The organism is Clostridium bowmanii (assembly GCF_018861315.1).
Classification (GTDB): domain Bacteria; phylum Bacillota; class Clostridia; order Clostridiales; family Clostridiaceae; genus Clostridium_AD; species Clostridium_AD bowmanii.
Genome location: NZ_JAHLDL010000008.1, coordinates 1 through 57,671, shown reverse-complemented (window position 1 = coordinate 57,671; position 57,671 = coordinate 1). Strand labels below are relative to the sequence as shown.

Sequence of the window (57,671 nt, the reverse complement as noted above, 5' to 3'; positions counted from 1 at the left end):
AAAACAGAGTCAAAATATACTTTAATGGCTAAATCAAAGGGGTTATCATTGAGAAATGTTGAATATTAAGAATAAATAAGTGTAGAATATCTCCTGCATGCCTTGCAATCACGAACTAAAAACTAGAAATTCCATTAAGAAATTCTAATCTTTTGATCACATAAAATTCTCTATCCTCTGGGTAGTTCTCTGGGGAACATAACAATTATTAATTGTTATGCGTTCACACTCGGCGTCCTGCCTCGGGTTCACTAGCCTGACATCCTGTCAGGCTTACGAGAATTTTATATTCTCAAAAGAAAAATTTCTAAATGCAATTTCAATAGTTTCTTCGCTTCGTGTCGCAAGTCACTCCGGAGAAATTTAAAACTCAGTATTTTGCTATTATTTTAAGCAGTCCAATAGATATTACGTTATGGGGTGTATATGAGGAATTTATCTACAATTAAAAATAAAATTAGTAGTTCTTAGCGAAGTGAATGCATTAATCGTATTACAATACGCGTAATATATCCTTTTTTTCTTTTCTATTTAACTATTACTAGCTCATATTCGTCAGTACCGATGCCAATAGCTTTTGCATGGTCTAGTCCGACTTTCCAATTTGTATCAGGATGTATATGAGAAAATTTATCTTGTCCTTCATGATAATGTCTATCAGAAAGCTCCGTCGAATTTAATGCAGTTGCATTGTTAACCATATCAACGCAGGCCTTATCTAATGCTACTGGATCAAAGGAAGCAGCCATACCTATATCTGGAACAATTGCCACATCGTTTTCTGGTGAACAATCACAATTAGGGGAAACATTCATAATAAAGCTAATATGAAAATTTGGTTTGTCTTTAATAACAGCATAAGTATATTCTGCAATTTTTTCATTAGCACTATCAGCAGATTCATTCCATTTTATTGTTGCTGAGTCAAAACGACATACTGCAACGCATTGGCCACAGCCTATACACTTATCATAATCTATGGTTGCTTTTTTGTTTTCATCAAAAGTTATTGCCTCGTGTAGACAATTCTTAATACACATTCCACAACTTACACAGTTCTTTGATTTCATAAAAGGCTTAGAGGCAGAATGCATTTCAAGTTTTCCACCAACAGAACCGGAGCCCATACCTAAGTTCTTTAATGCTCCACCAAAGCCTGTCATTTCATGGCCTTTAAAATGTGTCATAGAAATAATTATATCTGAATCTGCAATGGCTGAACCAATTTTAGCAGTCTTGCAATGTTTTTGGTTGATGGGAATTTCCCTATAATCTCCACCCTTTAAACCATCTGCTATTATTAAGTTACATCCAACAGAAATGGGATTAAAACCATTTTCCATAGCAGCTTCAATATGGTCTATTGCATTATGTCTTCTTCCAGAGTATAAGGTGTTTGAATCTGTAAGGAAAGGTTTACCACCAAGTTCTTTAATAAGTTTGACAATACTCGCAGCATAGTTTGGTCTTATGTAGGAAAGATTTCCTGGCTCTCCAAAATGAATTTTTACAGCTACAAATTTATCTTTGAAGTCAATATTTTTAATTCCAGCCTCTACCACAAGTTTTTGAAGCTTATCTAATAGATTACACCCTGGCTTTGTTCTTAAGTTTGTAAAATATACTTTTGATTTGTTCATTAACTTACCTCCTGAAATTTATGAATTTTTAGTAAATAGACTATATCCATTTAGGATAGTTGGCAGTAAACATATTTCTATTATTATATCATATTTTGATAAAGTCTTCCAATTATAGCACTCTCAAATTTAGGTATATTCTGAGTGAAGAGAAATAGAAAAAACCATATTAAATGAAAAATATTGATCAGAATATAAACACCAGTAATAATATTAAGAATAATGTTAGATTGTTTTAATTGAAGTTCACTTGCATTTTTCATTCTAATGTATATATATAACAATAAAACGGCTGGAAGCACAATTTTTAATATAAAACTAGTGGATGGGCTTTGTATTGCTTTTACCATTAAGAAGTTTGCCTCCGCAAATAAGCCTGTAGAAAGAAGTAAAACAGTGAATAATATATCTGTTACATTCAGCAGATATAATATTAAAAGCTTATATTTTATATTTTCATATGTATAGGTTTTTATAAAAAGCATCAATGTAAACACCTCCATTGAAAGGTTAGTATATATAGTGAAAGTATGAATATAATATTCTATGCTATGAAAGTTTATTTTTATGTGCCTAGTGTTCGCATATAAAAAATAAATATACGCAATCTAAAGGTGAGTAGTGAGAAAGAGGGGAACAATATTTTAAAAGGTGATGATTTGATGCAAGAGTATTCTATAACTAGCGAGATAATAGGTATTTCAGAAAGTAATGGGAGGGGTCAAGCATAACTATGAAATATATCAATGCTAAGTTTAAATGCAGGGAGTGAAATAAATTATTTAAGGTAGGATTTCAGGAAATTAGAGATTGGATAAGGAAAAATTCTAAGGCAATAAAACAATAAAAATGCCCATATTTTAATATGAGCATTTCTATTGTTTTATTAAATAGAGAATATAAAGGTTTATTAGAAATTTATCAAATTATTTGATATTGTACAATTCAGCTAATTTATCAAAAGCTGGTAGGGAATTTTGTATTTTATCATAAGCGATGCAATAAGATAACCTTGCATGTCCTGGGCATCCAAATGCTGACCCCGGTACTAATAATAGGTTAAATTGTTTTGCATTCTGGCAGAATTTTATATCATCCGCTATTGGTGTTTTAATGAATAAATAAAATGCCCCTTCTGGTTTTACACATTTAAAACCTATGTTTATAAGATGATTGTATAAAATATCTCTGTTACGCTTATATATACTGACATCAACTTCAGCCTCTAGGCAATTTGAAATAACCTTCTGGAAAAGTGATGGTGCATTTACAAAGCCCAAAATCCTGTTGGCCACATTTAATGATTTCATTATTTCGTCAAAGGAATCCATATCTGTATTTGCAACTACATACCCGATTCTCTCACCAGGCAGTGATAGCGATTTACTATATGAATATCCAATAAAGGAATTTTTATAGTATTTTATAATATATGGAACAAAAGCATTGTCATAAACTATCTCTCTATATGGTTCGTCAGATATTAGATATAAGCTTGTACCTAATTCTTCCTCTTTTTCACAAAGCAATTTTGATAAGTCTTGTATAACTTTTTCAGAATAAATAACACCGGTTGGATTGTTTGGAGAATTTATAATAATTGCTTTTGTTTTGCTATTTATTTTATCTTTTAATGCTTGCATATCAGGTTCAAAGGTATCAGTATTAGTAGGAACCACTACTAGATTTCCATCAAAATTATTTACATAGTTTCTATACTCTCCAAAAAATGGTGAGAAGACAATAACTTCATCCTCAGGGTTAAGTAATGTTTTAAGCAAAATATTTAATCCACCAGCTGCTCCACAAGTCATAACTATGTTAGCAAGTGAAATATTTACATTATGTTTTTTATTTAGAAATTCAGCAATTTTGGATCTAACATCTTCATATCCAGAATTATTCATATACCCATGTACAAGTTTAGGAGCAGTTTCATTTAAAATTTTATTGATTTCCATTTTAATAATCTCAGGTGGTGCAACACTAGGATTACCGATGCTGTAATCAAAAACGTTTTCTTCACCATAAATACTAGATAATCGTTTACCTTCCTCAAACATAGCTCTTATTATAGAACTATTAGCTACCAAATCTTGCATTTTGTTAGATATCATTTTAAAAGTCCCCTTTTCTATTTTGTCATATGGTTAAATTTTAATCTAATTCTATCTTTAATAATACCATAGTTTTAAACGATTACATACAAGTTGTTATAGCACGTATCATATATGAGGTTTAAGCCAGTTACAGTTATCTATCTGAATTAAGTAAGTAATGAGTTTAGGGCTTGCTATAACTTGGCTAAAGCATGGCTCAATATTTGTTTGAAATAAGTTCCGGTTTGTCGTATGATAAAGTTCATAAAACTATACCTTTATATTATTTTTTATATGGAGTACGATTTCCTCGATTATATCTTTAATTTGAAGATTTCTTGTGCCTGGAATATAAATGCCATGTTTTTGTAGTGGAAGTATATATTTAGTACAATCCATATTAAATATTGAGTTGGCAATTATGGGGGTGATTTCTCCGTTTATACCACCGCTACATATCATACCAATTGGTCCAATTATACTATCAACTTTATTTGTCCTGCAAAATGAGCAAATTTTATTTTCACCACTTATGCCAATATTTGCACCTGCGTTTATCATATTTGAAGTAGCATACGTATTTGTACCAAGTGCAATAATATAAACATTAAGGTCAATTTCTTTTCGAATTTTCTTTATCACTGCTTGACCAAGCCCAGCTCCTTGTGCATCTATTATAGCTATTTTCATTGTAATCCTCCTGAAAAATATAGTATATAGTTAGTTATATATAAACAATAGTATACTATAATATTCATGTATATTCTATTTTGGCTTAAACAAAATTACAACTTTAGTAGAAATAAAATAATCATGAAATTGTAATTTCAAGTAACTTAAAAGGATATAGATATGTATAAATACAAAGTTATTATTTACAAATGAAAAATTATATGTTATTGTAATTTTATATGCTACGAGAGCATATGCTTATTTAAAAAATTATAAATACATAAATTTTATTGATGACCACGAAGGTTGATCTCTGCAAAGCAGTTATTAATTTTTGTGGTTTCGTTTTTTTTAGAAATTATACAGGAGGAGTTAAAATGCACATTCCAGACAATTATTTAAGTCCAACAACATGCGCCGTTATGGGGGCAGTTATGGTACCCATATGGAGAATAGCTGTAAAAAAAGTTAATAACGAGTTAACAAAAAAGAGGATACCCTTAATGGGCATAGGAGCAGCTTTTTCATTTATGATCATGATGTTTAATATACCACTGCCAGGAGGAACTACTGGACATGCAGTAGGAGCGACCTTGGTAGCACTTTTTTTAGGGCCATGGGCAGCTTGCATATCGGTAACCATTGCACTGCTAGTGCAGGCAGTTATTTTTGGTGATGGAGGTATATTATCCTTTGGCGCAAATTGCTTTAATATGGCATTTATAGCACCGTTCGTTGGATATTATACATATAGTTTAATAAAGGAAAGAATCAAAACTAATAAAGGCACATATGTTGCAATTTTTATTTCATCGTACTTAGCACTCAATGTTGCTGCGCTATTTGCCTCCATCGAATTTGGAATTCAGCCTATTTTGTTTAAGGATGCACTGGGGATGCCACTATATTCTCCATATGCATTAAATATATCAATTCCCGCAATGGTTATCCCCCATTTGTTGGTTGTAGGTTTTTTAGAAGGAGTTATTACTGCTGGCGTCTATGCATTTGTTAAACAGGTTTCACCAGGAATTATTTATGAAGATTTAAAAGTGAAGATGAATCCTATTTATGGATTGCTTATAGGGATGGTTTGTCTTTCTCCACTTGGTCTATTAGCAACAGGTACAGCATGGGGAGAGTGGGGACCAGAGGAAATTAATTCCGTAGTAACTAAAGGTAAATTTCTAGGCTTTATCCCAAAGGGAATGCAAAAGGGTTTTAGTTTTAAGACACTAATGCCGGATTATTCAGTTAGTGGAATTTCAGAGATTATGGGCTATATACTATCAGCTATAGGAGGAGTTGCTATTATCATTATAATATTTAAGCTGATTAGCGGTATTAAAAAAAGACAACTAAAGCATTGATTTTTTGTATGAATAACATTATACTTGTACCATAAGCACATGTTTGAAATAATTTAAAATTAAATAATAAAATATAGGTTTAATTAAATTTAATTAATGAAAAGGGAATCAGGTTAAAATCCTGAACTATCTCGTAGCTGTAATAGATGAATTTTAGTACATTATGTCACTCGTAAATGGGGAAGGCGTACTTAAATAATGATTCTTAAGTCAGAAGACCTGCCTATATTAATGCACCGCAAACTCTACGATTGATAGGGAGGTCTTTACAATGGAAATCTGTTTACTGATATTATATGGTTAAACATATTTTTAAATCTTTGCCTTTTAACGCGTAAGTTAAAAGGCTTTTTTTTGGTTTATACACAGGCTTTCTAATTCTGAATTTTCTGAAAATGCTGCCGTGGGGTAAAAATTCAAAGGAGATGTGAAATGGTAAAAATTATTATTATATGTGCCATTTTTCTGATAGCTGTGTTTTTCTTCAAATGGGAACAAGAGAATAGGAATACCAATATGGATGGAACACATCACAATAAAATCGGACATAAACACGGTGAAGGATTTTCAATTGATTTTTATGCTTATAATTCTAAAATCAGATACTGGAATGCTACTTTTAAAGTGTCTTTTTCAGTTCTGATACTGATTCTTTGTAATCTATTGAACAATCCCTACGTATCTATTGCAATCATTATTGCAATGGCTTATGTGACCGTTGTTAAAGGAGAGCTTCCCGTACATGAATACTTATCAATACTGACGATTCCAATCATCTTTATACTACTTGGGACTTTTACAATTGCTATTGATTTTTCCAAGCAGGCCATGGGTCAGTACAACATATATCTTGGTTTCTGCTATGTTTTTACTTCTCAGGCAAAGCTTAAAGAAGTTGTATTTTTGATTATGAAGGTTTTTGCAGCTATCAGTGCTCTACAGATGATTACACTGTCGACCCCCTCCTCCGAGATTATTTATGTGCTTCGAAAGGCACATGTACCAAAAATTATTATAGAGCTGATGAATCTCATTTACCGTTACATATTCATTTTAATGGAGGTCTATACTAAAATGAAAAACTCCGCAGAATCCCGTCAGGGTTATTGTGATTTTAAAACTTCCTTCTATACATTTGGAAGCATTGCAAGCAATATGCTAGTTATTTCTCTAAAAAAAGCAAACACTTATTATGATGCTATGGAGTCCAGATGTTACGATGGAGAACTTATATTTTTGGAAGAAGATAAAAAGGTAAAGATAATACAAATTGTTACAGTGATGGTCTTTATCATTTTTCTGATTCTACTCTGGGTCTTTACAAAATAGAAAGAAAGGAGTCATTATGGTAAATCCAATATTAAAAGTCGAAGATTTATACTATGCCTACGGAAATGGAAAGTCTGCATTGGATGGTGTAAGTGTGGATATCTACGAAGGTGAGAAAATCGCTGTCATTGGTTCCAATGGATCTGGAAAATCTACGTTTTTCTTGAATATGAATGGTGTATTTACACCAGATCAGGGAGAAATCATTTACCAAGGTACTGTGGTCAATAAAAAAAGTTTGAAGGAGCTTCGAAAAAATATTGGAATAGTATTTCAAGATGCGGATAATCAAATAATTGCATCTACAGTTAGGGCAGAAGTTGGTTTTGGGCCTATGAATTTGAAGCTTCCAAAAGAAGAAGTACTGGAAAGAGTTGAGGAAGCACTGGCATACATGAATATCTCAGATTTTAAGGACCGTCCACCACACTATTTGAGTGGCGGTGAAAAGAAGCGTGTAACCATTGCAGGCATTATTGCTATGAAATCCAAAATCATTGTTTTTGATGAACCAATGGCAGCGCTGGATCCACTAAACGCATCCATGCTAGAAGAAGTTTTGGAAAAGCTTGGTTCAGAGGGTAAAACATTGCTGATTTCTACCCATGATGTAGATTTCGCATACAGATGGGCTGAGCGAGTTCTTGTATTTTGCCAAGGGAAAATTATTGCAGATGGAACACCTTTAGAGATTTTCCAAAACACGCAACTTTTAAAGCAGGCAAATCTAAAACAGCCAATTATGCTAGAAGTTTATGAATTGCTTGTAGAAAAGCATTTGATAGAAGATACTAAAACTTATCCCAAAAGTACACAAGAATTAAAGAATATATTTAATAAATAGGTAGTTTTTATAAAAATTTTAACTTGGATTAGATTAATTTAAACTAAAAACAATAAAGGAGGAAAAAATGAATAAAAACGAAAAGAAAATTATATCTATTGCTATAGCATTTGCAATAATTTTCGGCATAACTCCAGTGGCAAACGCAATGCATATTATGGAAGGATATCTTCCTCTAAAATTCTGTATTATCTGGGGGGTTATCTGCGTTCCATTCTTAGTGGCAGGTTATTTATCACTTAGGAGAACGTTATCTGCCAACCGTAGATCCATCACTATTCTTGCTATGGCAGGTGCATTTATTTTCATACTTTCATCTTTAAAAATTCCGTCAGTAACCGGAAGTTGCTCACATATGACCGGTACCGGACTTGGCGCAATCTTATTTGGACCAATGGCAGCCAGCATCCTGGGAATCATTGTATTGCTTTTCCAGTCAATTTTGCTTGCTCATGGCGGACTGACAACTCTAGGTGCTAATACCTTTTCTATGGCTATTGCAGGACCGCTTATTACTTATGCGATATACAAATTATGCAAAAAGCTAAAAGTAAATAAATATGTAGGTATTTTTCTAGCAGCATCAATAGGTGACTTATTTACCTATTGCGTAACAAGCATGGAGCTCGCACTTGCATATCCGTCATCAAACGGTGGTATAGCAGCATCTGCAGTAAAGTTTCTTGCAGTATTTGCACCAACACAGCTTCCATTGGCAATTATCGAAGGTATTCTAACTGTTGTCATCATTATGGGGCTTGAAACATATGCAAAATCCGAATTGACAGTTCTTGGATTCCTTACTGGAGGCGAAAATTAATGGCAAAGACGAAAAAAAAAGTTATTATTTTATTAGTTATTGCTGCATTGATTGCCATTATACCATTATTCACGTTAAAGGGTGCTGAATTCGGTGGCTCTGATGATGCAGGAAGCAAAGTAGTTTCCGAGATAACGGGTACTGAGTATAAGCCTTGGATTAACCCTGTTATGGAAACATGGATTGGAGGAGAATTACCAGGTGAAATTGAGAGTTTGCTCTTTTGTCTACAGACAGGTATTGGAGTTGGTGTTCTTTTCTTTTTTCTAGGAAGATTCGTAGAGAGAACTAAAAAAGAAAATCAGGATAATAAAACTAAAAAAACGACCTAAATCTTATACTGTGAGATTGGATTATATTAATATACTTCGGGGGGATTTTTATTAACATTGAAATAAATAGAAAAAATGGAGTACCATTTTACATTCAAATTAAACAACAGATTATAGGTGAAATAAAAAGAGGAACTCTCAGAGTTGGAACAAAATTACCTACAGAGAGAGAATTATCTGAGATGCTAAAAGTAAGCAGAAATACTGTGAGTACTGCATATAATGACTTGGAACATGGAGGAGATTTAAAAGCTTATCAAGGAAAGGGAACTTTTGTGGTTAAAGAAGCTATATCTTGGAAAAGTCAAAGTTTTAAAAACAACATAATAAAATTCGTTGACTTAGGAATAGACGAAGTTTTAAAAATTGGAATGGAGCCAGAGGAATTTTTAGACATAGTAAACCAAAGGGTGCATGAAAAAAGTATGCATTAAATATAAAGGATTTCATACCTTAACTATTAATTACATAATAATTTAGTAAAATTAACATCGTTTTTCTATATATTTAATGAAGAAAGTATAGACTATGGAGATAACAATGAGAATGAACATCAAAATTCATATTTTATTGAAGAAAAATAAAGTAATTAGAAGTCAACAAGTTATTTAGTCTTTTTACAATTTTAAGTACCTATTATCACCAATGTAGATAAAAGTAATGATGTAGAGAAATCTATAATTGGAGGGTAAATATTATGACAAGCGAAAATATTATAGGCGGAGTAATTACAGAGATAGGCTATGTATTAATGTTTTTATTTGTTTTATATTGCATTAATATGATTTTAGCAAGGTGAGGAATTGGACTAGTTTTGGCTATTAACAAAAAAATGCTCTCTTAGGGTGTTATCCTAGGAAAGCATTTTTTTAGATTTCCTCTTTATTATTCAATAATTACCTTATACTCCCTAAGCCAAGTATCCACTTGGATTAAATAAGCAATAAGTTGAGGACCTGCCATAAGTTGACCAAACCAAGGCTTACCATAGGCGAGTCCGCCTGAATCAACTATTTCCTGAACTTTTTCCTTGTTTATAATTTGTAATATTGGTGAAGATTTATCCTGTAGTATGCTGTTCATCCACTTTTGGACCGCAATTGTATAATTTGGGTTGTGGGTCTTTGGATAAGGACTCTTTTTCCTCCAAAGCACATCGTCTGGCAGTAAACCTGTAAGAGATTCTCTTAATAATCCTTTTTCCCGGCCTTTATAATATTTCATATCCATAGGGATATTGTAGGCATATTCTACAAGTCTGTAGTCTGCAAAAGGAACTCGTACTTCTAAACTATTAGACATACTCATTCTATCTTTTCTCGTAAGTAAGGTTATCATAAACCATTTTATATTAAGATAGAATAATTCTCTCATTCTATTCTCTCTTTGACTTTCCCCAGATAGACTAGGAACCTGCCGAAGACTTTCATCATATTTTTCTTGAACATATGCCTCCAGTGGAAGACTTTGAAGATCATGGGATAGTATACTTTTTCTATCACTTACTGATTTTGACCAAGGAAAGGTAGTAGCATTTATATCTTCCTCGCGTGTAAACCAGGGGTATCCACCAAAAAGCTCATCAGCGCATTCGCCTGATAGGGCCACAGTGGCATTTTTTCTTACCTGATTGCAAAAGAGGAATAATGAGGAATCTACGTCAGCCATACCTGGAAGATCATTTGCAAGAACTGCAGATCTAAGTGCAGAGGTAAGCTCAGGTGTATCAATTAGTATATTATGATGATCTGACCCAATATAGTCTACCATTTTATTAATCCAGTCCGCATCTGAATTTGGTTGAAATTCAGTAGGCTTAAAAAATTTTTTGTTATCAATATAATCTATAAAATAAGTATTTAAGGTACTCAAATTATTTCTTTTGAAGTAAGAAGAAGCTACAGCAGAAATTATACTTGAGTCAAGGCCGCCGGATAAAAAAGTACACACGGGGACATCGGCAACTAACTGTCTTTCAATTGAATCTACTAGAAGAGAACGAAGATGCTGGGAAGTTGTAGATAAATTTTCATCATGTGTTTTAGCAGTAAGTTTCCAATATTCTTTTGTCTGAAGTCCATTTTTACTATAACTTAAGCTAAAAGCAGGAGGTAATTCACTAATGTTTTTAAAGATACCACTACCAAGAGGTCTGGCAGGTCCAAAGCCAAAAAGTTCAGTTAGGCCTTGTTTATCAAGAATTGGTTCTACCATTGGATGAGCTAAAAGTGTCTTTATTTCTGAACCGAAAATCAAGGAATTATCTTTGATCGTATAAAATAGAGGTTTAACTCCTAAGGGATCCCTTGCTAAAAATAATTTTTGCTCTTTTTCATTCCAAACTCCAAAGGCATAAATGCCATTTATATGCTTAACACATTCCGCGCCCCAAAAGATATAAGCTACTAATAGCACTTCAGTATCAGAGTACGAGGAAAAAGTAAAGCCATTTTCTTTTAATGTTTTTCTTACATCTTCAGTATTATATAGCTCGCCATTATAAACTATAGTATAGGTATTATCCCCTATTTTTTTTGTCATAGGCTGTGCTCCACCTTTTGGATCCACAACCACTAAACGTCTATGACCTAAAATGGCATGCTTTGAAAAGTAAAAGCCACTATCATCAGGACCTCTTTTTTTTAAGGTATCAGTCATTTTAAAGAGAATCCCATCTTCTTGTTCAATATTACCGTATAGATTGACCCAGCCTGTAATGCCACACATATTAACATCTCCTAAAATCATATAACATAATCATAGTTATATTATGCAATTTAATTTAGAATGTGCATTAATTGCAAAAAAAAATTCATTAATTAAAAAGCATGTTCACCATGTGCCCTATCATTATTTATATGCATATAATGTAATGTAATATAGCTACTCGTTTAATTGGAGGTTTTTCATGAGTAATAAGTATAAAATTTGCGTATATGCAATTTGTAAAAATGAGGAGAAATTTGTTGACCGCTTTATGGATAGTGTTAGTGAAGCTGATATTGTTATAGTTGCAGATACTGGCTCTACCGATAATACAATTAATAAGTTAAAAGAAAGAGGAGCTCTTGTTTATTCCATATATGCTGATCCATTTCGATTTGATTATTCAAGAAATGAATGTTTAAAATTTGTTCCTGATGATATAGATATTTGTGTATCCTCTGATCTTGATGATGTTATTGAGCCTGGTTGGGCAGAACACCTAAAAAATGTATGGACCAAAGAAGCTACACGAGGATTATATTTATATAATTGGAGTATTAATGATGATGGTTTACCTGCTGTACAATATACTTGGGACAGAATTCATGCAAGACATGGATTTAGATGGATATATCCAACGCATGAGATTTTAGAATATATAGGTGTGGGAGAGGAAAAACAAGTTTATATTAAGGGCATGGTGTATAATCATTATCCTGATAAAACAAAAAATAGAAGTTTAAATCTTCCATTATTAAAATTGGCTGTTAGTGAAAATCCTGATAATAGTAGAAACATGTATTACCTTGGAAGGGAGTATATGTTTGATAGTAATTGGGACGATTGCATTTTAACCTTAAAGAATTATCTAAATCTACCTACATCAACTTGGGAAGAGGAAAGATGTTCTTCTATGAGGTATATTGGAAGAGCATATTGTGAAAAAGGAGAAATGTTGAATGCTAAAAAATGGCTTCATAAAGCAATAAGTGAATCCATTTCATTAAGAGAGCCCTATTTAGACTTATCCTTATTAGCTTATCGAGAAAAGGATTGGCTTGGTGTTTACTATTATGCAAAAGAAGCATTAAAAATAAAGGAGAAAAAATATATATTTGCTAACGATGCAAATGCTTGGGACTATACTCCGTATGATTTGGCAGCATTAGGATGCTACAACTTAAGTATGGTATCTAAAGCAATTGATTTTTCGCAGGAGGCTATTAATCTTTCGCCTAATAATCAAAGGCTATTAAATAATCATAAAATTTATTTGGATAGTTTATAAATATAATTATCTTGCTTAATATAATATAAAAATTATAGACTATAAAATTGATCTGTATTTTTTAAATACAACTAAAACTTTTATTAATTATCCATAACACAAAATTAGATATAAGCATATTATGTATAGATGGTATAACCATCTTAAATGAAAAGTACAAGCATTTTAAATAGATAAAATTTTCTTAATAAGGAAGGAGTTTATTATGATTAATTATAAAGGAAATTCTTCTGGCAAATATCAGCCTGATCAGATAGATGAATCTTATGACTATTTCATTCCTAAAAAAAACAATAGCAATGACAAACATGATTGCTGTGATCCCTGTAATCCATGTGATCATTGTAATCCATGTGATCCCTGTAATCCATGTGATTGCTGTGATCCCTGTAATCCATGTGATCCATGTGATCCTTGTCATCCCAGTTGTGTGAAATGTATAGTTGGACCAACCGGACCAACTGGACCAAAAGGACCAACGGGACCAACAGGACCAACAGGACCAACGGGACAAAATGGACGGAATGGCCAAACAGGACCAACCGGACCAACTGGACCGACTGGGCCGACTGGAAGAACTGGGCCGGCTGGTGAAACCGGACAAACTGGAGAAACTGGACCAACTGGTAGAACGGGACCAACAGGGCCAACAGGACAGGCTGGACAAAATGGACAAAATGGTCAAACAGGGCCAACAGGACCAACTGGACCACCTGGACAAAATGGTCAGACTGGTCAAACAGGCCCAACAGGACCAGCAGGACAAAATGGACAGAATGGCCAAACAGGGCCAACAGGACCAACAGGACCAACAGGGTCAACAGGACAGACTGGACAGACTGGACAAAATGGACAGAATGGTCAAACAGGACCAAGAGGGCCAATAGGACCAACAGGACCAACTGGACAGACAGGGCAGACTGGACAGACAGGACAGACTGGTCAAATAGGACCAACAGGACAAAATGGACAGAATGGTCAAACAGGGCCAGCAGGACCAATAGGACCAAGTTTTAATTCGTATGCAAATGGTGTTATAACAACAAATAAATTATCAATTCCGGTTGGAGGCACTATTATTTATGATGCTGTAAATATTGTAGGCATTGATCTAAATTATAGTTCATCAACAGGTGTCTTTACAGTTAATACAACAGGCGTTTATGTAATAGACTGGAAGTTAGCGGTTACTCCAAATCCTGGAACAGTTTCTATAGAGATTGATTTGGTGTCATCACTTCGTGGTGTTATCGCAGGTATATCTATTACAGCAACAAATCCAATAATAAGCGGTTCGAATAGGATTTATGCCGCAACAGCAGAAGAAACTTTCAGATTTGTTAACAATTCAAGTGGTCCTATTAGTATAGTATTGGTAGGTTTATCCGGACCTATTGGAACCGTATCTATTTTCAGAATTGTTTAATAGGATTAAGTTGACTTTTAACAGTAGCATAATATAAAATAATTTTATTGAATTAGAAGGGGCTACCTCTTGAAATGATTTTTAAATCATTTTGAGATAGCCCCTTTAAAGCTTATTTGTTATCTAAATAATCTTCTTCATACCCATTTATCTTTTTAATGATTTTTGTAAGTACAGCATCCACTTTGGAAAAATCCATATTTGGAACAAAGAAAGTTTCAAGTTTATCATGTAGACTTTTGGCTTCTTTTATTGTAGCTAAACCCTTGTTTAAAAGTATGAAAAATTCAGCTGAATCATACTCTGTTTCAGTTTTGTTCTTTTCAAGGGCACTTAAATTTAAACAATCCTTCATATCAATTACAGTACCTGCTAAGTCTAAATTATTTATTTCGTTAGAGGTAAGAATGGCTACATTTAATTGCGGAATTAATATGTGCTCAATTTTTTCAGGAATAAGTGGCGTATGAAAAATCTCTACATAGTATCCCCATCTTAAGGCTTCATCAGATAGAAACTCTAAGACGTTTGACTTGCCAGTACCAGGACCCCCTTTTAGTATATAAATCTTTTTATAATCCGAGCACAGGTTTTCTATATAGGTGACAATTCCGTTAGGTGTAAAAGCGGTAGCAAATAAATGCCTATCATAGCCTACATTAGATGGTGGGATAGTAAATAGTGATTCTCTTAGATTTTCTTTTAGTAGGTTTAAGTTATTATTGTTCAAGGCTTCACTATTATAGGTCGACCAATCATCATAAACTAATTTAGCTGCCCCAAAAAATTTATAGGCTCTTTTGAAAGTTTTACCAACTTTTTTATTTATTTCGATTATATCACGTCTGTATTTTTTAAAACCTTCTTCCTCCCAACATTCGCCCATGTTTAGCACTTCGTCAACTGCCCCGGGGTTTACGGGGTCCACTACATGAGGGGAGGTATCGTAAACACAAATTTACATTTATTTGTTGTGGGAGTAACCACATATGAAGCAATTAATATATAATTATGTTAAATATTTGAAGAATGTATTAATATGTTGTACAATATAACAAACAATGAGGGGGGGGGAACATTTAATGGATATATCTTTGATTAAAGCTGGGCTTAAAGATGCAAAAATTATTTACGGGATGCAAATCAAATCATTCATGGTCCTATTGGAAAGATATCAGGACTTTGAAACCAGTCCTGGAAGTGAGCCAATAGAAAAAATAATTGGTCGAATCAATCAGCTATTTACAGACTACTATATTATTAAAAATGATGGTGTTGCTGTGGGTGGAGTTAGGGTAGTAAAAAAAGATAATAAACACTATCGTGTCAGCCCTATTTTCATAATACCAGAACAACAAGGAAATGGTATTGCACAAAAGGTCTTTCAAATGATTGAGCATTTATATAGTGATGCAAAGGTGTGGGAATTGGATACTATATTACAAGAACAAGGGAATTGCTATTTATATGAGAAGTTAGGTTATAAAAAAACAGGAAAGACGGAAATTATAAATAACAAAATGACATTAGTATTCTATGAAAAGCAGCTCACTAGATGTGTATAATTCTTAATTATATTTTACAAGGTGAATTAAATAGTAATGAAAGCCATAAAGCAGAATTGAAAATGAGGTATGCAGTAGAAATATATTTTGATAAAGATACAGAAGAAAAAATCATGAAATTACCATATGGAATTGCAAAGAGAGGTACTTCATAACATTTTGAGCTTTTGCGACCATATAGGATACGAACATTATTTGCCAGATAGTTGCGTTCCACATTGTGCAGTGATGCTTGGGGATACAGATGATAACAATGCTTTATGTGAATCTGCTAAATATGTAATAGAAAATTACGACGTGCTACATGGCTTCTTTTGTGAAATGAGTTTTGTTGAAATAATTATGCCTGTAAAGGAACATACTGCTCATAAATTGCAACAGTGTAGTGGGAACTCTATTTACAAGATGCCTCAAGACTTTTCTATTAAGCCAACCAATTAGAGTTTTTATAAATCTATATAATAATTAGTAAAAAGGGAAGTAATATAAGATTTTATATTACTTCCCTTTTTTATCTTGGAAATATCCTAATTAAAAGAGCCAATAAATTTTTACTCTCTGTTCTTTAGTTTTAATATCCTTCTCTACAATTTCAATGTAATCAATCAGCTCATTAACCATAAGCGAATTAAGCTCAGTGAAATTCTTGTATTTTTTTACTAATTCTTTATATTTACTAATGTCATTTAAAGAAACTTCTATAGCTTCAATTGTATTTTTGCTGATATCTCTTCTATTTATTAGGTCATTCTTTTCATTGAAAAAAGATAAATTAAATTCATTGAATTGCTGCACTGTTATAATTCCTTTTACTTTATCAATGTATAAGGTTTTTAATACTAAATCTCTATCAATAATATCCTTCTCGGTATTATTTAATTGTTTCTGCAAGGACTTTAACTTTCCTTTATCAGAAGAACTTTCAAATAATTTTGAGGATAAACTTTCTTCATTTAAATTAATAAGATGGCTTTTTAGTCTTTCAGTAACTATTTGCTCTAGATTCTCTAGCCTTATTGAATGACTGGTACAAAGCTTTTTCTTTGGGTTTATATAGTGCAGCTTACACCTTAAGTATTTATATCCAGAAACACCAGAGTTTCTTACCATTGTATTGCCACAGTCCATACATCTCACCTTTCCTGCGAATATATGTGCCTGACCTTCTCCAGAACTTCTAGTGTTACTTTTCAAACGTTCCTGCACGATATCAAATGTTTTTTTATCAATAATTGGTAGATGAGTATTTTCAACTATAATCCAGTCCTCATATTTTAAAGCTATCTTTTTGTCGGATTTATAATTTAACTTTTCATGTACATGTTGAACCATATTTCCTATATACATTTGGTTCTTTAGCATTCTTTTAGTTGTAGTTTTATTCCATAGACCCAAATCATCTTTAGAGGATGTATTTATATAGTTATAGCCTTGAAGTTTCTTATATTTGGTTGGGTTAGGTGTACCTAATCCATTAAGCATTTGAGAAATTTTCTGTGTACCATAACCATCGATATACCAAGTAAATATCTTTCGAACAGTTTCAGCAGCTACATCATCAATTATTAGTTTGTTTTTATCTTTAGGGTCCTTTTCATATCCATATGTTGCAAAGGAGCCAATAAATTTTCCTTGCTGCTGCTTAAGTTTGAAAATATATTTAATGGATTCACTAATGTCTTCACAATACCACTCATTTACTAAGCCATTTATTTGTCTTGATTTCTTGTTATGCTTATCTGAAGTATCCACTCCATCTACAACAGTAACAAAGCGGATACCCCACTCAATAAATTTATTATGAAGATATTTTTCTACAAGTTCCATATCCCTTGTAAATCTGGATTGATGTTTACATAGAATTATATCAAATTTTTTATTTTCTGCATCTTGAATCATTTGCTTAAACTCTGGACGGTCTTTATCTAGACCAGAATAGTTGTCATCACTATAAATTTTGAATATATCCCATCCTATATCTATAGCGTATTTCATAAGGAGATTTTTCTGATTTTGAATGCTCTCGCTATCGCTAAGAGTGGTTATTTTATTTTTATCTTCGTCACTTAATCTACAATAAATGGCTACTTGGTTCATGAGGGGTTCTCCTTTGTATGACTGGATACATCCTGTAAAGACGTGTTTTCCATTAGTTCATAGGTTTTTATTAATTTCAGGAAGATATCTTGAAGTGTTAGTAATCTTAGATTATCGTCTTCTGTTTTGAAGTATTCTTCTATGATAAAATGAGTTTTATTATTAGACATAAGACCTCTATAAATATATTGCTTTAATAAACAATATGTGGACAAACAATAATTAATTCCATCTAAAAAGTCTTATAAGATATTAAATTAAAAAATATTAATGATGGTGTTATAATGTAAGATTAAGATTAAGATTAAATTTATATTAGAAAAGAAAATATAGATGTAAAAATTGAAATGTGTAATTGCACTATATGTGAAAGTATTTTTATTTTACCCGATTATATAATAACTTATTTTATTTTGATTATTATATAAATGATAAAACATATGAATTGTAATATTTTTGTTTAGTTTGACGGTATACCGTAACAGTCTGCTAACCTACATATAATTATACTGCTTTTCAGGGTTAATAATATTAAAAATCAAAACATAATCAAATCTTAGTTAAATTACAGTAAGCAGGGGTATGATATATCCCTACTTACTACAATTACTGATAAAAACAAGTAATATAAAGCGGATATATATGGTAAAGGATAAATTACAAGTACATTTTCTACAAGTATACACTAAAAAATAATAAAGCAGACACATATCTGCTTTATTATTCTAATTTATTTAATCCTATTACTAGGTATTTCTATTTTGTATATATTGGAAAACTTCTTCCGTAGAATTTGTCTTTGTGAAGGTAACCCAAGTACTAATATAACTTCGTTATTAACTATCCTATATAATAGCTTATAAGAATAAACTATCATATACCGTATCGTATCATCATTGAACTCTGGTTCTACTTGGAATCTCTTATTCATTTCATCTAATGTATCTGCTTTATCAATAATATTATTTTTAACATTATCTGCATACAATTTAAAATCTGTGGAGATATATTTATAAATTTTTCTTAAATCCGCTTTTGCTTCATTCGACCATATTACCATGTCTTAGATTCCTCTCTAAGTTGGTCACTAGTTATATATCTTCCATTTTTAAAATCTTCTTCAGCTCTTTCAACTTTCTCTCGAATATATTTGCTATACAACATATCTTCTTTGGTTTGAATTATTTTTTTATTGTCTTTTTTTGCAATAGTCTCCATGTTAACACCTCCAAGTTTTATATTATATCTATTTTAAAACGTGCAATCAATTTTTTTACTATGAATATTATTATATATTTATTTAATTCTTTAAACAATCTTTCTAAGAAATAATTAAAATTTTAATTCATTCTCATATGCCCCAGAACATTGAAATTTTTTACGTCAAATTTTTCTTCTAAATATCTGTATTAAAATACGTATATTAATATTATACAGATTATATTGCAATTAATCAAATATTCTATAATTAGATGGTATTTATATTTTAATAATTATACCACATAAAATGTTCTTATTCATTAGGATATTCTTTACAATTTGTGTTTAATGATACCACTACATGAGGGGAGGTTCCATCAAGTATTGCAACGTTAAGTCCCTTAATAACTAATCCGTCTAGTGAATTATTATCAGAAGAGCAGTGATGGTATTCTATGTCGTATCCCTTTTCATTGAAGTATTTACCGACTTTCTTCATTAAGGAAGATTTACCGGTTCCAGGACCTCCTTTTAGACATATGATTCTTCTTGCTTCGTCTTGACCTAGAATATACCTGTAAAATGAATAGAAACCTCTTGAAGTATTGCCACCAGGAAAAAAGTTTTTAATAGTACCTTGCACAAATATCACACTCCATATTATCGTATTAATATATAATATTCAGAGGTTGAAGATCTGCTTATAATTCATTGCATTAATATTTTATGGTTTTAATCTTTATAATTATTTAAAAAATACGCAGAAAAATATTTATAATTAATACTTGTGATTATAATCATACTGTGATAAACTAGGAACTAATTTAAAAAGTAAACTACCTAGGGTAGAGGTGCTGTATCTAAGAGTACTTGTTCGGAGCTGACAGGCGAAGAAGAACAAGAAAAGGAGCTATAGCCGAAGAAAATATATTCTGTGAAAATATTTTCTGGTTTTACATATAATATATGTGAAATTGTCACTGTTTTTTCAGTGGAGAGCTACAAGGTACACGAAGTTTGTATGAAAATATGTATTTTATACAGCAAAGGTGTTCCTTTGCTGTATTTATTTTTTTTGAAGCTATGTATTAATATTTCTAGAGCTAATTGCAGAAATGTTAGTAGTTTATTTAAGGAAAAAAGTTTTAAGTTTTAAAGAAGGGGGATTGAGTTATGACGGTAGTTGTTCAAAAATATGGAGGTTCCTCTGTAGGTAGTACAGAGAGAATTAAAAACATTGCAAAAAATATAGTAAAAAGAAAAAACAAAGATACAGATTTAGTTATTGTAGTATCTGCTATGGGCAAAACTACAGATGATCTAATAGCTCTATCCAAAGGTATAACGCAGGAACCAGATAAGAGGGAACTCGATGCTATATTGTCAACGGGTGAAATGATTTCTAGTGCACTACTTGCTATGGCGATTAAGGACTTAGGGTATGATGCTATAAGTTATACTGCACATCAAATTGGTATACAAACTAGTGGACAATATGGTAAAGCATTAATTAAGGATATAAATGATAAGAAACTTAAAAAGAGTTTTAAAGAAGGCAAAATTGTAATAGTTGCTGGCTTCCAAGGAATAAATGGAGAAGGCGATATTACAACATTAGGTAGAGGTGGGTCTGATACAACGGCCGTAGCAATGGCTGTGAAACTGCAAGGAAGTTGCGAAATATACACTGATGTGGATGGAATATATAGTGTGGACCCTAGAGTATATAGTGAGGCTAAGAAATTAGATGAAATAGAATATGAAGAAATGTTAGAACTAGCAAGTTTGGGGGCTCAAATAATGCATTCAAGATCTATAGAGCTTGCTCAAAAATATGGTATACCTATATATGTAGGTCTTAGTAATAGTGATATTAAAGGAACTGTAATTAGGGAGGTGAAAAACATGGATATGGAAAGTAAACCAGTAACAGGAATAGCAACTAGTGATGAGGATGTAGCAGTGACCCTACAGCGAATACCTATAGATGTAAATATACTGGCTACTATATTTGAAGCTATAGGAAGCATGCGAATTAATATAGATATGATAAGTCAAACGTCACCTATAGACGGAACCGTAAATGTATCTTTTACAATTCCTAAAGAAAGTCTAAAGGATAGTTTAGAAATTATAGATAGCACAATAGAACATAATAAGGTTATAGTTGATGAAGACATAACTAAATTCTCCATGGTGGGGCTTGGAATGAAAACAACTTCTGGAGTAGCAGCCAGAATGTTTAGGGTTTTTAGTGAAAATAATATCGAAATTAAAATGATTACTACTTCAGAAATAAGAATTACTTGTGCTATCAAAACAGATGATAAACTTAAGGCTATACAAGTTATTGCAAAGGAATTCAATATGTAAATATAATTTAGAAGGAGGGATTTATGTGAAGTTTTTTGGCAATATAGTGGTCGAAAATAATAAATTAAATATTGCAGGTGTTAGTGCTCAGGTTTTAGCTAATGAATATGGCACCCCACTTTATGTAATGGATGAACAGCTTATAAGAGATAACTGTAGACGGTTTCGTGAAGCATTTAAAAGTAGTGAGGATAAAAATAAGGTAGCATATGCGGGAAAAGCTTTTTTAACTATAGCTATGTGTGAAATTATAAAAAGTGAAGGCTTATATTTAGATGTAGTTTCGGGAGGGGAGCTTTATACGGCCTATAAGGCTGAGTTTCCATTAAAAAAAATATATTTTCATGGTAATAATAAAACATTGGATGAAATTGAAATGGCAATAGAACTGGGTGTAGGTACTTTTGTAGTAGACAATCTTCATGAAATGGAAATTATCAATGAAAAGGCAAAGGAAAAAGGCATTATGCAACGGGTTATTCTTAGAGTAACACCAGGAATAGAAGCGCACACCCATGATTATATTAAAACTGGACAAATTGATTCAAAGTTTGGGTTTACTACATTAAATAATGAATTAGAAAGAGTTATAAAAACTGCTATAGATTTTTCAAATATAAAACTTGCAGGTCTACACTGTCATATAGGATCTCAAATTTTCGAGTTACAACCTTATATGGATGCGGTTGGCATAATGATGTCTTTCATTAAAGATATTAAAGAAAAATTTAGCTGCGATATGGAAGAATTAGATTTAGGTGGAGGCTTCGGTGTTTATTATGACAAAGGTGATAAGCCAAAGAAAATAGAGGAGTTTTGCAAAGTAATAATTGAGGAAGCCGAAGTTAAGTGCAGAGAGCTTGGAATAAACTTACCTACACTTGTAATAGAGCCAGGCAGGTCAATTGTAGCTAATGCAGGAATTACTTTATACACTGTAGGAGCTATAAAAGATATACCGGATGTTAGGAAATATGTGGCAGTTGATGGTGGAATGACAGATAATATAAGACCAGCATTATACAATGCACAGTATCAATGTGTATTAGCCAATAGAATCAGTGAACCTTGTACAGAAGTGGTTACAATAGCTGGTAAGTGTTGTGAAAGTGGAGATATATTACTGGAAGGTGTAAAACTACCAGTGGTTGATAGTGGAGACCTTATAGCTGTGCTTTCAACGGGGGCTTATGGATATTCTATGAGCAGCAATTATAATAAAATACGTAGGCCAGCTGTGGTATTGGTAAGTAAGGGGAGTCATAAACTTATATGCAAAAGACAAACCTACAAAGACATGATATCTAACGAAGTGTGCTTATAGATAATGAAAGTATAAAATTTGTCCTGCGGGCCTTGCAATATGAACTTGAAACTGGAAATTCGATTAAGAAATTCTAATGCTTTGCTCATGTGAAATTCTCTAGCGCTCACACTCGCCGTCCTGGCTCGGGTTCGCTATGCCGCCGTCCTGGCGGCATTACGAGAATTTCATATAAGCAAAGCAAGAATTTCTAAATCGAATTTTAATAGTTTTGTCGTTTCATATTGCAAGTCACTCCGGGCAAATTTCATACTTATTTTAATTTAAGCAGACTTTTGGGGAACGGTGGAGGAGGATTACGAGAATTTTTTTACACAATAAAAGACTACTCCAATCAGTGTAGTCTTTTTGCAGTAGATAAGATACTACTAAATATTTATTTACTGCTAAAAAAATAAAATTAGAAGTTCTTAGCGAAGAGAATGCAATTGTAGTAATTTATACTTTTTTTGTTTTTAAATAACACCTAAATAATCTCTATCAATTGTCATCACTACATTGTACTGAGGGCAATATTTTTTCAGCTCTATACCAATATCAAGTTCTAGTTTAGCTTCAGCATCTGTTGTAAAGGATGGATTAAAGTCAATTACAGCATCAAAAATTAAATTTTTATATTCACCCTCTCCTACAATTCTAAAATCGTGTATTGATTTTATTATAGGAAAAGATTTTAATATATCTAAAAGTTCTAATCGAGAGGCTTCAACCTCTTCATCATCTGTATTTATTGGGTCCATGTGAATAACTAGATATATGTCAAATTCCTCAGAAATTTCTTTTTCTGCCTTGTCTATAATCTCATGAATTTTAACTATAGAAATATTGCAGGGAACTTCGGCATGAATGGAACCCATGCATCTGCTTGGTCCATAGTTATGGATAACTAAGTCATGAGAACCGGTAATATGGTCATAGGATAATAACTTTGATCGAATACCTTTTACGAGGTCTATATCGGGAGATTCACCTAGCAGGGGATTTATGGTTGATTTAATAAGTGAATACCCAGCATATATTATTATAAAGGATACTATTATTCCTATGTATCCATCTATTGGAAAGTCAATCCATTTAGAAAGAAGCAATGAAAGTGCAACACAGCTAGAGCTAATGACATCGCTTAAGGCATCAAAGGAAGAAGCTTCAAGCGCGGAAGAGTTTATGGCTTTACCTAACGTCTTATTAAATTTACTAATCCAAATTTTAAAGCCTATGGATACTAATATTAATATAAAGGGTATAAGAGCGAAAATCACCTTTGAAGGATTAATTATTCTATCAAAGGAAGTTTTGATAAACTCAAAACCTACTAGCATTACTAAAAAAGAAACTAAAAGTCCTGAAATATATTCAAGTCTTCCGTGACCAAAGGGATGTTCCTTATCTGGTGGTTTATTAGCTAGCTTAAAACCAAGAATTGTAATAACCGAAGAGGCTACATCTGAAAGATTATTAAATGCATCTGCTGTAACGGCTATACTGTTTAATATCACTCCTACAAATAGCTTTGTAATAAAAAGTAATAAGTTTACTATAATTCCAACCACACCACCAAGGTAACCATAGGAATCTCTTACTTTTTTATTGCTTGTGTCTTCATAATTTTTTATAAATTTTGAAATTAAAAATTTTGATATCATATTTTCACCTCTAAATATATAGTATAATTTAAAACATAAATTTTAAACATATATTTGTCAATTAATTATAGCATTAATTTAGATTTTATAGAAATATTATCAATAAATTTGTTATAATAGTGGAAGAGATAAACAAAGTGCTTATCTAAATTAGGCATATGAAAAATAGACTAGTATAGTTATTTGTTTTAATGTGCCACAATATGCATTGGAGGAATTTATATGAATAGTGAATTAGAATTTGCTCAAAATCTTATTGATTATATTTATGATAGTCCAACAGCATTTCATGCTGTAACAAAGGCTAAAGAAGATTTATCCAAAGAAGGTTTTGTAGAAATCAAAGAAGAAGAAAAGTGGAACCTTCAAAAGGGTGGGAAATATTTTGTCACAAAAAATGATTCTGCACTAACTGCTTTTGTAGTTGGAAAGGGAGAAATACAGGAAACTGGATTTAAAATTGTTGCAGCTCATACAGATTCACCTAGCTTTAGAATTAAGCCAGCACCGGAAATGATAGTTGACAATACATACGTAAGATTAAATACTGAGGTGTATGGTGGTCCAATACTAAACACTTGGATGGATAGACCACTTGCCATAGCTGGAAGGGTGACTTTAAGAAGCAAAAACGTATTATATCCAGAAACTAGACTTGTTAATATTAATAGGCCTATAATGATAATTCCTAATTTGGCTATTCATATGAATAGAGATATAAATACTGGAATTGAACTAAATAAACAAAAGGATACGCTACCGTTATTGACAATGGTCAGCGAAGAATTAGAAAAAAACAATTATCTTATGAGTGCTATTGCCAGCGAATTAGGTGTAGATGATAAGCAAATCATAGATTTTGATTTATTTCTTTATGAATATGAAAAGGGATCAATTATCGGGTTGAATAATGAATTTATTTCAAGCTCAAGATTAGATGATCTCGCCATGGTACATGCTGGGATAAGGGCATTAGTTAAAGTAGCCGCTGCTCAGGCAACAAATGTAATGGTATGTTTTGATAACGAAGAAGTGGGGAGCGCAACAAAGCAGGGTGCTGATTCAAATATGTTACTTGATATACTAGAACGAATTGCAATATCACAAGATAAAAATAGAGAGGATTTTCTAAGAGCTATTTCTAAATCCTTTATAATATCTGCAGATAATGCACATGCTGTTCATCCTAATAGTCCCGAAAAGAATGACCCAACAAATAAGCCTTATATTAATAAGGGCCCAGTTATAAAGATTAGTGCCAGTCAAAGCTACACTACTGATAGTAACTCTGATGCAGTTTATGAATTGATTTGTGAAAAAGCGGGGGTTCCAGTTCAAAAATTTGTTAATCGTTCTGACGCACGTGGAGGGTCGACTATAGGCCCAATATCATCATCTCATTTAAATATACGTTCAGTGGATATGGGAAGCCCCACACTGGCTATGCACTCTATAAGAGAGCTAGGCGGAGTAATGGACCATATGTATGTTACAAAATCCTTTCAAGAATTTTATAAAATTTAATTTTAATAGAAGAAAAGAACTCGCAACATTTGTTGTGGGTTCTTTTTGTTATTTTTAGTAATAATTAATGGATTAGTTGGAGATAATAATCTGAGTTAGGCACATGACACAAAATAGAATAGGAGAATGATTCTATAGTTGTTTAAATGCGCCACAATGCTAAAACTCATAATTAATACTAACAAAAAGTGTTGAAAGGGTGGTTATAGTGCCATATGTTATCTTAGGGGTAATAATCGTAATAAGTGTTTTAATTTACATAGTGGTAAGAAAAAATCTAAATTATTATAAAGAAGAGAATATGCTAAAAGATATTCCAACCATAAATGTAAATAGGGAGGATTTAGAAAAACATGCCTCTGAAATAGCACGTCATTACTCTGATATTGTGAATACTAATTGTAAGAAAAAGCTTATTAGTAATTTAGATATAAGTTATGAAAAAATTTTAAAAGGCTATGACAATATAGATAAAGCTGGAAAAAACAAAAGAGAAGTACTACCTGCTGCGGAATGGCTTTTGGATAATGTGTACTTGGTAGAAAAGGAATACAAAAGTATAAAATACAATATGCCGCAAACATATTATAATGATCTGCCAGTTATATCTAAAGGAGTTATGAAGGGGTACCCAAGGGTTTATCATATTGCCATTGAAATAGTGTCCCATACAGATGGTAGGATGGATGAAAATATTATTGCGAACTTTATTAAATCATACCAAAAGAATGCTCTACTTAATAGTGGGGAGCTATGGGCTATTCCTATAATGCTTAGAATTGCACTAATTCAAAATATTAGTAAGATAACTGAGAAAATTGTTAAAGCAGAGCAGGATAAAAAACAAGCAGAATTAGTTGGAGAGCATATAATTGATGCTTTTAATGAAGGTAGAATTGCTTCCGAGCTATCACTATTGAATAGCCAAGACATTACATTTAATTCCCATTTTACAGAAAAATTATTAAAACTACTCAGGGATAATGGTATTGACTCTAAAGAAGTCTATGATTTTATTGATGAAAAACTCGGAGCACAGGAAACAAGTTCGGAAAAAATCATATCATTAGAACATCAAATAGAAGCTAATTTCCAAATATCTATGGGGAATTCTATAAATAGCATAAGAGTGATTGAAGGTTTAAATTGGAAAAATTATTTTGAAAAACTAAGTTCTGTAGAGAATATTTTGAGAGAAGATCCATCTTGCATTTACGGAGAAATGGATTTTAAGTCAAGAGATAAGTATAGACATGAAATAGAAAAATTATATAAACATACAAAACTCCCAGAATCCTATATAGCAAAAAAAGTTATTGAATGTTGCAATGAAAGTGAGGCCTCGGAAACTAATATTTATAAACAACATGTTGGATATTATTTGATAGATGAAGGACTCCATGAATTAAAAGAAAAAATAGGATATAAGAATAGTGGCATACAAAGGCTTAGAAATAGTATAAAGAAGCATCGAGAAAGTCTTTATATAGGAACTATCATTACATTTTCAATACTAATAATATGTATATTTATTGCGCTTAGTCTATCAAATGATAAGGGCATAGAGATATGGAGATATGCTGTGGCTACAATTTTAATATTAGTGCCCTGTAGTGAAATAGCAATTTCAATTTTTAACTGGAGTATAAATGTTCTCAGCAGTCCATCTTTTATTCCAAAAATGGATTTTGGAGAGGTGATTCCTGAGAAATATAGTACAGTTGTTGTAATTCCAACATTACTAAATAATCCTTCTAGGGTTAAAGAATTAATACATGATTTAGAAATACATTATTTAGCTAACCATCAAAATAATTTATATTTTGCACTGCTTGGAGATTTTAAGGATAGCGACAGAGAAAACGAGAAAGAGGATAAAGCAATAGTGAATGCAGGGCTTATAGCCATAGATTCACTAAATAAAAAGTATTGCAAGGATGGGAAGAAAATATTTTTCTTTTTTAATAGGGTTAGAAAGCATAATAAAAAAGAAGGAAAATGGATTGGCAAGGAGCGAAAGCGTGGAAAGCTCATGGAGTTTAATGAGTTTTTAAGAGGAAAAGAAGATACTAGTTATAACGTAATAAGTAGCGATGGGGAGAAGCTTAGAAAGGTTAAATATGTAATTACATTAGACGCAGATACAGTACTTCCAAGAGATTCCGCTAAGAATCTAATAGGTGCCATGGCACATCCACTAAATAATGCTATTATAAATTATAGCAAAAACATAGTAAATAGAGGTTATGGGTTAATGCAACCAAGGATAGGAGTATCTATTCTTAGCGCAAACAAAACATTGTTTTCAAAAATATTTTCTGGGGAAACAGGCATAGATATCTACACTACTGCAGTTTCTGATGTTTATCAAGATTTATTTGGAGAAGGTATTTTTACTGGAAAAGGAATTTATGATGTAGATGTTTTTAACTATATGTTAAAGGATGAAATACCTGAAAATACTGTGTTAAGCCACGATTTGTTGGAGGGGGCCTATGTTAGGACCGCTTTAGTTACGGATGTGGAGTTTATAGATGGATACCCAGCTTATTACAACTCCAGTTCAATGAGATTACACAGATGGACCAGAGGTGATTGGCAATTAATACCATGGCTTAAAAAATCTTCACCTTTAAACAAAATATCTAAATGGAAAATAGTAGATAACCTAAGGCGAAGTTTATTAGCACCATCAATTACAATTTTGCTTATAGTTACTTTAGGTGGAATATTGCCTGATGGGACTGACAAATGGTTTATTACAGCCTTTGTTTCACTACTCGCACCTATACTTTTTGATGTTACTGAGGCTGTAGTGTCACCAACTAAAGGTATAAGTTTATCAGGTAAAATTCAAAATAGTAAAATGGCCATTGAACAGGTATTTTTGATTTTTTGTTTCATTCCTTATCAAGCATACTTGATGCTAGATGCCATTATTAGAACTTTATATAGATTGTTAGTAAGCAAGAAAAATATGTTAGAGTGGCAGACAGCAGCAGATGTGGAAATTAAATTAGGGAAAGAACTTAAGGATTTTATAGCTTCTATGTGGATGGGTAGTGCCATTTCACTTTTTATTTTATTCTTAGCATTTAATAGAAGCATGAGTATTGGATTTATTAGTATACCATCTTGTACTCTTTGGTTTCTAAGCCCTCTAGTTGCTTATATTATAAGCCATGATAGAGGCTTAGAAACTTATGAAATTAAGGAAGAAGAGGAGGTTTTTTTAAGGAAAATAGGTAGGAAAACTTGGGCCTATTTTGAGGATTTTATAAATGATGAAGATAATTGGCTTGGACCAGATAATTATCAAGAAGATCCACCTAATGGTATAGCGCATAGAACTTCACCAACGGATATGGGTATGGATTTGACTTCAAATTTAGTCGCCTATGATTTAGGATATATAGGAATCGTAGATACCGTAAGTAGATTAAGTAATATAATGACTTCATTAGAAAATATGGCAACTTACAAAGGACATTTTTATAATTGGTATGATACTAAAAGCAAGACTCCACTTTACCCTAGATATGTTTCCACGGTTGATAGTGGGAATTTAGTTGGTTATCTGTGGTTAGCTGCAGAGTCGTTAGAGGAGTATTTGAGTCAACCAGTATTTAACCTTAAGCAAGCTAAGGGTTTGCAAGATACAATGAGGCTAGCTAGTAAAGAAATAGAAGTAGTCACAGGAGTGAGTGAAATATACCATGGGTTAATAGCGGACATTGATAAAGATAAAGTAGGTTTTAGTTATTGGAAAGCTTTGCTTATAGATTTAGCAAATAAAATAATTGAAGTACAAAAAATTGGAACGAAAGTGGATTTATATTGGAATAAAAAACTTAAAAATGATGTGGATGGATATTTAGAGGAAATAAATGAGCTTTTTCCTTGGTCTGAGTTCGTACTTCAAGAAAAATCTAGTTTAGATATTGCTAATTCCTTAAGAGAACTATTAGAAAAAACAGCTTTAAATGGTATTCCAGAAAAAATAACTAATATATTAAGAATGCTAAATAATAATTTAAAAGATGATGAGTCTTTAGAAGAATTGAAAATCTTGTTAGAAAATACAAAAGAAAAATCTCAAATGATTATTAATAGAATAGAGAATTTAAAAGAAAGATTAAATTCTATGGCAGAAGCTACGGACTTTAAAATGCTATACGATGAAGAAAGAGGATTATTTAGTATTGGATATGATGTTGAGAATGATAATCTAGGTAAGAGTTATTATGATTTATTAGCTTCTGAGTCAAGGCAGGCTAGCTTTGTTGCTATAGCAAAGGGGGATGTTCCTAAAAAGCATTGGTTTAAGCTTGGTAGATCAATGACTCTTATGGGAAAAGGTAAGGGATTAGTTTCTTGGAGCGGAACCATGTTTGAATATCTTATGCCTTTACTTATAATGAAAAATTACCCAGGCACAATGCTAGATGAAACTTATAAAGCTGTAACGCAGGCACAAATAAGATATTGCAGCGAGAGAGGGGTTCCTTTTGGAATATCTGAATCAGCATTTTATAATTTCGATATAAACTTAAATTATCAATATAAGGCATTTGGGATAGCTGGAGTAGGATTAAAGAGAGGTCTAGCCAATGAACTAGTTGTCTCCCCATATGCTACTGTTATGGCACTTCAAACGGATTTTAGAGGGGCTTATGATAATCTTCAAAAACTTGCTGAGGAAGGCTTAGAAGGAATTTATGGGTTTTATGAAGCTGTAGATTACACAAAAAACAGAATGCCGAGTGACGAATCTAAGGCTATTATTAAGTGTTTTATGATTCATCATGAAGGAATGAGCTTAATGGCTTTAGACAATGTGTTACTAAATAATATTCTTCAAAAGAGATTTCATAATCTGCCAAAGGTAAAAGCCACAGAATTATTGCTTCAAGAAAAAGTTTCTAAAAGAATAGTGTATGATAGAGAACATAAATTTAATGCATCAGACACTAGCATGGGAAAACAAAAGATTATAGTTAGAAAATATACTTCAGCAATTACAGAGTCACCAGAAACACATTTAATTTCAAATGGAAGTTATTCGTTAATGATTTCTAATAGTGGAGCTGGGTATGCGTTAAGAGATAGAACTATGATTTACAGATGGAAAGAAGATGTTACTAAAGACAATACAGGTATGTTCATATATATCAAAGATGTGCATGAAAATGAGTACTTTAGCGCGGCTTATGAACCTTGTAAGAGTGAGGGAGATAGCTATGAAGTTACCTTCTCCTTAGATAAAGCTGAATTTACAAGGGGTGATAATAATATTACTACTCATACAGAAGTCACCGTGTCTACAGAGGATGATTCAGAGGTAAGAAGAGTAACTATTACAAATCATGGAACGATGAGCAAAAGTATAGAAATAACTAGTTATTTAGAAGTAACTTTAGCTCATTATGATGCAGATATAGTTCATCCAGCTTTTGGAAACCTATTTGTAAAAACAGAGTATATTGATAATCCTACCTGTATATTGGCAACAAGAAGAGTTAGAAGTAAGGGTGACATACAACTTTGGCTTATGCAAACTGTTGCAACTGAGGGAACTACAATAGGAACTGTTCAATATGAGACCAGTAGAGCTAATTTTATAGGGCGTGGTGAAAATGTAACACACCCTGCAAGTATGAAGCAAGACTCGATTTTATCTAATACTGTGGGAGCAGTTCTGGATCCTATAATAAGCATAAGAAGAAGAGTTAAGATAAAACCTGGTGGAACATGCATTATAGCCTTCACTACTTCAATAGCGAGTAGTAGAGCAGAAGTAATTATTTTAGCTAAGAAATATAGTGAACTTCACAATGTGAATAGAATGTTTGAACTGGCTTGGAGCCATACTCAGGTGGAAATGAAATATTTAGGCATAAAATCTACCCAAGCAAATTTATACCAAGTAATGGCTTCTAAAATTTTGTTTTTAAATTCTACTTTTAAAGATAGAGAAGAATATATAAAAAAGGTAAAGAAGGGGCAATCTACTCTTTGGCAATATGGTATTTCAGGAGATTTACCTATAATGCTACTCATAGTTCGTGAGAGCAAAGATAGAGAGCGAGTTCGCCAACTTTTAAATGCACATGAGTACTTAGGTTTAAAAGGACTGAAGTGTGATTTGGTAATAATAAATCTTCAAAAGATTGCATATGATCAACCGCTACAAACTGACATTAAAGATTTAGTAGGCAGTAGTCACTTAAGGGATAAAGAGAATAAACCAGGAGGACTCTTTATTTTCAATATGGCTACTATGGCGGAGGAAGATATAGATTTGTTGATAGCTATAGCTAGAATAGTCATAGATGCCTCTAAAGACCTATTAATATCTAAAAATAAGAATGAGGGCGAAACAGAAGAACAGCCATTACTTAAGACTGTAGAAAATACATTAACCTATAAACCTCATAAGTTTGATATGAAGCCATTAGAATATTTTAATGACTTAGGAGGATTTGATGTAGAAAATGAAAACTATACTATTTTACTTAAAAATTTTAATAATACCCCAGCACCTTGGATAAATGTGATTTCAAATGGTGATTTTGGATTCCATGTGTCCGAATGTGGAGCGGCATATACTTGGCATCTCAATAGTCGTGAAAATAAAATTACTACTTGGTCCAATGATTGGGTGAGTGATGAGCCTTCAGAAGCTATATATTTAAGAGACGATACCTTTGGTAATGTGTGGAGTATTACACCTAAGCCTATAAGGGATGGTGGAGAGTATTTGATCCAGCATGGATTTGGATATTCAAATTTCAAACATGAGGCTTTTGGAATTATGGGTGAAATAACTATGTTTGTTCCAATGAAGCATAACCTTAAGCTATGCAAAATAAAACTTGTTAATAATTGTGAGATTGCTCGAGATATAAGTGTAACCTACTATGCAGAGCTTGTAATGGGTGTTGTGCCTCAGCATACTGCTGAGCACGTTGTTACTTATTTGAATGAAGAAAAAAAATATATATATGCTACAAATAGTTACAGTCAGAACTTTGGTAAATTAAATGCTTTCTTAAAATTATTTGGGGGAGTAGATCAGTGCTTTACTGGTGATAAAGGTGAGTTTTTAGGTAGAGGAGGAAGTGTAGAGTCTCCACATGCACTAAAGAGAACAAGAATGTCAAATAATGTAGGAGCTGGTCTAGATCCCTGCCTAGTAGTTACAACAAAAATTCACTTAGAACCTAATATGGAGATAGAACTTGTAGCGATGCTAGGTGAAAATGAAGATTTAGATAGCATTAATAATGCTGTGGTCGAATTTGAAAATTTTGAAAGAGTTGATAGGGAATTGGAAGTAGTTAAAAATTACTGGAATAAGTTACTTCATACAGTACAGGTTAAGACTCCAGATAAGAGCATGGACTTAATGCTTAATGGATGGTTAATGTATCAAACTGTAGTGTGTAGGTTATGGGCAAGGACTGCATTTTATCAATCGGGTGGAGCTTATGGGTTTAGAGATCAGCTTCAAGATGTTATGCCTTTAAACTATTTAGAACCGGGAATGACTAAAAAACAAATTCTATATAGTGCTTCAAGACAATTTGTGGAAGGCGACGTTCAGCATTGGTGGCATCCAATTGTAGACAGCGGAATAAGAACTAGGTTTTCTGATGATTTATTATGGCTACCCTTTGTCACTATGGATTATATAAAAAACACAGGAGATTTTGCTATTCTAGATGTTGGGGCACAATATTTAATAGATGCACCTCTGGCCGAAGGGGAAGATGAAAGGTACAGCATATCCGCCAGGTCAGATTTTACAGGAAGTATATATGAACACTGTATAAAAGCCATAGATAAAGCCCTTAAATTTGGTCCTCATAACATTCCATTAATGGGAAGTGGAGATTGGAATGATGGAATGAGTACCGTGGGTAACAAGGGAAAAGGTGAAAGTGTATGGCTTGGATGGTTCTTATATAATATACTAGAGAATTTCACGAAAGCGTGCACATATAAAAAGGATGAGGTTAGACTAGAAAAATATGCTGAGATGCAAGAGTATATAAGGGTTAATCTAGAGGAAAATGCATGGGATGGTAATTGGTATAGGAGAGCATACTTTGATGATGGTACAGCCCTGGGAACATCTAAAAATGAAGAATGTAAGATAGATTCTTTAGCTCAATCTTGGGCAGTTATATCAGGAGCTGCAAATAGTGAAAGAGCAGCAGAGGCTATGAAGTCCTTAGAAAAGTATTTAATAAAAGAAGATGATGGAATGATCTTACTTTTAACTCCACCTTTTAACAAATCTACGTTGGAACCAGGTTATATAAAAGGATATGTACCTGGAGTTAGAGAAAATGGAGGTCAATATACACATGCTGCAACTTGGGTTATTCTCGCCTTTGCTAAACTTGGCAAAGGTAATAAGGCTACCAAGTTGTACAACATGATAAATCCTATTAATCATACAAAAACTTTGCTTGACTGTGAGAGATATAAAACAGAGCCCTATGTAATGACTGCTGATGTTTATGGAAAAGAGCCACATGTAGGAAGAGGTGGGTGGAGTTGGTATACTGGAACCTCAGGATGGATGTATACAACAGGAATAGAAGCTATTTTAGGGTTTAAACTAAAGGAGGGAAAAGGCTTTACTATTGAACCCTGTGTGCCAGAGGATTGGTCAGACTATGAAATTATTTATAAAAAAGATAATTTTGAGTATGTGATCCAGGTTAAACGTAAGGGAGAAAAAGGAATTTGGCTTGATGGTCAGCTATGTAGTGATGCGCTGGTACCATTTATTGATGGAGTGCATAAAGTAGAGGTTATAATTTAAAAAAGCAGATGACTTCTAAAAAGAAGTCATCTGCTTTTTCAAAAATTAGTCATCTATATCATCATAAAGTTCTTCTCCACCATAATAAGTATAATCAAATTCCATATTAGATATATTCATAGCAACTATAGGGTCAGTTACTGGATCTGGAAGCATGGTAGAATCATTTTCGGAATAAGATCTTATGTCACTTGGTTCTACATCATAAAAATCTCTTTGGTGAGGTGCATAATGGTTTGTTATAGGTTTAATCATATTTTTGCCTCCCTTTATTTTTATATTATTTAGTGTTCCACAGAATAGAGAAAAAAATGAAGGTAATATTAGTTAAAAGGTATTATGAATATAATAGGTAGATCACTTAAGAATATATAGTAACTAAAAGTTCACAATTTAATAGAGGAAAATTTAAAAAGATGTAGAATATATATAGTTATAGTAGTTATCAATAAATAACTATTACAAATTAAATAGAACAATTAGTTTCATAAATTTCTAAATTTTAAGGAGGAATAAAAATGACTGAATTAAGACAAATTTACAAATGTGAAATATGTGGTAATATAGTTGAAGTGGTTCATAATTCTGGAGGAACTTTAGTTTGTTGTGGAAAACCAATGACACTTAAAGTAGAAAATACTCAAGATGCAGCAGTTGAAAAACATGTTCCAGTAGTTGAAAAAATAGAAGGTGGAATTAAAGTTACTGTTGGAGCAGTTGAACATCCAATGACAGAAGATCATCATATTGAATTTATTGAAGTACATACAGAAAATAAAGTGTACAGAAAATATTTAAAACCAGGTGAAAAACCAGTAGCAGAATTTAAACTAGATGAAGAAATTTTATTCGTACGCGAATATTGTAATTTACATGGTCTTTGGAAGGCATAAAATCAAAAACTATTATTGACAGTTTAAGTCAATAAGCATATAATTATCACAATACATTTTAATTTATTAATAATGTTAAAGTCGTTGATGGGAAGTAAGTAAATTTGAAAACAAATTTTTAGAGAGTCGTAGATGGTGGGATTACGATAATTATGTTTAAATTGAATGGGTCTCTAAGACTCGGGATGAAGTAAGTAGTCCTTGACGTAAGCCTTACGTTATAAAGGTAGGATATCGTTAGTGTATCTGTTTGAGTGGAAGCTTTAATATAGCTTCTAAGTATTAGGTGGTACCGTGTAATTACGCCCTATGGATTTATCCATAGGGCTTTTTTTTTATTTATTTTATGTAGGAGATGATTATTTTGGAAGGCAATAAAAAAGTAATATTTAGTGGAATCCAACCTTCTGGTGACCTAACACTAGGAAATTATTTAGGGGCAATAAAAAATTGGGTCAAATTACAAGAAGAATATGAATGCTATTTTTGTGTTGTGGATTTGCATGCCATTACAGTAAAGCAGGAACCAAAGGATTTAAGGAGAAGAACCTTAGAAATGTTAGCTATTTATTTAGCTTCAGGCATTGACCCTGAGAAAAACACAATGTTTATTCAATCACATGTTCCAGCTCATAGTGAAGCTGCTTGGCTTTTAACTTGCTCTACTTACATGGGAGAATTAAGTCGAATGACTCAATATAAAGAAAAATCTAAGAATAGTGGAGGAAATATATCCGCGGGCTTATTTAACTATCCAGTGCTAATGGCAGCCGATATTTTATTATATCAAACTGATTTAGTACCTGTAGGAAAAGATCAGCAGCAACATTTAGAAATCGCTAGGGATATAGGGGAAAGATTCAATAGATTATATAGTGACACCTTTGTAATACCTGAGCCTTATATAGCTAAACTAGGGGCTAAGATAATGGACTTACAAGAACCAAATAAAAAAATGTCTAAATCGGGAGAAAATGTTAATGGTTTTATTTTAATAATGGATCCACCTGAGGTTATAAGAAAGAAAGTAAATAGGGCAGTTACAGATAGCTTAGGGGTAGTTGCTTATAATGAGCAGCAATTAGGTGTTAAGAACTTAATGACTATTCTAACCACTATAACTGGTATTTCTATAGAAGAAATTGAAGAGAAATATAAAGGGCTAGGATATTCTCAATTTAAAAAAGATGTAGCAGAAGCAATAGTAGCGGAGCTTGAACCAATACAAAAGAAGATTGTGGAATATACAGCTAATAAAGCTTATTTAGAAGGAATTTATAAAAAAGGTTCTGAAAAGGCTAATTATGTTGCTAATAAAACGCTTCGAAAAATGCAAAAGAAGATAGGATTTATACCTAGGTAGAGAAAGTATGAAATTTCCTGCGGGCCTTGCAAACGAACTCCAAACTAGAAATTCGATTTACAAATTCTAATCTTTTGATTATATAAAATCCTCTAGCGCTTACACTCGCCGTCCTGGCTCGGGTTCGCTATGCCGCCGTCCTGGCGGCATTACGAGGATTTAATATAAGCAAAAGAAGAATTTTAAAAATCGAATTTAATAGTTGTATCGTTTCTTGTTGCAAGTCACTCCGGAGAAATTGCATACTGCGATACGTTGTCCCCTACGGCGCAGGAGGAAAGAGGTTTACAGTAGAAATATAACTAGCTAATGTATGTAATAGCCCTACGGGCATTCATTAGGGAACATAGCAATTAATAATTGTTATGTTCCCTAAGTTACTTACAAAAGAATTTCATTACATGAACTAAGTTATTTTGTAAAAGTCTGCTAATTGGAAAAAATACTGAATATTCAAGGTATACAGGACAACCTTAGTTGACAGAAATGCTCATAAAAGCTAAAATAAATAGGTAGAGAATTTAGAAGAGAAAAATTTTAGAACCACTAGAAGTACAGAGAGTGGTTGTAGGAATATATATTTATAGTACATATTAAAATACTTAAAAAAGGAGAGAGATAACCTTGCTGGATTACATAAAAGAGATTAAAAAGAGAAGAACATTTGCAATAATTTCCCATCCCGATGCGGGTAAAACTACACTTACAGAAAAGTTATTATTATATGGAGGCGCAATAAGGCTTGCAGGTTCGGTCAAAGCTAGAAAAGCTTCTAAACATGCAGTTTCTGACTGGATGGAGATAGAAAAACAAAGGGGTATTTCTGTTACGTCTTCAGTTATGCAATTTAATTATAATAATTTTTGTATAAATATACTTGATACACCAGGTCATCAAGATTTTAGTGAAGATACTTATAGAACTCTTATGGCTGCAGATAGTGCAGTAATGATTATTGATGGTGCAAAAGGAGTAGAGGCACAAACGAGAAAGCTATTCCATGTATGTAGTATTAGAGAGATACCTATTTTTACCTTTATTAATAAGATGGATAGAGAAACTAGAGATATATTTGAACTTATGGAAGAAATAGAAAATGAGTTTGGAATTAAATCTTATCCAATGAATTGGCCTATAGGTTGTGGGGTAGATTTTAAAGGTGTTTATGATAGACAGACAAAGGAAATTATTGTTTTTGATGATGGAAAGCATGGTCAAATAGAAGCTAAAGAAACAAAAATTGATGTTAACGATGAAAAGGCAATTGAACTTATTGGTGAGGAATTTTATCAAAAGCTTATGGAAGATATGGAACTTCTAGATGTAGCGGGGGATGATTTTGATTTAGCAAAAGTAGCTACTGGAGAGCTTACCCCAGTATTCTTTGGAAGTGCATCAACTAATTTTGGAGTTGAACCATTTTTGGAAAGCTTTTTACAATTAACTTCACCACCATTACCAAGAAATTCAAGTATAGGTAAGATCGATGTTTATAGCAAAGATTTTTCTGCCTTTGTATTTAAAATTCAAGCTAATATGAACAAAGCTCATAGAGATAGAATGGCTTTTATGAGAATTTGTTCTGGGCAGTTTGAAAAGGGCATGGATGTTTATCATGTACAAGGTGGTAATAAAATAAAATTAGCGCAACCTCAGCAATTCTTAGCACAAGAGAGAGAAATAGTGGATGAGGCTTATGCAGGAGATATTATCGGAGTTTTTGATCCAGGTATATTTAGCATAGGAGATACCATATGTTCCTCTTCAAATAAATTTGAATTTGAAGGAATACCAACTTTTGCTCCAGAGCACTTTGCAAGGGTTAGAACTATTGATACAATGAAGAGAAAGCAATTTATAAAGGGTGTAACACAGATAGCACAAGAAGGTGCAATCCAAGTATTTAAAGAACTTCATATAGGAATTGAACAAATAATAGTTGGAGTTGTAGGTGTGTTACAGTTCGAAGTATTAGAATTTAGACTTAAAAATGAATATAATGTAGATATTAAAATGGAAAGACTAGCATTTACGCATATAAGATGGATTGAAAATAGTAATATCGATAAAGAAAAACTTAATTTGACTAGTGACACCAGAATTGTTAAAGACTTAAAGGACAGAGACTTATTAGTATTCCAAAACGAGTGGGGTATTAGTTGGGCACTAGATCATAATAAGGGCTTGATTTTATCTGACGTAAGTAAAAGTAACGATTAATAATGGGATAAGACATCTTTTGTTTTTAAAAGATGTCTTATTCTTAAGTAAAAGAAAATCTCTTGAAATAATTTCAAGAGATTTTTCTTTTACTTAATTTTGTACATGCTTTTTTCCTGCTAGATAGCGCATCGATTACAAACACAATTGCAGCAACTATTAATATAATATTAATTAGATTTCCACCTATGATCAAAAGAATGACCATCAATCCAAATAATACTACAAAGCCACCTAACCAACGTAAAAAAGGCATATTTCTACCTCCATCTATCAAAATATAAGTTTAATAGAAATTTTAAAATTCGTTGTAGTATATCAGCTACTTTATTATACAAAGCTACATTGGCAGCTAAAACTATATTAATACTAAATATAGTATGTATTATTTTAGCTATGTATATGCAAAATATATATGGTAAAATATTATAAAAAGTGTATGCATACATTTGAAAAAGTGATTATTGATGTATATAATGATATTATAACAACGTTGTGGGAGAAATTAAGATTAATTATAGGGGGAAAAGTATGGAAAATAGAGTATCATCAATAAAAACCATCGATATAGTACAAATTAGTTTAATGGCAGCTATTACATTTATAGCTACTTCCGTTATACATATACCCACTTTTATGGGAGTACTTCATTTGGGAGACAGTATGATTTTTTTATCGGCTATATTATTTGGAAGAAAAAAATCAGCCATATCATCTGCTGTTGGTATGTGTTTATTTGATTTAATGACTGGATATACCATGTGGGCACCATTTACTTTTGTTATTAAAGGTGTGATGGGGTATATTGCTGGAAGTATTGCTTATAGAAAAAATTATGAGGGGAATAATTCTTTCAATAATATTTTTGCCTTCGCTATGGCAGGGATTTGGATGATTGTTGCATATTATATAGGCGGAGCTGTTATACTAACATTTATTTCTAAAGATTTTGCACTTACTCAAGCATTAATTATTTCTCTAAAGGATATACCTACTAATATTCTTCAAGTAGTGGGTGGTATTATTTTAGCACTACCTTTAATAACAGCTTTAAAAACAAAAATCAATAGATAACATAATAAACTAAAAGGAGCTATCTGGATATAGAAAGTGATTTCTATATCCAGATAGCTCCTTTTTTATAGTTTAGTACCGTAATTACGTTTGTTAATTTTTTTGATTTTAAAATGAAATATACTAAAAATTATTGTTGGTATTAGTATGAAATTTATTAGGTTGAAATAGGCATAGAGATTTAAAAATTTATATAAAAGTAATACTTTAGCGGAAATGAAATAAGAAATTATGAATACCAATAAAGTTATAATGTATATCCAGTATTTATTAAAGAAAGATAGCTTTTTTAATAGAATTAGTATAGCATATAGCGCTAATACATATTTTATAAACCACCCGCCTACCATTTGAAGCATTACAAAAAATTCTCCACCCTCTAAAAAATTGAAATAACTAACTAATTGAGTTTGTATGAGTTTGGGATAGTTAATGCTCACTGCTCTAGTTATGCTGAAGGTAGTTAAAATACCGATGTTTGCAAAAATCTCCATTTGTATTACGATTAATAATGCAATAATGCAATGTTTTGTGATTTTAGACTTATTAGCCACTCTAGATAAAAATGGAATACAAATGCCTATGCCACCATAGCACCCCAGTGCTTTTATTATGGATATTATAAAAGAGGGGGTGACTCCATCAGCCATTATAGGAAGTAGGTAACTAAGCTTTTTATACTTAGCTGTAAGAATTGCTAGGTTTACACCTGCCACCATAATAAGGCTTATTCCTATAATAGTAACTATTATTATTGCTCTAGTTCCTTTTTTTGTAATATAAATTGCAGGTATCAATATAAACAAAAGAAAAAACCAAGGTGGAGTATCCGAAAGCATATTTAGATGCAGGGCATTTGCTTCTACTGAAGAACTTTCTATAAGGCTTACAATTAAGGTTATGATAAATAAAATTAAAAAAATATCTCCTATGGGTTTGCCTAAGGCTTTATGATATATTTCATCCATATTATAGCAATTGTTTTTTTTACAAACGAAAAGTATATAAACAAAAAATAAAAATAAAATAAGGGAGGCAATAATAACTGAAATCCAGGAATCTCTACCTCCATGTGTGATGAATATATTGGGGTAAGTTTTCATTGCTACAATGGAAGTTCCCCAAATTATGAACATTAAGTGTTTTGTATTTAGCTTATCCATTTTTCCTCCTGTTATTATTCATGTTTTTATTTGACTATGATTTTCAACCATAGTATTGTGCTTGAAAAAAAAATTTCAATATATTAGTAGTATTTCCCAAGTTGAGAATATTAATCTTTAATATTACAAATAATAAACTTGGGTGATTAAAATGGAAAAAATAAATATGGATTATATCAAAGAAAAACTAAAAAATAGTTACGATGTGAAGTATAGAGAGATAGAATGTGAATTAGGAATAATATTTGGTGTATTTATTGATGATTTGTGTGATTCTAAATTTATTAGTGAATATATATTTAACCCACTAATGCAAAATAAGATAGTAACTATGGATTTAGATTATATAAAAAAAGAAATATTGCCAGCTAATAGCATAGGAGATATAAATAGTAATGACGAAGCTATATATCATATTTTGTCTGGGGACGTAGTGATTATATTTTCTTTTGCAAATTGTGCAATTTATTGTGAGGCAAAGGGATATGTAAGGCGTAGTGTAGGGATTCCTGTTACAGAAAATGTTATTAAAGGACCAAGAGAAGGATTTACAGAGGCTTTTGTAGACAATGTATCACTGATAAGGCGAAAAATAAAAAACCCTGACTTGAAATTCGAAACTATTATCTTAGGTAGTAAATCTAACACAGTAGTTGTTGTATGTTATATAGAAGGGGTGGCTCCGAAGAAACTGGTGGATTATATAAGAAAAAAGGTCTCCAATATAAAATTAGAGTTTGTATTAGACACAAATTATATTGAGGAACAATTGAAAAATAAGAACACAGCATTTGATACAATTGGAACTACGGAAAAACCAGATGTGGCAGCATCAAAACTGTTAGAAGGTAAAATAGCAATAATCGTAGATGGCACACCTTTTGTAATTACAGCTCCATATTTTTTTGTTGATAATTTTCAGGCCCCAGATGATTACTATTCTAATGTGTATTTTGCAAATCTATCAAGAATTACTAGAGTGCTTAGTTTCTTCATAGCCTCCCTGTTGTCAGGATTATATTTGGCTATTGCTTGCTTCCACTTTTCACTTATTCCTACGGTGTTTGCTGTAAAGTTCACAATTTCTAGAGCAGGCGTACCCCTGCCTACGATTGTAGAGTTATTAACAATGACGTTTTTCTTCCAATTACTTAGGGAGGCGGGAATAAGATTGCCACAGTCTATAGGTCAGTCTATGAGTATTGTTGGTGCTTTAATTCTAGGAGATGCTGCTGTTGGAGTGGGCCTGGCATCGCAAAGTACAGTTGTAATAGTGGCGATTTCTTCTATATCTTCTTTTTTAGTTCCTAAACTTTATGGTGCACTAACCATATGGAACATAATTATTATCTTGTTTTCTTCAGTGCTAGGGCTACCGGGATTTTATATTGGTTTCTTTATATTCATTTCACATCTGGCGGGCCTTGAAAGTTGTGGATATCCATATTTATTTCCTTTAGGGACACTAGAAACTTTTAAATTTAAGGATATATTATATAGAAAAGATCTAAGCGAGATATCTAATAGTATTTTTGATAAGGGTGATTCTAATGAAAAGATATAAAAAAATATTGATCATAGGTCTAATAATAATGAACTGTTTTAGTATGTCATCGTGTTTTAGTTATAGGGATATTAATAAAGTCTTGTTTATTACAGGAGTAATAGTAGATGTAGATAATATTGGTAATCCTATAATATATGGTGAAGCATTTAAGGGGATAAGAGGAGTAGCACCTCAAGGGATGGATGAAAGAATTTTATTTAAAGGAACTGGAAAAACAATGTTTGAAGCCATCAGAAATATGAATTCTACTTCCAGTTATAAACTAAATTATACACAAAATAAGGCCATAATATTTACTCAAAAGGCTGCAGAACTAGGCCTTGATAATTTTATAGATCTTTTAGATCGTGATCAGGAACTCCTTATAAGGCCTTATATTGCAGTATATAAAGGGGATCCAGAGAAACTTATAAAGCTAAATATTGCCCAAGATAAGTACATTGGATTATTTCTAGTGCAACTTATAGAAAATATCGGAGCATCTTCAAGAGCTGTAAAACTAGACTTAAATCAATTTTATAATCAAAGAAATATGGGAGATAAAACAAATGTTGTAACAATAATAGATATCACAAAGGACACCATAGAGCCCACATTAGAAGTTAATGGTGGAGCAGTGATTAAAGATGATAAAATGGTAAGCATATTATCAAGTGATGAAGGCCAAGGGTTTAACTTTTTAATGAATACTATTTTAGGTGGTACACTAGAAATAACTAATCCCTGCGATATTAATAAATTTGTAACATTAGAAATTAAAAAAAGTAAAACTAATACAGAAATCAGTTATTATGACAATATTGTCCATTTGAAAAAGAAAATTGTGGTTAAGGTAGATTTTGGAGAGGCTCAAAAGAGTATTATACTTACAAATGAAAATATCAGCAAAATCCAAGAAACATCAGAAAAAAACATTGTAAAAGCTTGTAATAATGTATTCCAAAAATACAAAGGTATGGGTATAGATATTTTTGATATAAGCCAAGAGTTTTACACGAAATATCCAAAGATAAAAATTGAAAATGTTATTAATAAAACGGATATAGAGGTGGAGGCTGAGGTGCAAATAATGAATATAGGTGATGTTAAAAACTTTAATTAGAAATCCTTATGCAATTGACTTTAACATCTTAAAATCTATAAAGAATAAATTGAAGAATTATCTTTAATTTACATTTAATTATAAAACAAGCTAGAAAATCATGAGATTTAGTTGTATACTAGTGATAGATAGTGGGTTATAATACTTTGAGCTAAAAGGAATGTTAAAGTACATGGAAAAAAAATTAGAATTGTTAGAGAAGTATGAAAGACTAAAGGAAGAATTTAAAACTTACCAAAACTTTGCTGAGAGTACTATACAAATTATAAGTGAAAAAAATACTAAATTGGAGAAAAGATTAGATAATCTAACTAATATTGTGGAAATTAGTAAATATATTAATTCTAATATTAGTGATTCTAACTTAATATCAATGATAAATGATATGATTATTGGTGTTTCAGGTGTAACCTATTCTTCAATATATTTATTTGAATTCGACAAATTAGTAGTTAAGGCAACAAACAGCAATGAGATTGATTTGAGTTTAAAGTTTAAAGATGATTTTGTAGATTTAAGGGGAGGTAAGTTATTTATTATTAATTCTAAAGGTTTTGTAGAAGAGGAATTAATAAAAGATAAAATACACTCTGTAATAGGTATACCAATTAATTTAAGAGATAAATTTACAGGATATATAATAGTTGAACATACATTATGGAATTTTTTTAGCCAAGAACATATAAATTTCATTTCTTCTATTGCAAATCAAATTGCTATAGCTATTGAAAATAGTTTATTGTATGCTAAAGTTAAAGAAAGTTCAATAAGGGATCCACTACTTGGAATGTATAATAGAAAATATTTTTTTGACACTATAGAGGAAAAATTGATTAAAGATAATTTTATAGAATTTGCAATAGTTATGATGGATATTGATGATTTTAAAAAAGTAAATGATGCATACGGCCATCAAGTTGGGGATGAAATTTTAATTAGTGTTACCAATACTATAAATGAGAATTTACATGAAAAAGATATAGTGGCTAGATATGGTGGAGAAGGAATTGTTATATATATCCATGAAATTGAGAATTATAATATAGTTTATAATAGAATCGATAATATCAGAAAAGAAATTACTAATATTACAAGTGAAAATAAGAAGTTAAAGAATCCTATTACAGCTAGTTTTGGCATAAGTTATTACAAAGGAAATAAAACTGTGGATAAAGTATTGGAAACTGCAGATATAATGCTTTATAAAGCTAAAACAAGTGGTAAAAATAGAGTTTTAAGCGAATAAAAGGCGATGGTATTCCATGGCCTTTTGTTGTAAAGTATAATTATCTCCGAAACATTGAATACATCTAAACATATTATATTATTATAGCGCGGTTGGAGTGAGATATATGGATGCCAAAAAAATCAGCATATTACTTAAGAGGGATGAAGGTACAAAATTAGATTTTAAGTTAAAAATTGATATATTACTTGAGAGTGGTAAAAAAGAATTAGCTAAAGATGTATGTGCTATAGCCAATTCCCGAGGGGGAAGAGGATACATTGTTATTGGGGTGGAAGATAAAACTAAAAGAGTTGTTGGCATTAATGTAGATGAATTTATGGAAGAACAGTTTCAACAAATTATTAGTTCAAGATGTGAGCCACCTATTCCAATATCTTTGGATTTTGTAATATATAAAAGCAAACGTTTGGCAATTATAACCATATATGATGGTGGTCAGAAGCCTTATCAATTAAGGGAAAATGGTGCTTTTTATATTAGGCGAGGTTCTACAACAGATACTATGAGAAAAGATGAGTTGATTTCTTGTTTACAAGAAAATCTCAGTCTTAACATTGAGACTATGCCATTAATAAATAGTGATATTAATAGTTTGGATCTTAATATAGTTAATAAATACTTTTTAAACAAAGGTATTTTAATAAATGATGACAATAGATTAGGGTTTATGGACAATGCCGGAATAACCTTTGTTGAAAGAGATTATAACAAAAGAGTTGTGACGCTAGGTGGCTTATTAGTTTTTTCTCAAATTAATAGCATTTATATACCTCATAATATGATTAAAATAGTAAATAAAGTTAATAATAAAATTGAGGAGGTTATTATTGTACAAGGAAGCTTATTAGATATGTTAGATAGGGTAGAAGAATTATTCAAAGGTATATTTCCAATCAATTATCCTATAGTAGCCGTACATGAAGCTGTAAAAAATGCAATACTTTATAGGGATTATACTATGTTTTATAAGGAAATTGAAATAGCTATAAACTACAATAGTGTGAGTGTAATTAGTCCAGGAAATCTATTGTTCTCAACTAAAATCAATGCTCATAATTACTCGAAAAGAAATATGTGGATATATGATAAGTTAATTGCCTTAGATGATAAAAAAAGATTTGTGAAATCTGGGAAAGGTTTTGCATTCATTTCAAAGGCTTTTATAAAATATGGTAAAGTAATATTTGTGGATACAAAAGAGGATAATAGTTTTAAGGTTATTTTTCCAGGAATTAAAAATTTTATTTAGTAAGTATAATATTGCAAAAATATTCTGAATATTATATAATATGTATAACTATATTGCGCACTGTGTAGACCTGTTTAATAATTATCTGTTAAGTTTAGATAAAAGAGGAGGGGTTAACATGATTCATGTATTTTGCGGTAGAAAAGGTTCAGGTAAAACCAAAGCTTTGATTAAATTAGCTAATGAAAAGGTTGATGAGGTTAAAGGAAACATAGTTTATATTGATGATGATACTAAAGCTGTATTACAATTGAATAGAAAAATGAGATTTGTAGCTACAAATGAGTTTAATTTAAAAAGTCATAATGATTTTTACGGTTTTTTGTGCGGTATGCTTTCAAGAGATTACGATATTGATACCATTTTTGTTGATGGTGTATTTAATGTTGTTGATGATAAACTTGAGCATACGGCACAATTATTTTCTAAAATGGAATTACTAGCTAAAAAGTATAATGTTGAGTTTTATGTAAATGTTAGTTGTGAATGCTCAAACCCACCAGATTTTTTAAAAGAATATATTGCTTAAAAGTAACAATTAGATTTGAATTTTAGGCACATGAAAATAGGATAGTATTATGAATCAATATTTATTTGAGTGTGCCTTAAGTATAATGAAGGGTTTTTAGGTCTTGATTTATTTCAATTAGAGCAATTAGTTGCAAATTAGTGTAAAATAGCTAATAAATAGATATAATTGCGGTAAATGAAGGCTTAGTGAACTTGATATACTTTAGATATACCTATACAATTAAAATAATGAAAAAATTATATTTAAAAAGCTACGATAGAAAAAAGTAACTGTAGAAATTATTAAGAGAGCTAGTGGTGGGTGCGAACTAGTTAATGAACATAGTGAAATACATTCTGGAGCTTCAAGCTGAAATAAAATCATTTTTAGAGTAAGCTGAGACGGGTTAACCTTACGTTATAAGGAATGAGCGGATTGTTAAATCAATTTGGGTGGTACCACGGAATTATTTCGTCCCTTTCACAGGGGCGTTTTTTTATTTCCCAAAAATAATAGATAATCAAAATAAGGAGGAATATTTATGTCAAATGTATATGATATACTGGTAGAGAGAGGATACATCAAACAGGTTACTCATGAGGAAGAAATGAAGAAAATATTTGAAACTGAAAAGGTTACTTTTTATATTGGTTTTGACCCAACAGCGGATAGTCTACATATTGGTCATTTCATTGCTATGATGTTTATGGCACATATGCAAAGGGCAGGGCATAGACCTATAGCCTTAGTTGGTGGTGGAACTGCAATGATAGGTGATCCATCCGGTAAAACAGATATGAGAAAGATGCTATCAAAAGAAGAAATTGATTATAATATATCTTGCATAAAAACTCAACTATCAAAACTTATTGATTTTAGTGATGGTAAAGCAATACTCGAAAATAATGCAGATTGGCTTTTAAATTTAAACTATGTAGACTTTATAAGAGATATAGGAGTACATTTTTCAGTAAATAAGATGTTAACTGCTGAGTGTTTTAAACAAAGACTAGAAAAGGGCTTATCTTTCTTTGAGTTTAACTATATGCTTATGCAAGGATATGACTTTTTAGTGCTAAATAAAAAACATGGATGTACTATGGAGTTAGGTGGAGACGATCAATGGTCTAACATAATTGCTGGTATGGAACTAATTAGGAAAAAAGAAGGAAAAGCCGCTTATGGAATGACCTGTGCGCTACTTACTAATAGTGAAGGCAAGAAGATGGGTAAAACAGAGAATGGTGCATTATGGCTTGATGCTAATAAAACATCTCCTTATGATTTTTACCAATACTGGAGAAATGTTGAAGACTCTGATGTTGAAAAATGCTTAGCATTACTCACTTTTCTTCCAATGGATGAAGTTAGGCGTCTAGGTGCACTGAAAGATGAGAAAATCAATGAAGCTAAAAAAGTTTTAGCCTTTGAGGTTACAAAACTTATTCATGGAGAAGAAGAAGCTATAAAGGCTCAGACCGCTGCAGAGGCATTATTTGGTGGTGGAACTAATATGAGTAACGTGCCTACAGTATCTATACCAGTAGGTATGAAGAATGCAGGATTAATGGACATATTAGTCTACACTGATATAGTTCCATCAAAAGCTGAAGCTAGAAGATTAATTGAGCAGGGTGGTTTAACTATTGGAGATAAAAAGATCCAAGATAAAAATGAAACACTTTTAGATTCAGATTTTAAAAATGGTAGTGTACTTATTAAAAAAGGAAAGAAAAAATACTATTCTTTAATAATAGAATAGCAATGCCTTAAAATAACAAAGCTGAAGTTAATATTTTAGCTTTGTTATTTTTTTTAAAAAAGACTCATAATTATCAACTATGCCCTTTAAAAAAGAAAGTTTCACACGATAATAAAGTATTGATAACTTTTAAGAATGTTATTATGCCAAACCTATGGGAGGTGGCTTATGTCAACAATTAGTAATATTGCAATACTACAGAATTCACAAGCTAAAAAATCTTTCAGTAAAATATCTTTTGAGCCTGGAGAAAAGTTCAATGCAAGAATAGTAAGTACGGACTCCCAAAAGGGAGAGGTTAATTTAAAGTTATTGGATGGATGGCAGTTTTCTGCAAAGATTGATAGGCCACTGGAACAGGCGACTAGTGGTAATGTGTTAAAATTTGAAGTAGAAGGGTTTGAAGATGATAAGCTTAAAATAAGATTAGTATATGAAGATAAAGAAGGTAAAACTGCCACCAATGATGTTATAGGAGACTTCACTAAGGGAAAGAGCTTAAATGGTGAAAAAGCAGATGCCTTGATTTTTGAAAAAATGATAAAACATGATATGCCTTTAACTAAAGATAATATAGCTTCCATAAAAAACTTAGTTGATTTTAGAGAGAAAATATCTTTGAATTCTAATAAAGAAGAAATATTTATTGCTAAATACCTTAATAGTAGAGACATTGATCCTCAAAGTGAAAAGGCTATTGAAATAACAAAAACTTTAAAAGATTTTTTTCTGGCCTTAAAAAATCTAAATGTTGATGAGATATTATTATTTAAAGAAAATAATATAGAGCTTACTAAAGGAAATTTAGAAAGCTTTATAAAGTTGTTTAAAGGTAACTCAGCTATATATAATAATTTAAAAGATATTAGTAACTATCTTTTAAATAGTGATACAACTAAAAATATGCAGAAAAATTCAATAGGCATGGCAGAAAATAGTTTTACCGCAATAGATCAAAGTAGTGAAGGGCTAAAAAATGTGGAAATTAAAAATAGCAATATAAAACAAGTGGCTAATTTAATAAATAATGAGTTAAAGGATTTAGACGTAAACTATAGGGTCTTAAACTCTACTATTAAAAGTTTAGGGCTAGATAAAAGTTTAGGGCTAGATAAAAGTTTAGGACTACAGAAAAGTTTAGGCCTGGATAAAAGTTTAGATTTGGATACAAGTTTTGATATGGGTAAAAAATTAAACCTGGATGAAGATTTACAACCCAATGAAAATCTACAACTCAATAAAAATTTGGAATTGGATAAAAATTTGCAACCCAATAAAAATCTACAATCAGATAAAAATATAGCAATAGATAAAAATATAGCAATAGATAAAAATTTAAAGCCAGAAAATAACAGCATTGATAGTAGCACAATAAGGGCTTTGGTGGACAAAATTTTTAAGGCAGATGGAATATCCTTAAATCCAGATAGTTACATTAAATTAATAGAAAATCTGGAAGGTAAGTTAAATATAAAACATGCTGACGTTAGCAACGTTAACTTAGAGAATAAGATGCAAAGTGAAGAAATGCCTTTAAATATACAGCAAAACGATAAGGTTAGTAAAGTTGAAGTAGATAGTAAAACTTCTATTAATAATAAATCTAATGCATATGGAAAAAATAATTCACTTAATGAAATTATAAACATGATAAAGAAAGAATTGAATATTTCAGAGGTAGATAAGGGAATTATAAATAATGTGAAAGTTGATATAGAAAAGATAACTACAGATTTTCTCGTTAAAGAGCAAGTTAAATTAAAGACAGATGAGATTAAAAGTATAATTAAAGATGTTATTGAGAATAAGCTTAATCTAAAGCCTGAGACTTATGAGAAAGTTATGAACTTATTCCACGAAAAACTTAATGATTTTAAAATGTTTAATTCTATTTCAGAGCAATATTACTACTTGGACTTACCTATAAATGTTAAAGAGGATGAATATCAATTAAAGCTTATTATTAAAGATGATAGGAAAAAAAATAAAAAAATTGATAGTAAGAATGTGAAAATTGCTACTAGTGTTAAAACTATTAATATGGGAACCGTGGATGCATATATTAAGATTAATAGTAACAATATGAGTATTGATATTAATTGTGATAAATTCTGGGTCAAAGTCTTAGAACTAGGCAAAGAAAAATTAATTATGGAACTATCTAATCTGAATTATAGAGTTAATATTGAAGTTAATAATAAGGCTAAAGAATTTACATTATCAAACTGTGGAGAATTTTTTGATGATAGAAGTTTTAATGCAATCAATATAAAGGTATAATAGTATGGATGCATTTATAAAACTCACCAGTCAGTATTCTATTGTATTTAATGTAAGATACACAAGGTTATAGCTTTGAAGACTAATGAGGGGTGCTGCTAAAATGAAAAAGGTAAAGAAGGCTGCTGCCATAAAGTATGAACAAGGATATGATGTGCCTATTGTAACTGCAGCAGGAATGGGCTATATTGCAGACAAAATTATGATGAAGGCGCAGGAGAGTAAGGTGGCCATAGTGAAAAATGAGGAATTGGCTAATTTACTATTGAATATTGATATAGGATCAGAAATACCCTTCGAATTATATGATGCAATAGCAAAGGTTATCGCCTATGTGATGGATATAGATGCATTGATGAAAAAGGGCTAAAAGACAAGTGAAAAGCTAAAATTAATGGGAAATTACCAATTTAAAGGAGGTATATTATGGCATTGTGGGCAATATCTGATCTTCATTTAGCTATAAATTCAGATAAACCCATGGATATATTTGGAGAAAAATGGGAAAAACACCATGAGAAAATAAAAGAAAATTGGCTCAGAAAGGTTTCCGCCGAGGATACTGTATTAATTGCAGGTGATATTTCATGGTCCATGAATATTTCCGAGGGTAATGAGGATTTAGAATGGATTCATAATTTGCCTGGTAAAAAGATACTTATTAAAGGAAATCATGACTATTGGTGGAGCAGTATTACAAAGCTAAATTCTCTTTATGAAGACATGGATTTTATTCAAAATAACTTTTTTAATTATAAAGATTTTGCAATATGTGGAACTAGGGGTTGGAATTGTCCAGGAACTGCAAGATTTACAGAGCATGATGAAAAAATATATAATAGAGAGTTAATAAGGCTTCGAATTTCATTAGATGAGGCAGTGAAGAATGGGTATAACAAGTTTATTGTAATGCTTCATTATCCACCTACTAATGATAAGTTCGAGGATACTAAACTTATAAGTATAATAAAAGAATATAATGTATCAAAGGTCATATATGGACATTTACATGGGCCATCTTTAAATAGGTTATATGAAGGAAATATAGAGGGTGTAGAGTATATAGTAACTTCTTGTGATTATTTGGATTTTGATCCACTAAAAATATTAGAATAGCGCAAAAGTCTAAGCCATTGTGGATAAGTGTGACTATTAAAATTATTTATGTGGATAACAAACGTAATAGTATTAGCAACATAAAAAAAAAGAACAATTCAATATGCTAGTATATTGAATTGTTCTTTTTTTTTATGAATTCTTTTACTATTTGAATATTTTAGAAAAGAATCGGGATTTCTTAGCTGGCTTTATTGGTTCAGTGTTCTCTGCAGAAGCATCGTTAAGATTAACGCAGGCGGCTACTAATACAGATTCTTCTTTAATCAAGTCTTTCATATCTCGTGCGAGCTCTTTTAAACTCTGTTTTACATTAGGAGTTGTTATAACATTACTAAACCAAATTAGCGAATCTTCAGTATTACCTAAACGTCTATTTAATTCGCCAATAAGATACATAATACTGTATTTGTCCATGCCATATAGGGGGAAATCCTCTGAATAATATGCGTCACTTAGTCCTTCTAAGGCCTGCTTTAAAAATATTATCTCCATTTTGTGGGCCTCATCAGTTTCTAAAAGTCTGTGCATCCAGGCTAGTTTAAGACAGTTTATTGCCTTCTTACTTGATTTTGAATTAATTGTTATATAATTTAAAAGGGATAGCTTGTACCTTTCAATAGCAACGTGTACATTATAAACTTCTGGGTAGACTCTTCCCTTCCATTTAGGGGATATAGACTTTTGTACTTGTTCTATTTCAATACTTCTTAAAGTAAGAAAATCTGATTTCATAGCTGAATATCCGCAAGAGTTACAAACCCAAACATCATAGAAATAAGGATTAATTAGTGAATATCTGATGAAAAAGTCACTATCTTTTCTTATCATTCGGTAAGCCGATGATTTTACTGTACTAGCTTTAAAAACATTGTTGCAGACAGGACATGTAACTTCTTTACTATATAAAAGCGACTTTCCCGTGTTATCTTTATTCTTTTCCATTTAATCACCTCAAAACAAAATTTACTTTGGTAGCATCATTAGGTTATATGTGTTGGTATATTTTCCTAAAATAATTGCTTTTATGTTAATTTAGTAGTAAATTAATTATAACAGAAATTTAATTATAATAGAAATTTAATAAAATATAATATTAATGTAAACCATAACCCCAGAATTTCGATATGTTAATGGCAAATATGAAATACTATGTAAAGGAATGATTATATGGCAATAAGAGAGTGGAAAAAATTCTTAATCCCTTATGAACAAGCAGTAGAAGAGTTAAAAGTTAAATTTAAAAGCATTAGGCGGGAATATAGAGGCAAAAATGATTATTCACCGGTTGAGTTTGTTACGGGGAGGGTTAAAGAAATATCTAGTATTCTTGAGAAAGCTAATAAGTTCTCCGTTCCTTTGGATAGAATTGAATTTGAAATGGAGGATATTACAGGGATAAGAATAATGTGTCAATTTGTTGATGACATTGATAAGGTGGTAAATTTAATTCGTGCAAGAAGTGATATGAAGATAGTTTATGAAAAAGATTATGTAGCAAATGTAAAAGATAGTGGGTATAGAAGTTATCACATGATTATAAAGTATCCTGTGAATTTAGTTGATGGTCAAACAGAAATACTAGCAGAATTTCAAATTAGAACTTTGGCAATGAATTTTTGGGCTACCGTGGAGCATTCTCTAAATTATAAATATAAGCATGATATACCTGAGTATATAAGGAAAAAGCTTAAAAATGCTGCAGATGCTGCTTTTCAGTTAGATGAACAGATGCTAGAAATCAAGGATGAAATTAAAGATGCACAAAAACTCTTTGAGGTTAAATCTAATTTGGTGTCAGACATTATGAATAATATTCTTATGATTTCTTCCCTTGGGAAATTAATGGATGCAACTAGGTATAGAGAACAATTAAACAAGTTACTGGAGGAGGGAGAAGTTTTCGAGCTTAGTAGTCTCCTTAAAGCAACTCAAAGAACCCTAGATGTGTATGGGGTTTCATAATTTAAAAACACCTAAAAATTAAAGAATGAGAGTAGATCGTCTTTAGCTAAGACACTCTACTCTCATTTTATAATGTGGTACATACTATTTGTTTTTATGCACCTGACAAAAAGTTAAGAAGCTACTATATTAACTAGTCGTCCTTTAATTACAATAACCTTTCTAACAGTCTTGCCGTCTAATGCAGCAATTAATGTTTCATCTTTAAGAGATGCTGCTTTTATACCTTCTTCATCTAAATCTTGCGCTATAGTTATTCTGGATTTAATTTTACCGTTTACTTGAATAGCAATCTCTACTTCATCTTTTACTAGGGCAGTAGCATCAAATATAGGCCAACTTTGATTAAATATAGAGTAGTCCATACCTAAGGTTTCCCACTTTTCTTCTGCAAAGTGAGGAGCAAAGGGAGCTATAAGTAAAAGGTAATCCACTAGCACTTCTTTTAAGAAATTACTATTTACTGTCTCTTCATTAACATATTTTGATAGGGCATTTGTAAATTCCATAAGCCTTGCAATTGAAGTATTAAATTGAAGCTTTTCTGTATCTTCAGTAACTCCTTTTATTGCAAAGTTTCTCCAGTAGTTTAATTGTTTTTCTGCATCAGTAAGAGAGGCAACTGTATCGCTTTGTTTTAACATTTCTTCAATACCAGTGTCAATGGATCTTTCAATTCTATCGACGAATCTTCCAATGGCTTTTATACCATCATCACTCCAAGCGCCACCATCAGTATAACCAAACCCAAACATTAGGTACATTCTAAATACATCTGCACCAAACTCTTTTATATACTTATCTGGTGATATAGTATTTCCCTTTGACTTACTCATCTTAAGTCCATCTTCTCCTAAAATTAAACCTTGGTGTGTAAGAGACAAGAAGGGTTCATCAAAGTTTAAATATCCCATATCACGAAGGGCTTTGGATATAAATCTTGAATAAAGCAGGTGACCACATGCATGTTCAGGTCCACCTACATATTTGTCTACAGGAAGCATTTTGTTTACTAAGTCTGTATCAAAGATTTTTTCGCTATTTTTGTTATCTACATACCTAAATTCGTAGAAAGAAGAACAAACGAAGGTGTCTAGAGTATCAGCCTCACGACGCGCTGGAGCACCGCAAATAGGACATGGTACATTCATAAATTCCTTGCATTTGGCAAGTGGTGATTCTCCGTCTGGTGTAAATTCTACGTTATAAGGCAGTTCTACGGGAAGCTGATCCTCAGGAACAGGGACAGCTCCACATTTATCACAGTGAATTATTGGAATAGGAGCTCCCCAGTATCTTTGCCTTGAAACTAACCAATCTCGAAGTCTAAAGTTTATTTTGCCTGAACCTAAGTTCATGCTTTCTAATTTTTTAACAATTGCTTCTTTCCCGTCTTCTGTAGATAAACCATCAAACTCATCACTATTAACCATTTTTCCATGCTCAGTATAAGGAAGGTTTTCTGGGTTTTCAATTACACTTTTAAAACCAATAATTACTCTTTCAATAGGCAAATTGTATTTAGTAGCGAAGGCAAAATCCCTATCATCATGAGCAGGAACAGCCATCACTGCTCCAGTCCCATAGGTGTTTAAAACATAGTCCGCAATCCAAATCGGAACTTTGCGACCATTGATAGGATTAATAGCATAGGAACCAGTAAATACACCAGTTTTATCTCTTGATATAGATTGCCTCTCTATATCAGTTTGTTTTCTAGCCTCATATTTATAAGATTCAACAGCATCTTTATATTCTTCCTTAGTGTAGATATCAACAAGATCATTTTCAGGAGCAATAACTACATAAGTAACACCAAATAGAGTATCAACTCTTGTAGTGAATACACTAAAGTCTACATCTGAATCTACTACTTTAAAAATGACGTCAGCACCAGTAGATTTACCTATCCAATGTTTTTGCATTGATTTAGTTTTTTCAGGCCAATCTAAGGTATCAAGTTTTTCAAGTAGTTCCTCAGCATAGTCAGTAATTTTTAGAAACCATTGGGTTAAATTCTTTTTAGTAACCTCAGTACCGCACCTCTCGCAAGAACCATCTGCGAGAACTTGTTCATTTGCAAGTACTGTGTTACAACTAGGGCACCAATTTACAGGTGCTTTTTTCCTGTAAGCAAGACCTTTTTCAAATAGCTTTAAGAATAACCATTGAGTCCATTTATAATAGTCTGGACGACAAGTTACAACTTCATGATCCCAATTAAACATTGCTCCCATAGCTTTTAATTGTTTTTCCATATTACTAATGTTTTGATCTGTAGAATCCTTTGGATGAACACCTGTTTTTATTGCGTAGTTTTCTGCAGGTAGACCAAAAGCATCAAAGCCCATTGGCTGGAATACATTATATCCCTGCATCTTCTTCATTCTAGCCCAGGTATCTACAGGGCCATAATTAAACCAATGACCAGCATGCAATTGGCTTCCAGATGGATAAGAGAACATTTCAAGCACGTATAGTTTTTTATCAATTTTATTCTCATCAAATTTATATAAATTAGTCTCTTCCCATTTTTGTTGCCATTTTTCATCGATGATTGTACTGTATTTTGCCATTTAAATTCCTCCTCATATAATCTAAAGCAGAAAATAAAAAAAACCTTCGTCTCAACAAAGAGACGAAAGTAAAATTCCGCGGTACCACTCTAATTAGGCATTACACCTCACTTACAAATATAACGGTTTTAACCGTACTTGTTTTACAAGTAAGCTCTTACCTACAAGTAAGTTTTTACTTACAAGCAAGCTCCTAGGTAAGTTCATTATTATATCATTACTGCTTTACACCAAAGGGGCAATTGAATAGTTATTTTTATGACCCTAACAGCAGCTCTCTTTTAAATGCTATAAATACTACTACTCCTAATCAAAGCAATTTATTATACATATTTTATTTGAACTTTATTACCACCCATTATAATTTAAATAGAAATTTGTGTCAAGGAAATGCTTTAGTAACTTCAATTCGTAATTTAAAAACAACAAATAAAACCAGCTATACTAAAGCTAACGTTGGTTCAAGAAGTGTTCTTACTTCCTCGCTGCAACC

Annotated in this window: 45 protein-coding genes, 1 pseudogene, 2 riboswitches and 3 other annotated features (1 of these 51 running past the window's edge); of the genes and pseudogenes, 30 read left to right on the top strand and 16 right to left on the bottom strand. The window is 31.7% G+C overall.

All coding sequences use genetic code 11. The annotated features are described in order from the left end of the window. Window positions 1–69 carry the 3' end of a tRNA pseudouridine(38-40) synthase TruA gene (truA, locus tag KPL51_RS07235; protein ID WP_216158954.1) on the top strand. Its footprint begins 672 nt before the window's first position, so the window shows 69 of its 741 coding nt (coding positions 673–741); its start codon lies off the left edge, out of view; its stop codon occupies window positions 67–69. 458 nt (window positions 70–527) lie between these two features. Here truA and KPL51_RS07230 read toward each other — a convergent pair whose 3' ends face one another. The 4 genes from KPL51_RS07230 to KPL51_RS07215 form a co-directional block, all read right to left on the bottom strand. Next, window positions 528–1,640: a DUF362 domain-containing protein gene (locus KPL51_RS07230; protein ID WP_216158952.1), complete on the bottom strand. Its 1,113-nt coding sequence runs from the start codon at window positions 1,638–1,640 to the stop codon at window positions 528–530. Window positions 1,641–1,723: 83 nt separating this feature from the next. Beyond that, window positions 1,724–2,125 carry a DUF5658 family protein gene (locus tag KPL51_RS07225; protein WP_224853951.1) on the bottom strand — a complete coding sequence of 134 codons (402 nt, stop codon included), beginning with the start codon at window positions 2,123–2,125 and terminating at the stop codon, window positions 1,724–1,726. A gap of 441 nt (window positions 2,126–2,566) precedes the next feature. Then, window positions 2,567–3,757, bottom strand: coding sequence for a pyridoxal phosphate-dependent aminotransferase (locus tag KPL51_RS07220; protein ID WP_216158948.1), 1,191 nt, complete (start codon window positions 3,755–3,757; stop codon window positions 2,567–2,569). Between the two features lie 252 nt (window positions 3,758–4,009). Continuing rightward, complete coding sequence (locus tag KPL51_RS07215; RefSeq protein ID WP_216158946.1) at window positions 4,010–4,429, bottom strand: DUF3842 family protein; 420 nt, start codon at window positions 4,427–4,429, stop codon at window positions 4,010–4,012. A gap of 359 nt (window positions 4,430–4,788) precedes the next feature. Here KPL51_RS07215 and cbiM point away from each other — a divergent pair, with 359 nt between their 5' ends. The 6 genes from cbiM to KPL51_RS07185 all read left to right on the top strand — a co-directional run bounded on the left by cbiM (window position 4,789) and on the right by KPL51_RS07185 (window position 9,540). Further along, window positions 4,789–5,781, top strand: a complete 993-nt coding sequence (gene cbiM, locus KPL51_RS07210) for a cobalt transporter CbiM (RefSeq protein WP_216158943.1) — start codon at window positions 4,789–4,791, stop codon at window positions 5,779–5,781. A gap of 58 nt (window positions 5,782–5,839) precedes the next feature. Next, window positions 5,840–6,021: riboswitch (cobalamin riboswitch) on the top strand. A gap of 192 nt (window positions 6,022–6,213) precedes the next feature. Beyond that, window positions 6,214–7,110: a cobalt ECF transporter T component CbiQ gene (gene cbiQ, locus KPL51_RS07205; RefSeq protein ID WP_216158941.1), complete on the top strand. Its 897-nt coding sequence runs from the start codon at window positions 6,214–6,216 to the stop codon at window positions 7,108–7,110. 16 nt (window positions 7,111–7,126) lie between these two features. Then, entirely contained in the window at window positions 7,127–7,954 is an 828-nt protein-coding gene (locus KPL51_RS07200) for an energy-coupling factor ABC transporter ATP-binding protein (RefSeq protein ID WP_216158939.1), read from the top strand. A 67-nt stretch (window positions 7,955–8,021) separates the two neighbouring features. After that, window positions 8,022–8,774 carry an energy-coupling factor ABC transporter permease gene (locus tag KPL51_RS07195; protein ID WP_216158937.1) on the top strand — a complete coding sequence of 251 codons (753 nt, stop codon included), beginning with the start codon at window positions 8,022–8,024 and terminating at the stop codon, window positions 8,772–8,774. Beyond that, complete coding sequence (locus tag KPL51_RS07190; protein ID WP_216158935.1) at window positions 8,774–9,106, top strand: cobalt ECF transporter S component CbiN; 333 nt, start codon at window positions 8,774–8,776, stop codon at window positions 9,104–9,106. The genes KPL51_RS07195 and KPL51_RS07190 overlap by 1 nt, the downstream gene beginning before the upstream one ends. A 20-nt stretch (window positions 9,107–9,126) precedes the next feature. Further along, complete coding sequence (locus KPL51_RS07185; protein WP_312888479.1) at window positions 9,127–9,540, top strand: GntR family transcriptional regulator; 414 nt, start codon at window positions 9,127–9,129, stop codon at window positions 9,538–9,540. Window positions 9,541–9,991: 451 nt separating this feature from the next. Here the strand turns inward: KPL51_RS07185 and asnB are convergent, their stop codons facing one another. Next, window positions 9,992–11,833: an asparagine synthase (glutamine-hydrolyzing) gene (gene asnB / locus KPL51_RS07180; RefSeq protein ID WP_216158933.1), complete on the bottom strand. Its 1,842-nt coding sequence runs from the start codon at window positions 11,831–11,833 to the stop codon at window positions 9,992–9,994. Window positions 11,834–12,014: 181 nt separating this feature from the next. Here asnB and KPL51_RS07175 point away from each other — a divergent pair, with 181 nt between their 5' ends. Then, a complete protein-coding gene (locus tag KPL51_RS07175; protein ID WP_216158931.1) occupies window positions 12,015–13,100 on the top strand; it encodes a tetratricopeptide repeat-containing glycosyltransferase in 1,086 nt (361 codons plus the stop codon). A gap of 205 nt (window positions 13,101–13,305) precedes the next feature. After that, window positions 13,306–14,526 (top strand): collagen-like domain-containing protein, encoded by a 1,221-nt coding sequence (locus tag KPL51_RS23975; RefSeq protein ID WP_280526759.1) that lies wholly within the window; start codon window positions 13,306–13,308, stop codon window positions 14,524–14,526. 112 nt (window positions 14,527–14,638) lie between these two features. On the opposite strand, the gene KPL51_RS07165 is transcribed toward KPL51_RS23975, so the two are convergent. Further along, the gene (locus KPL51_RS07165; protein WP_216158929.1) at window positions 14,639–15,412 is read right to left on the bottom strand and encodes an ATPase; all 774 of its coding nucleotides are present in this window, start codon (window positions 15,410–15,412) and stop codon (window positions 14,639–14,641) included. A 196-nt stretch (window positions 15,413–15,608) separates the two neighbouring features. Here KPL51_RS07165 and KPL51_RS07160 point away from each other — a divergent pair, with 196 nt between their 5' ends. Genes KPL51_RS07160 through KPL51_RS07150 form a run of 3 tightly spaced genes read left to right on the top strand, consistent with a single transcriptional unit; the run spans window position 15,609 to window position 16,532 of the window. Next, entirely contained in the window at window positions 15,609–16,091 is a 483-nt protein-coding gene (locus KPL51_RS07160) for a GNAT family N-acetyltransferase (RefSeq protein ID WP_216158927.1), read from the top strand. Beyond that, window positions 16,082–16,246: a hypothetical protein gene (locus tag KPL51_RS07155; RefSeq protein WP_216158925.1), complete on the top strand. Its 165-nt coding sequence runs from the start codon at window positions 16,082–16,084 to the stop codon at window positions 16,244–16,246. The genes KPL51_RS07160 and KPL51_RS07155 overlap by 10 nt, the downstream gene beginning before the upstream one ends. After that, window positions 16,218–16,532 (top strand): hypothetical protein, encoded by a 315-nt coding sequence (locus KPL51_RS07150; RefSeq protein ID WP_216158923.1) that lies wholly within the window; start codon window positions 16,218–16,220, stop codon window positions 16,530–16,532. The genes KPL51_RS07155 and KPL51_RS07150 overlap by 29 nt, the downstream gene beginning before the upstream one ends. Before the next feature lie 90 nt (window positions 16,533–16,622). Here KPL51_RS07150 and KPL51_RS07145 read toward each other — a convergent pair whose 3' ends face one another. From KPL51_RS07145 to KPL51_RS07130, 4 genes and pseudogenes are all read right to left on the bottom strand, one after another. Next, a complete protein-coding gene (locus tag KPL51_RS07145) occupies window positions 16,623–18,188 on the bottom strand; it encodes a recombinase family protein (RefSeq protein WP_216158922.1) in 1,566 nt (521 codons plus the stop codon). 730 nt (window positions 18,189–18,918) lie between these two features. Then, the gene (locus tag KPL51_RS07140; RefSeq protein WP_216158920.1) at window positions 18,919–19,248 is read right to left on the bottom strand and encodes a type II toxin-antitoxin system RelE/ParE family toxin; all 330 of its coding nucleotides are present in this window, start codon (window positions 19,246–19,248) and stop codon (window positions 18,919–18,921) included. Beyond that, on the bottom strand, window positions 19,242–19,406 hold the full coding sequence (locus KPL51_RS07135; protein ID WP_216158918.1) for a hypothetical protein: 165 nt from the start codon (window positions 19,404–19,406) through the stop codon (window positions 19,242–19,244). The genes KPL51_RS07140 and KPL51_RS07135 overlap by 7 nt, the downstream gene beginning before the upstream one ends. A 337-nt stretch (window positions 19,407–19,743) precedes the next feature. Further along, a pseudogene (locus KPL51_RS07130) lies at window positions 19,744–20,031 on the bottom strand (P-loop domain-containing protein); the annotation flags it as partial. 195 nt (window positions 20,032–20,226) lie between these two features. Next, window positions 20,227–20,398: riboswitch (Lysine riboswitch) on the top strand. A 163-nt stretch (window positions 20,399–20,561) separates the two neighbouring features. Between KPL51_RS07130 and KPL51_RS07125 the strand changes: the two are divergent. Together KPL51_RS07125 and lysA are read left to right on the top strand one after the other, a co-directional pair. Beyond that, on the top strand, window positions 20,562–21,761 hold the full coding sequence (locus KPL51_RS07125) for an aspartate kinase (protein ID WP_216158914.1): 1,200 nt from the start codon (window positions 20,562–20,564) through the stop codon (window positions 21,759–21,761). A gap of 25 nt (window positions 21,762–21,786) precedes the next feature. Further along, window positions 21,787–23,085, top strand: a complete 1,299-nt coding sequence (gene lysA / locus KPL51_RS07120; RefSeq protein ID WP_216158912.1) for a diaminopimelate decarboxylase — start codon at window positions 21,787–21,789, stop codon at window positions 23,083–23,085. Window positions 23,086–23,540: 455 nt separating this feature from the next. Here lysA and KPL51_RS07115 read toward each other — a convergent pair whose 3' ends face one another. Further along, window positions 23,541–24,728, bottom strand: a complete 1,188-nt coding sequence (locus KPL51_RS07115) for a cation diffusion facilitator family transporter (protein ID WP_216158910.1) — start codon at window positions 24,726–24,728, stop codon at window positions 23,541–23,543. 222 nt (window positions 24,729–24,950) lie between these two features. Here KPL51_RS07115 and KPL51_RS07110 point away from each other — a divergent pair, with 222 nt between their 5' ends. Continuing rightward, on the top strand, window positions 24,951–26,252 hold the full coding sequence (locus KPL51_RS07110; RefSeq protein ID WP_216158908.1) for a M18 family aminopeptidase: 1,302 nt from the start codon (window positions 24,951–24,953) through the stop codon (window positions 26,250–26,252). A gap of 208 nt (window positions 26,253–26,460) precedes the next feature. After that, complete coding sequence (locus KPL51_RS07105; RefSeq protein ID WP_216158906.1) at window positions 26,461–35,088, top strand: glycoside hydrolase family 94 protein; 8,628 nt, start codon at window positions 26,461–26,463, stop codon at window positions 35,086–35,088. A gap of 45 nt (window positions 35,089–35,133) precedes the next feature. On the opposite strand, the gene KPL51_RS07100 is transcribed toward KPL51_RS07105, so the two are convergent. Then, window positions 35,134–35,343, bottom strand: coding sequence for a hypothetical protein (locus tag KPL51_RS07100; RefSeq protein WP_216158904.1), 210 nt, complete (start codon window positions 35,341–35,343; stop codon window positions 35,134–35,136). A 263-nt stretch (window positions 35,344–35,606) separates the two neighbouring features. On the opposite strand from KPL51_RS07100, the gene KPL51_RS07095 reads away from it, so the two are divergent. The 3 genes from KPL51_RS07095 (at window position 35,607) to KPL51_RS07085 (ending at window position 39,564) form a co-directional block, all read left to right on the top strand. Beyond that, window positions 35,607–35,981: a desulfoferrodoxin gene (locus KPL51_RS07095; protein WP_216158902.1), complete on the top strand. Its 375-nt coding sequence runs from the start codon at window positions 35,607–35,609 to the stop codon at window positions 35,979–35,981. Window positions 35,982–36,056: 75 nt separating this feature from the next. Then, window positions 36,057–36,294: a binding site (T-box leader), on the top strand. Window positions 36,295–36,345: 51 nt separating this feature from the next. After that, window positions 36,346–37,344 (top strand): tryptophan--tRNA ligase, encoded by a 999-nt coding sequence (gene trpS / locus KPL51_RS07090; protein ID WP_216158900.1) that lies wholly within the window; start codon window positions 36,346–36,348, stop codon window positions 37,342–37,344. A gap of 624 nt (window positions 37,345–37,968) precedes the next feature. Then, window positions 37,969–39,564, top strand: coding sequence for a peptide chain release factor 3 (locus KPL51_RS07085; RefSeq protein ID WP_216158898.1), 1,596 nt, complete (start codon window positions 37,969–37,971; stop codon window positions 39,562–39,564). A 73-nt stretch (window positions 39,565–39,637) separates the two neighbouring features. Here KPL51_RS07085 and KPL51_RS07080 read toward each other — a convergent pair whose 3' ends face one another. Continuing rightward, window positions 39,638–39,820 (bottom strand): hypothetical protein, encoded by a 183-nt coding sequence (locus tag KPL51_RS07080; RefSeq protein WP_216158896.1) that lies wholly within the window; start codon window positions 39,818–39,820, stop codon window positions 39,638–39,640. Between the two features lie 275 nt (window positions 39,821–40,095). Here KPL51_RS07080 and KPL51_RS07075 point away from each other — a divergent pair, with 275 nt between their 5' ends. After that, window positions 40,096–40,638: an ECF transporter S component gene (locus KPL51_RS07075; RefSeq protein WP_216158894.1), complete on the top strand. Its 543-nt coding sequence runs from the start codon at window positions 40,096–40,098 to the stop codon at window positions 40,636–40,638. A gap of 65 nt (window positions 40,639–40,703) precedes the next feature. Here the strand turns inward: KPL51_RS07075 and KPL51_RS07070 are convergent, their stop codons facing one another. Beyond that, window positions 40,704–41,801, bottom strand: coding sequence for a GerAB/ArcD/ProY family transporter (locus tag KPL51_RS07070; RefSeq protein ID WP_216158892.1), 1,098 nt, complete (start codon window positions 41,799–41,801; stop codon window positions 40,704–40,706). A gap of 151 nt (window positions 41,802–41,952) precedes the next feature. Here KPL51_RS07070 and KPL51_RS07065 point away from each other — a divergent pair, with 151 nt between their 5' ends. The 9 genes from KPL51_RS07065 to KPL51_RS07025 all read left to right on the top strand — a co-directional run bounded on the left by KPL51_RS07065 (window position 41,953) and on the right by KPL51_RS07025 (window position 52,637). After that, the gene (locus tag KPL51_RS07065) at window positions 41,953–43,365 is read left to right on the top strand and encodes a spore germination protein (RefSeq protein ID WP_216158890.1); all 1,413 of its coding nucleotides are present in this window, start codon (window positions 41,953–41,955) and stop codon (window positions 43,363–43,365) included. Beyond that, on the top strand, window positions 43,352–44,470 hold the full coding sequence (locus tag KPL51_RS07060; protein WP_216158888.1) for a Ger(x)C family spore germination protein: 1,119 nt from the start codon (window positions 43,352–43,354) through the stop codon (window positions 44,468–44,470). Before KPL51_RS07065 ends, KPL51_RS07060 begins: the two co-directional genes overlap by 14 nt. Before the next feature lie 172 nt (window positions 44,471–44,642). Next, window positions 44,643–45,716 (top strand): sensor domain-containing diguanylate cyclase, encoded by a 1,074-nt coding sequence (locus KPL51_RS07055; protein WP_216158886.1) that lies wholly within the window; start codon window positions 44,643–44,645, stop codon window positions 45,714–45,716. A gap of 106 nt (window positions 45,717–45,822) precedes the next feature. Further along, window positions 45,823–46,968: an AlbA family DNA-binding domain-containing protein gene (locus KPL51_RS07050; RefSeq protein ID WP_216158884.1), complete on the top strand. Its 1,146-nt coding sequence runs from the start codon at window positions 45,823–45,825 to the stop codon at window positions 46,966–46,968. Between the two features lie 118 nt (window positions 46,969–47,086). After that, the gene (locus tag KPL51_RS07045) at window positions 47,087–47,497 is read left to right on the top strand and encodes an ATP-binding protein (RefSeq protein WP_216158882.1); all 411 of its coding nucleotides are present in this window, start codon (window positions 47,087–47,089) and stop codon (window positions 47,495–47,497) included. Between the two features lie 246 nt (window positions 47,498–47,743). Next, window positions 47,744–47,961 (top strand) — a binding site (T-box leader). Window positions 47,962–48,020: 59 nt separating this feature from the next. Further along, on the top strand, window positions 48,021–49,241 hold the full coding sequence (gene tyrS / locus KPL51_RS07040; protein ID WP_216158880.1) for a tyrosine--tRNA ligase: 1,221 nt from the start codon (window positions 48,021–48,023) through the stop codon (window positions 49,239–49,241). A 168-nt stretch (window positions 49,242–49,409) separates the two neighbouring features. Next, window positions 49,410–51,521 (top strand): hypothetical protein, encoded by a 2,112-nt coding sequence (locus KPL51_RS07035; RefSeq protein ID WP_216158879.1) that lies wholly within the window; start codon window positions 49,410–49,412, stop codon window positions 51,519–51,521. Between the two features lie 103 nt (window positions 51,522–51,624). Further along, window positions 51,625–51,891, top strand: coding sequence for an EscU/YscU/HrcU family type III secretion system export apparatus switch protein (locus tag KPL51_RS07030; protein WP_216158877.1), 267 nt, complete (start codon window positions 51,625–51,627; stop codon window positions 51,889–51,891). Window positions 51,892–51,947: 56 nt separating this feature from the next. Next, window positions 51,948–52,637: a metallophosphoesterase gene (locus tag KPL51_RS07025; protein ID WP_216158874.1), complete on the top strand. Its 690-nt coding sequence runs from the start codon at window positions 51,948–51,950 to the stop codon at window positions 52,635–52,637. A gap of 147 nt (window positions 52,638–52,784) precedes the next feature. Here the strand turns inward: KPL51_RS07025 and KPL51_RS07020 are convergent, their stop codons facing one another. Beyond that, window positions 52,785–53,582 (bottom strand): DUF2225 domain-containing protein, encoded by a 798-nt coding sequence (locus KPL51_RS07020; protein ID WP_216158872.1) that lies wholly within the window; start codon window positions 53,580–53,582, stop codon window positions 52,785–52,787. Between the two features lie 225 nt (window positions 53,583–53,807). Here KPL51_RS07020 and yjbM point away from each other — a divergent pair, with 225 nt between their 5' ends. Further along, on the top strand, window positions 53,808–54,602 hold the full coding sequence (yjbM, locus tag KPL51_RS07015; protein WP_216158870.1) for a GTP diphosphokinase: 795 nt from the start codon (window positions 53,808–53,810) through the stop codon (window positions 54,600–54,602). A 113-nt stretch (window positions 54,603–54,715) separates the two neighbouring features. On the opposite strand, the gene leuS is transcribed toward yjbM, so the two are convergent. Further along, window positions 54,716–57,178, bottom strand: coding sequence for a leucine--tRNA ligase (gene leuS / locus KPL51_RS07010; RefSeq protein ID WP_216158868.1), 2,463 nt, complete (start codon window positions 57,176–57,178; stop codon window positions 54,716–54,718). A gap of 55 nt (window positions 57,179–57,233) precedes the next feature. Then, window positions 57,234–57,501 (bottom strand) — a binding site (T-box leader). Between the last annotated feature and the right edge of the window lie 170 nt (window positions 57,502–57,671).

What these genes read in the sequence shown, in the direction of transcription:
- KPL51_RS07175 (WP_216158931.1), top strand. Translation starts at nt 12,015, where the DNA reads ATGAGTAATAAGTATAAAATTTGCGTATATGCAATTTGTAAAAATGAG.
- KPL51_RS07165 (WP_216158929.1), bottom strand. Translation starts at nt 15,412, where the DNA reads ATGGGCGAATGTTGGGAGGAAGAAGGTTTTAAAAAATACAGACGTGAT.
- KPL51_RS07140 (WP_216158920.1), bottom strand. Translation starts at nt 19,248, where the DNA reads ATGGTAATATGGTCGAATGAAGCAAAAGCGGATTTAAGAAAAATTTAT.
- KPL51_RS07055 (WP_216158886.1), top strand. Translation starts at nt 44,643, where the DNA reads ATGGAAAAAAAATTAGAATTGTTAGAGAAGTATGAAAGACTAAAGGAA.
- KPL51_RS07125 (WP_216158914.1), top strand. Translation starts at nt 20,562, where the DNA reads ATGACGGTAGTTGTTCAAAAATATGGAGGTTCCTCTGTAGGTAGTACA.
- KPL51_RS07060 (WP_216158888.1), top strand. Translation starts at nt 43,352, where the DNA reads ATGAAAAGATATAAAAAAATATTGATCATAGGTCTAATAATAATGAAC.
- KPL51_RS23975 (WP_280526759.1), top strand. Translation starts at nt 13,306, where the DNA reads ATGATTAATTATAAAGGAAATTCTTCTGGCAAATATCAGCCTGATCAG.
- KPL51_RS07160 (WP_216158927.1), top strand. Translation starts at nt 15,609, where the DNA reads ATGGATATATCTTTGATTAAAGCTGGGCTTAAAGATGCAAAAATTATT.
- KPL51_RS07190 (WP_216158935.1), top strand. Translation starts at nt 8,774, where the DNA reads ATGGCAAAGACGAAAAAAAAAGTTATTATTTTATTAGTTATTGCTGCA.
- KPL51_RS07035 (WP_216158879.1), top strand. Translation starts at nt 49,410, where the DNA reads ATGTCAACAATTAGTAATATTGCAATACTACAGAATTCACAAGCTAAA.
- cbiM (WP_216158943.1), top strand. Translation starts at nt 4,789, where the DNA reads ATGCACATTCCAGACAATTATTTAAGTCCAACAACATGCGCCGTTATG.
- tyrS (WP_216158880.1), top strand. Translation starts at nt 48,021, where the DNA reads ATGTCAAATGTATATGATATACTGGTAGAGAGAGGATACATCAAACAG.
- KPL51_RS07020 (WP_216158872.1), bottom strand. Translation starts at nt 53,582, where the DNA reads ATGGAAAAGAATAAAGATAACACGGGAAAGTCGCTTTTATATAGTAAA.
- KPL51_RS07215 (WP_216158946.1), bottom strand. Translation starts at nt 4,429, where the DNA reads ATGAAAATAGCTATAATAGATGCACAAGGAGCTGGGCTTGGTCAAGCA.
- KPL51_RS07200 (WP_216158939.1), top strand. Translation starts at nt 7,127, where the DNA reads ATGGTAAATCCAATATTAAAAGTCGAAGATTTATACTATGCCTACGGA.
- KPL51_RS07135 (WP_216158918.1), bottom strand. Translation starts at nt 19,406, where the DNA reads ATGGAGACTATTGCAAAAAAAGACAATAAAAAAATAATTCAAACCAAA.
- yjbM (WP_216158870.1), top strand. Translation starts at nt 53,808, where the DNA reads ATGGCAATAAGAGAGTGGAAAAAATTCTTAATCCCTTATGAACAAGCA.
- KPL51_RS07025 (WP_216158874.1), top strand. Translation starts at nt 51,948, where the DNA reads ATGGCATTGTGGGCAATATCTGATCTTCATTTAGCTATAAATTCAGAT.
- KPL51_RS07070 (WP_216158892.1), bottom strand. Translation starts at nt 41,801, where the DNA reads ATGGATAAGCTAAATACAAAACACTTAATGTTCATAATTTGGGGAACT.
- KPL51_RS07065 (WP_216158890.1), top strand. Translation starts at nt 41,953, where the DNA reads ATGGAAAAAATAAATATGGATTATATCAAAGAAAAACTAAAAAATAGT.
- KPL51_RS07225 (WP_224853951.1), bottom strand. Translation starts at nt 2,125, where the DNA reads ATGCTTTTTATAAAAACCTATACATATGAAAATATAAAATATAAGCTT.
- KPL51_RS07145 (WP_216158922.1), bottom strand. Translation starts at nt 18,188, where the DNA reads ATGAACCAAGTAGCCATTTATTGTAGATTAAGTGACGAAGATAAAAAT.
- KPL51_RS07155 (WP_216158925.1), top strand. Translation starts at nt 16,082, where the DNA reads ATGTGTATAATTCTTAATTATATTTTACAAGGTGAATTAAATAGTAAT.
- KPL51_RS07220 (WP_216158948.1), bottom strand. Translation starts at nt 3,757, where the DNA reads ATGATATCTAACAAAATGCAAGATTTGGTAGCTAATAGTTCTATAATA.
- asnB (WP_216158933.1), bottom strand. Translation starts at nt 11,833, where the DNA reads ATGTGTGGCATTACAGGCTGGGTCAATCTATACGGTAATATTGAACAA.
- KPL51_RS07030 (WP_216158877.1), top strand. Translation starts at nt 51,625, where the DNA reads ATGAAAAAGGTAAAGAAGGCTGCTGCCATAAAGTATGAACAAGGATAT.
- cbiQ (WP_216158941.1), top strand. Translation starts at nt 6,214, where the DNA reads ATGGTAAAAATTATTATTATATGTGCCATTTTTCTGATAGCTGTGTTT.
- KPL51_RS07100 (WP_216158904.1), bottom strand. Translation starts at nt 35,343, where the DNA reads ATGATTAAACCTATAACAAACCATTATGCACCTCACCAAAGAGATTTT.
- KPL51_RS07230 (WP_216158952.1), bottom strand. Translation starts at nt 1,640, where the DNA reads ATGAACAAATCAAAAGTATATTTTACAAACTTAAGAACAAAGCCAGGG.
- KPL51_RS07080 (WP_216158896.1), bottom strand. Translation starts at nt 39,820, where the DNA reads ATGCCTTTTTTACGTTGGTTAGGTGGCTTTGTAGTATTATTTGGATTG.
- KPL51_RS07150 (WP_216158923.1), top strand. Translation starts at nt 16,218, where the DNA reads ATGGAATTGCAAAGAGAGGTACTTCATAACATTTTGAGCTTTTGCGAC.
- KPL51_RS07115 (WP_216158910.1), bottom strand. Translation starts at nt 24,728, where the DNA reads ATGATATCAAAATTTTTAATTTCAAAATTTATAAAAAATTATGAAGAC.
- leuS (WP_216158868.1), bottom strand. Translation starts at nt 57,178, where the DNA reads ATGGCAAAATACAGTACAATCATCGATGAAAAATGGCAACAAAAATGG.
- KPL51_RS07095 (WP_216158902.1), top strand. Translation starts at nt 35,607, where the DNA reads ATGACTGAATTAAGACAAATTTACAAATGTGAAATATGTGGTAATATA.
- KPL51_RS07195 (WP_216158937.1), top strand. Translation starts at nt 8,022, where the DNA reads ATGAATAAAAACGAAAAGAAAATTATATCTATTGCTATAGCATTTGCA.
- KPL51_RS07045 (WP_216158882.1), top strand. Translation starts at nt 47,087, where the DNA reads ATGATTCATGTATTTTGCGGTAGAAAAGGTTCAGGTAAAACCAAAGCT.
- KPL51_RS07075 (WP_216158894.1), top strand. Translation starts at nt 40,096, where the DNA reads ATGGAAAATAGAGTATCATCAATAAAAACCATCGATATAGTACAAATT.
- KPL51_RS07110 (WP_216158908.1), top strand. Translation starts at nt 24,951, where the DNA reads ATGAATAGTGAATTAGAATTTGCTCAAAATCTTATTGATTATATTTAT.
- KPL51_RS07050 (WP_216158884.1), top strand. Translation starts at nt 45,823, where the DNA reads ATGGATGCCAAAAAAATCAGCATATTACTTAAGAGGGATGAAGGTACA.